The organism is Kutzneria buriramensis (assembly GCF_003387475.1).
GTDB classification, from domain to species: Bacteria; Actinomycetota; Actinomycetes; order Mycobacteriales; family Pseudonocardiaceae; genus Kutzneria; species Kutzneria buriramensis.
In genome coordinates this window covers 1-57671 of sequence record NZ_QUNO01000028.1, presented here as the reverse complement: position 1 = coordinate 57671, position 57671 = coordinate 1, and the positions used below count along the sequence as shown (strand labels likewise).

Here is a 57671-nt window from a genome sequence, read left to right as displayed (position 1 = left end):
CTCTGCGAACCGGCGGATCGACTGGAAGTCGCCCTTGAACATCGCGAGGCCGGTCGGCGTGGTCGTCGGCCCGGCGGGCTGCTCGGTGCAGTGCGCTTCCTCGTAGTAGAAGCGGATCGCCGAGCCCGCGGTGCGGGTCAGCCAGTACAGGGCGACGTTGGCCAGCACGAAGTCGGCATCGAGGTGCTCGCCGAACAGCTGGGCGTTCCACGCCAGCAGCCCCAGCGGCGAGTCGGCCAGCGCGAAGGCGAGGGTGTGCGGCTGCTGGCTGTGCAGCAGGTTGAACGAGAACATCTCGTCCTGGAACCACTTGAGGTGCGCGAGCGCCGCCTGGTCGGCGTCGCTGAGGCCGGCGAACTCGGCCGGGTCGCCGGACGGGAACGAGAACAGCTGCGTGACGTGCACGCCGACGACGTGCTCGCCGTCGATCCGGCCCAGCTCGGGGGAGATCATCGAGCCGGCGTCGTTGCCGACCGCCCCGTACGAGTCGTAGCCGAGCCGGGCCATCAGCTCCGCCCAGGCTCGTGCGGTGCGGTAGCGGTCCCAGCCGGCGGCGCGGACCGGGCCGGAGAAGCCGAAGCCGGGCAGGGACGGGATGACCAGGTGGAAGGCCGGCTGCCCGGCGGGCGGCTCGGTGAGCGGGCCGACGACGTCCAGGTATTCCAGCACCGAGCCGGGCCAGCCGTGGGTGAGCACCAGCGGCGTCGCGTCCGGGCGGGGCGAGCGGACGTGCAGGAAGTGGATCGTCTCGCCGTCGATCTCGGTGGTGAACTGAGGGAGGGCGTTGAGCCGGGCCTCGACGGCGCGCCAGTCGAAGCCGTCCAGCCAGCGCTCGGCCAGGCCACGCACCCGGTCGCCGGTGACGCCGTAGGTGGCGGGCAGCTCGTCGGGCCACAGCGCGCGGCGCAGCCGGGCGGCCAGGTCGTCCAGCTCGGCCTGCGGGACCTCGACGCGGAACGGGTGGATGGCGGGGACCGTCATGACTGCTCCTCGACTGGCAGAACGGAATGCTTCGTTCCGAACTGTAGCAGAGCGGAATGATCCGTTCCACTGCTAGGGTGGGCCCATGTCGACCACGCTCGATCCCGCCGGCCTGCCGGGCCGCCGCGGCCAGGCCGCCCGCAACGACCTGGTCATCCTGGAAGCCGCCCGCGAGGTGTTCCTCGCCGACGCGAAGGCGCCGATCGCGGCCGTCGCCGAGCGCGCCGGCGTCGGCATCAGCGCCCTGTACCGGCGCTATCCGGGCAAGGAGGACCTGCTGCGGCGGCTGTGCCACGACGGCCTGCTGCTGTTCATCGCCGAGGCCGAGGCCGCCGCCCTCGAGCCCGATGGCTGGCTCGCGCTGACCGGCTTCCTCCGCCGGGTCGTCGACGCCGACGTGCACTCGCTGACCGTGCACCTCGCCGGCACGTTCACGCCCACCCCCGAGATGCACGCCTCGGCCGTCCGGGCCAACGACCTGGTGGCGGAGCTCGTCGACCGGGCGCACGCGAGCGGCCGGCTTCGGCGCGACGTCGTCGTCCACGACGTCCCGATGATCCTCGAGGGCTGTGCCGCGGTCCGGGCGGACGATCCGGAACGGACCCGCCAGCTGCGCCACCGCCACCTCGCGCTGCTGCTCGACGGCCTCGGCCTCGCCACCGACGAGCCGCTGCCCGGCCCGCCGCCCGTCCCCGGCGAGCTCTCCGGCCGGTGGTGATCAGCCTGACGGAGTGAGCACCCTGGCGATGTCCGCACGCCGCTGGCGGGCCTGTTTCGGCATGTTCCAGCCGAGCACGCCGACGAGTTCGCCGTCAACGCGGTAGTCGGCGACGAACCGCCGGTCCTCCGGCGACCCGTCCACGATGGACACTTCCGCGTCGGCGGGCAGCAGGCCGTGCACGTGGATCCGGGCGTCGAACTGGTTGGTCCAGAAGTACGGCACCGGTGCGTACGGCCGGTCCTCGCCGAGGATGTTGCCGGCGACGGCGACCGCCTGCTCGGTCGCGTTGGTGCGATTCTCCAGCCGTAGCAACGAGTCGAACGTCTCATGGTGCCAGCGCGCGACGTCACCGGCGGCGTAGATGCCGTCCGCCGCACGGCAGCGGGAATCGCACACCACGCCGTTGTCGCAGCGCAAGCCGCTGCCCGACAGCCACTCCGTCACCGGCGCGGCGCCGAACGCCACCACGACGACGTCGGCCGGCAGGACGGTGCCATCCGCCAGCTGCACGCCGGCGATCCGCCCGTTCTTCCCAACCAACCCGATGGTCGCGGTGCCCAGTCGCAGCTCGACGCCACGCTCGGTGTGCAGCCGCGCGAGCAGACCCGCGGCCAGCGGGCCGAACTGCATCGCCATCGGCGCGGGCTGCGGGCCGGTGAGGGTCACGCGTGCGCCCATGGCGGACAAGGTGGCCGCGATCTCGGAGCCGAGCACGCCGTCCCCGACAACCACCACCCGCGAACCCGGCCACACGTCCGCACGCAGCGCCAACGTGTCGTCGAGAGTGCGCAGGACGTGCACGCCGGCCAGGTTCTCCTGCCCGGGCAGCGTTCGTGGCCGCAGTCCGGTCGCGATCACCACCGCCTCCGCCGTCAGCACGCGGCCCGCCGCGGTGCGGACCGTGCGGGTGGCGGCGTCCAGGCTGACCGCCGAGTCGCCGAGGAGGAACTCTGCGTCCAATGAGGACAGTGCGTCCGGCGGACGGAGCCGCGCGCGCTCGGGCTCCCAGTCCCCGGCGAGGACCTGTTTGGACAGTGGCGGTCGATCGTAGGGCAGGTGGGCCTCGGCCCCCAGGACGGTCACACGGCCGGAATAACCCTTGCGGCGCAGGGCCTCCACGGTCGCGAGGCCGGCGGCCGAAGCGCCGACCACCAGCACGTCGGCAGGCGAGCTCACGCGTCCTCGCCGACCGAGATCGCCGCGCCGGGGCACACACTGGCGGCCTCCCGCACGATCGCATGCAGGTCCTCGCCGGGGCGCTCGTCGAGCAGGATCACGATGCCGTCCTCGTCGCGCTGGTCGAACACGGCCGGCGCGAGCAGCACGCACGTGCCGGCGCCGCAGCACTTCTCCTCGTCCACGGTGACCTTCATGTTCATTCGCTCCGTTCGTTCGGGTGGGTGGTCACCGGTGCCTGCCACAGGCCGACCAGTGCGTCGATCAGGCCCGTCGCGGCCTCCTGCCAGGTGGCGCGCGGGGTCGGGGTCCGGTCGGCCAGCGCACGTTCGCGCTCGGCCATCATGTGCAGCACCAGGATTCGGGTCATGTCACTGCGTTCGGCGACGACCTCGGCCGGCAGGTCGGGCAGCCGCCGCCGCAGGCCGTCCACGATCCGCACCATCGCCGGCGACGACTGCGACTCGTCGATGATGATCGGCCGCAGCGAGGGGTCGGCCATCACCTGCTCGGCGAACCGGGCGTACCAGGTCGGACTGCCCAGCGCCGCGAGGTGCTCGGCGACCGGGTGCACCAGGCAGCCGAGCCAGGCCCGAAGGTCCGCGCTCTCGCCGGTCTCGCCCACCAGTCGCTGCCGGGCCTCCTCGATCGCCGCCGAGTGCTTGCGGGCGATGGCCCGCACCAGGTCCGCCTTCGTACCGAAGTGGTAGCCGACGGCGGTGTTGTTGCCCTGCCCGGCGGCCTCGCCGATCTGCCGGTTGGACACCGCGAGCACCCCCTGCTCGGCGAACAGCCGCTCCGCGACGGCCAGGATCGCCTCACGCGTCGCGTGGGCCCGCACGGCCTTGCCGGCGTCGTTGCCCGTCGCCTTGGCCATCACGGCGTCACCACCGAACCGGGAGTTCGCGCAGGCCGCCGACGGCGAGCCCCTCGACCCGGCGCAGCTCGTCCGCGGGGACGTCGAGTTCCAGCGTCGGCAGCTTGCGCAGCAACACCTCCAGCGTCACCTGGAGCTCGGTGCGGGCCAGCGGCTGGCCGAGGCACGCGTGCGCGCCGGCGCCGAAGGCCAGGTGCGGGTTGGGGCTGCGGCTCAGGTCGACCTCGGCGGCCTCCTCGAAGGCACGCTCGTCGCGGTTGGCCGCCGCCATGCTGCACATCGCGGTGGTGCCGCTGGGCAGCACCGTGCCGGCGACCTCGAAGTCCTCGGTGATGTACCGGGCCATGCCGACGCCGGCGTTGGCGTCCGTCCGCAGCGCCTCCTCGACGGCGGTGCGCACCAGCGACGGGTCGGCGAGCAGTTGCTCCCAGCGGGTGCGGTCGGCCAGCAGCATCGCCACCATCTTGGCGATCATGTTCGCGGTGGTCTCGTGGCCGGCGATGAGCAGGCCGATGCCGGTGGCGGCGAGCAGCGCGTCGGACCAGGACTCGCCGTCCGCGTCGGTGTCGGCGATCAGCGCGCTGAGGATGTCGTCGGCCGGCTCCGCGCGCTTGGCGGCGATGTGCCCGCCCATGTACCGGCCGAACTCGGCCTGCGCCTGGTCGAACTCGGCCTGGCTGTAGCGGGTCATGCTGAGCATGACGTCGGACCAGTGGGCGAACCGGTCCCGGTCGGCGTCCGGCACGCCGAGCATGTCGCAGATGACCCACACCGGCAGCGGGAAGGCCAGCGAGGCCTTGAGGTCGGCCGGCGCGCCCTTGGCCACCATATCGTCGATGAGCTGCTCGGCCATGGCGGCGATGCCCGGGCGCAGCGCGTTCATCCGCTTGGCGGTGAACCACTTGCCGATCATCCGGCGCCAGTTCAGGTGGGCCGGGCCGTGCTGCGGGATCACGGTGGCCATCTCGCTGTTGAACACGCCGCCGGACTCGGTGTCGGCGACCCGGGCGGCGTCGTCGTGCGGCGTCGGCCGGGTGAAGCGCGGGTCGGACAGCACCGCGCGGACGTCGTCGTAGCGGGTGATCAGGGTCGCCTCGTCGCCGCTGGCCAGCACCACCCGACCGACCGGGCACCGGTCGCGGAACTCGGCCCACTGCGCCGGCGGCTCGAGCGCGGCGGGCGTCTCGAACGGGAAGCGGGGGAGCTGCTCGGCGTCGCTCTGGGTCATCTCTGAACTCCTTCTCGGGATGCCGGTCCGACGTCGAGGGTGGCCGACGACTTGAATTAAGTCAAGCGACTGACTTAACCTGCCGCCGTCCGTCCAGCCGTGACCGGAGGCCCCCATGTCCCGATTGCCCGCCGTCCGCCCGAACCTCGTCGTGCTGGTGCTGGCCCTGGGCGGGATCGTCGTCTCGCTGATGCAGACCCTGGTCGTCCCGCTCATCCCGCGGCTGCCGGCGCTGCTGCACGCCTCCGCCGCCGACAGCACGTGGGTGATCACCGCCACCCTGCTCGCCGGCGCGGTCGCGACGCCGGTGGTCGGCAGGCTCGGCGACCTGTACGGCAAGCGGCGGATGCTGCTGGTCAGCCTGGTGCTGCTGGTCGCTGGCGCGGTGGTCGCGGCGCTCAGCGACACGCTCGTGCCGATGATCGTCGGGCGGGCGCTCCAGGGCCTCGCCGCCGGCGTCATCCCACTCGGGATCAGCATCATGCGGGACGAGCTGCCCGCGGAACGGCTCGGCTCGGCCACCGCGACGATGAGCGCGTCGCTGGGCGTCGGCGGCGCGCTCGGTCTGCCGGCGGCCGCGTTCCTGGCCGAGAACACCGACTGGCACGTGCTGTTCTGGACGGCAGCCGGACTCGGTGTGCTCGTCACCGTGCTGGTGTCGACGTGCGTGCCGGAGTCCAGCACACGCGCCCGTGGACGGTTCGATCTCGTTGGCGCCGCAGGCTTGTCGGCCGCGCTCGTCTGCCTGCTGCTGGCGATTTCCAAGGGGGCGGCCTGGGGTTGGACGAGCGGCGTCACCCTCGGCCTGTTCAGTGCCGCGGCGGCCGTGCTGCTGCTGTGGGGCTGGTGGGAACTGCGTACGGCGTCGCCGCTGGTGGACCTTCGCACCACTGCGCGCCGTCAGGTGCTGCTGACCAACCTCACCTCGGCCGTGTTCGCCTTCGCCATGTTCGCGATGTCCCTGGTGCTGCCGCAGATCCTGCAACTTCCCGCGGCCACGGGGCACGGCCTCGGCCAGAGCCTGCTCGTCACCGGCCTCGTGCTCGTGCCCTCCGGGCTCGTCATGCTTATGATCGCTCCGCTGTCCGCGCGCATCACGTCGACCGCCGGTCCCAAGGTCACCCTCATGCTCGGCACCCTCGTCGTCGCCGCCGGCTACGGGCTCGGCGTCGGCCTCATGTCGGCCGTCTGGCAGCTCCTGCTGGTGTCGGCCGTGATCGGCGGCGGCATCGGCCTCGCCTACGGGGCCATGCCCGCCCTGATCATGGGTGCCGTGCCGGTCTCCGAGACTGCGGCCGCCAACAGCCTCAACACCCTGATGCGCGCCATCGGCACCTCGGTCTCCAGCGCCGTCGCCGGTGCTGTCCTCGCCCAGTTGACCGTGCGCTTCGGTCCTGCGGCGATCCCCACCGAAGGCGCTTTCCGCCTGGTCATGGCGCTCGGCTGCGCAACTGCGCTCGCCGCGCTCGCCATCGCCGCGTTCATTCCCGGCACAGGCCCCGTCCGTCCGCGGCCGGTGCCGGAGCGGGCTATGGCCGGCGATAGATCGTGATGGAGTCGCCGACCTCGTCGATCGGTGTGCTGGTGGCGATCAGCGCGACGAGACGGTCGTCCTCCTCGGCGACGGCCGAATCCGACACGACGAGCAGCCCGTGCACCTGGTTCGGCGGGGCCGCGAGCGGGTCGGCGGCGCGGATCCCGTAGTACGACGGCAGACCGCCGCCCTTGTAGACGAGCCAGACCCGGTCGCCCGGGTAGCGCTGCCTCAGCCGGTCCGCCAGCCGGCCCAGATCCTGGCCCCAGTCGACGTTGGAGTCGTGCAGGCTCAGATGGGTCCGGCTCGGGCCGCCGAACGCCTCGTTCGAGTACGGCAGGTAGTAGGGGAAGGTCCGCAGCGAGCTCACCGCCGCGAAGACGACCAGAACCGCCGCCGCGATGTGAACCCACCGCCGGCGGAGGACGACCACACCGGCCGCCGCGACCGCCAGGAACATCGGCACGAAGATCACGTACCGGACGCCGAGGTCGCGGTTGCTGGTCATGGTCGCGGCCATCAGCGCGGCGGTCGGCGCGAGCAGGTAGGGCGCTGTGGGGCGCAGGCGCGGGACCGCCACCAGCACGACCGCGCCGGCCAGCCACAGCGCCAGCATTCCCAGCGGCGCCTTCACCAGCAGCGCGGCCGGCAGGTAGTACCAGAGGGCGCCGACGTAGTGCCGGCCGAACAGGAAGCCGCCCCACACCTGGTCCTCGAGTCCGAACTGGAGCCGCATCCCGTCCCGGTACGGCTTGGGCAACGGCAGCCAGTCGACGAGCGTGCCCAGACCGTGGGCCGCGGGCAGGTTCGGCGGCGTTTCCCAGCGCAGCAACGGATCCACCGCGAGGTAGGACGCCCACACCACGGCGATCGCGATCACCGCCACGGCGACTGTTGCCACTGCCGCGAGCCGGACCGTGCGGTGGGCATGCCACATGGAGAGCGCGGCCAGCGGCAGCAGCACCGGCACCGCGGCAAGGGCGATCATCTTCGTGGCCACCGCCGCGCCGAGGGCGATTCCCGCGAGCGGGAGACACAGCGTGGGACGGCGTCGGGCTCGCCACAGCAGCCAGACCGACGTCAACAGGAATCCCGCCACCGGCACGTCGAGCGTCGCCAACGACCCGTGCGCGATGACGTCCGGTGAGAACGTGTAGAGGCCGAGCGCCAGCAATCCGCCGACGGGGCCGACCAGATCGCTGGCGAAGGCGAAGACGACCAGCCCGAACAACAGCGTCAGCACGATCACCGGCAGCCGGGCGAACAGCATCAGCCGCGCCGGGTCGTTGCCGGACTCGTACAGCACCTTTCGGCCCAGCTGCGTCTCGTCACCCACGAAGGCCGGATCGAGCCGGGGGTGCGCGAAGGCAACCCCGGCCGCGATGACCAACTTGCCCAGCGGCGGATGCTCGGGGTTGTAGCGGAGGCTGTGCTGCTCCAGGTAGACGACCGCCGTGCCCACGTACACCGGCTCGTCGGTCGTCGGCGACTGCTGCACCGCCACCGTGATCATCGCGACCGCCAGCTGAGCCAGCAGCGCCGCCACGACAGGCCATCGCCCGTGCCGACGCAGCCAATCAACCCAGCCACCGGCCGGCGGCGCGTCGCTCGTCCGCACGCCGCCCCGGCGGATATGCCCACGGGTGACCGTCATCGTCGCTCCGGTCGCAGCTGCAACACCACGACCGTGCCACCGTTTCCGGGGTCGGGCAACGCGAATCAAATCCCGCCCTGCCGGTGCGTGAAGACGCCGCCGACCGCGGTCGCCAGCACCGGGATGGCGTGGATGTCGTGCACCGCGACGTCCGCGGGGTGCTCGGCGAGGAAGACCATGTCGGCGAGCTGCCCGGGCACCAGGCGCCCCTTGCCGTCCTGCTGGCCGGTGACTCGGCTGGAGCCCTCGGTGGCGGCGCGGACAGCCTCCTCGACGGTGAGGCGTTCCGCTGGTGCGTAAGGCAGTCCCTCCTCGGTCAGACGTTCGACGAACGCCTGGATCCCGCCGAGGGGAGCGCCGGGTGCGACGGGGCGGTCGGAGCTGAGCGCGACCGGCAGGCCGGCGTCGAGCAGGCTGCGGGCGCGATGGGACCAGGTGCTGCGGCCGTCCCCGATGGCCCGTCGCATGCCTTCGCCGAACGCGGGGATGAAGTTCGGCTGCACGACGCAGGCGACCCCGAGCTCGGCGAGCCTGGCGACCTGGTCGGGCCGTACGACCGTGCCGTGTTCCACCCGGTTCGGCACGCCGCGTCGGCCGTGCCGCGCGATCGCCTCCTCGATGATGTCCAGCGCGACGTCTAGTGCGGCGTCGCCAACCGCATGCAGCGCCAGCGACCAGCTGGCGGCATAGGCGTCCAGGACCCGGCGGCGCAGGGATTCCTCGTCCTCCTGGAGGTAGCCGTGGTTGTCGGGGCAGCCCTCGTAGTGGTCGCTCATGCTGGCGGTGCGGCCGAGGATCGATCCGTCGGTGAAGACCTTGACGGGGCCGAGTTGCAGCCGGTCATCACCCCATCCCGTGCGGACGCCGGCGCCGAGGCCGAGGCGGGCGGGTTCGTCGGCGTGCCCGGGCAGGGCGGACAGCGCGTCGATGACCGGCATGACCTGCATACGGGTGCGCAGCACGCCCTGCTCCAGGGCGTTCTGGTACGCCGCCAGCTCGCCCGGCGCGTGCCCGATCCAGCCGCCGGCGACACCTGCGTCGGTGACGCTGGTCAGCCCCTCCCGGGCGTACTGCGCGGTGGCCAGGTCGAGGGCCCGTTCGATCGTGTCCAACCGGTAGGGAAGCAGCACGTCCTGCACGAACGCCATCGCCCGTTCCTCCAGGACGCCGGTGGGTCGCCCGGTCGCATCCAGGACGATCCGGCCGCCGTCGATCTCCTGGTGGAGATGGTCGCCCACCGCGGTGCGGCGCAGGCCCTCGCCGTTGAGCTGGCAGGAGTGGCCGGAGGCGTGCTTGATCCAGACCGGCCGGCCGCCGCTGACCCGGTCGAGCACGTCACGGTCCGGGACCGCGCCGCGGAGCAGGACGGGGTTGAAGCCGGAGGCGATGATCCAGTCATCGGGGCCGCCGTCCCGGGCACGGTCCCCGATCGTGCGGTACACGTCGTCCAGGGACTGCACCGCGGTGAGATCGGTCTCCAGCAACGTCATGCCGAACCAGACACTGTGCGCGTGCGCGTCGTTGAAGCCGGGCAGCACCGCGTGGCCGCGCGCGTCGACCCGGTCACGGGCCTGGAGAGCCTCGACGTCCGCGCCGCTGGCGACGACGCGTCCGCCGAGGACGGCCAGTGCGTCGACAATGGGCGTTTCCGGGTCGCCGGTGTGGATTCGCCCGTTCTCAACGACCAGATCGACGATCATCCGACGCCCTCACCCTTGATGTTGCCGCGGGCCCAGACAACCACGGGCGCGAGGCCGCCAGCAATCAGGGCTGGATGTTCTCCAGGTCCGCCAGCAGGCTCGGGTGCTTCGGCTCCCAGTCGAGCGCCTGCCGGGTGTGGGCGCTGGACGAGGGCTGGTCGGCGGCGAAGATGACGCCGAGCGGGCCGTAGGTCTCCACCGGCACGGACTCGACGGGCAGGCCCAGCCGCCGGCCGATGACGGCCGCGATGTCGCGCACCTGGTCGCCCTCGTCGGCGACGGCGTGCCAGGAGGTGCCGGCGTCCGCGCGCTCCAGGGCGAGTCGGAACAGGACGGCGGCATCGAGGGCGTGCACGGCCGGCCAGCGCTGCGTGCCGTCGCCGGGGTAGCCGGAAACTCCACTCCGGCGGGCAATCCCGGTCAGCACGCCGGCGAACCCGCCCGCGCCCTCGTTGTGGACGGTCCGCGGCAGGCGGACGGCCGAGCTCCGGACGCCGCGCGAGGCCAGGTCCAGAACCCCGGCCACGGTGCGGCCGCGACCGCCGACCGGACCCTCGCTCGGAACCGAGTCGGCCTCGGTGGAGGCGCGGCCCGGCACTGCGGGCGTGCCGGAGCAGACGACGAAGGGCCGACCGCTGCCGACCAGGGCCTCGCCGAGGGCGGCGACGGCGGCGCTTTCCTCGGCGACCGCGTTCGCGACGGCCTCGGGGCTGCTGAAGTCGTTGGCGAAGGCCAGGTGGATCACGCCGTCGGCCTGGGCGGCGGCGGTGCGCAGGACGTCCAGATCGGCCAGACCGCCGCGGATCGGCTCGGCGCCGGCCGCCGTGGCGGCCTGGGCGGAGGCGTCGGAGCGGGCGAGTGCGAGGACGGAGTGGCCGTTGCTCAGCAGCTCGGCGACGACGGCGGACCCGATCAGACCGGTGCCGCCGGTGATGAAGACGCGCATGGAACTCTCCCGCGAGTGATGGGACTCTTGTCCCGTCACCGTACCAGAGTGATGGGACAAAAGTCCCATCGCCTAGTATGACGGCATGGGTCGATGGGAGCCGGGAGCGCGCGAACGCCTGGTCATGGCGGCCGTCGACCTGTTCACCGAGCAGGGGTACGACGCCACGACGGTCGCGCAGATCGCCGAGCGCGCCGGCGTCACCAAGAGCACCTTCTTCCGGCACTTCCCCGACAAGCGCGAGCTGCTGGTCGCCGGGCAGGAGACGCTGAGCCGGCTGTTGAGCGAGGGCATCGCCGAGGCCCCGGCCGGCGCCAGCCCGCTCGAGGCGGTCGCCGCCGGCCTGGAGCGGGCCTCGACCGCGATGGGCCCGATGAGCCGGGAGCTCGCCCCGCGCCTGAAGGCCGCCGTCGCCGCCAGCACCGAACTCCAGGAGCGCGACGCCCTCAAGAGCGTCAGCCTCGCGGCCGCGATGACCGCCGCCCTGGTCGCTCGCGGCGTGCCCGATCCGACCGCCGCCCTCGCCAGCGAGCTCGGCGTCCTCGCCTTCAAGCGGGGGTACATCGAGTGGTCGGAAAGCGACCGCGCCGCCGAGGACGGCTTCGCCGCCCACCTGCGGAAAGCCCTCGACGAACTACGGGCCGCGAGCGCATCGCTCGGTTGATCCGCGCGGGGATGTCGAGAACGGCTCGGCGGCTCCGTCCCAGGGGCGGATGCGGCCGGCGTGGCCGCATCACCGACCGGAAGGACAGCGCCATGGCCACCGCCGAGGACCTCGATCGCGCCACCGACTCGCAGTGGGACTGGGTCGCCGAGCACACCCGCACGTACCTGGCCTCGGGCGGCACGGAAGGCCACGAGCGCGACGGCCTGCGCACGCTCGTGCTCGCCACGACCGGGCGTCGCACCGGCACCCCTCGCCGCACCTGCCTGATCTACGGCACCTCGGGCGGCGAGTACGTCGTCGTCGCCTCCAAGGGCGGCGCCGAGCAGGATCCGGCCTGGTTCATGAACCTCGCGGCGGACCCGAGCGTCGGCGTGCAGGTCGGCACTCGCCGGTTCACCGCCAGCGCCCGCGTCGTGTCTCCGGCCGAGCGAGCGAACCTGTGGGAGCAGATGGTGGCCGTGTTCCCGCTCTACGCCGAGTACGCGCAGAATACCGGCCGCGAAATCCCGGTCGTTCTGCTCACCCCGCCGGACGGGCCCCAGTAGCGCTGTGGGTGATGGGGTCGGGGTACGAGGACAAGCGGGCCGGGGTGGGCACGGACTCGTGTGTGGGGTGCGGCTGGTCAGCCGTGCGGGACACGCGAATCCGTGGAGGGCGAAATGCCGGAAGGTGGCCGGTCGGCCGGGGAAGTCACGTGGAAGTTGTTGGCGGGGCCGGCGTTCTGGGACTTCTGGTTCGGAATGGCGGTCGGATTCTGCCGGGTGCCGGCCTTGGAACCGGTGGGCGTCCAGGGCCCGATATTCTCCTCGACGGGAACGGGGGAGGGACGGGCATGAGCGATCACGCCGGTGTGCTGGCGTTGGCGGACCAGTTTCGGGAGGCGCCGAACGATGGCGTCGCCGCCGAGTTGGCGGAGCGGAGCCGGGGCCGGTGGTGGCTGGGGAAGATTCCGGCCGCGACCGAGGCCGCCGTCGACGTGATGTACCAGTTCCTGGAGCGGTATCCCGACGGTTCCGATTCGCCGCTCCAGGTGGTGCCGTCGACGATCGAGCCGCCCAGCGCGCAGCTGGCGTTCCACATGGTGTTCCCGCGGGCGGAGTTCCATCCGCAGGGTGTGGACGAGCCGGATGCCCGCAAGCCGCTGTACCCGGGCGCCGGCGTCGCGGTGTGGCAGTACAAGGGAATGCTGCCTCGTGCCGCGGTGAAGCCGCCGTCACCGGAGCTCGCGGCTCTGGTGCGTGCGGCGGCCGTGCCGGCGTGGCCGGACATTCTCGCCGTCCATGAGCGGGCAGCTGTGCTGGCCGACGTCTCCCTCGACGACCTGCTCGGCGTGCTGGTGCATCCGCCGGCGCCGGACGAGCACCACCAGCGGCGGCCCGACGTGTGGATCAGGTCCGTGCAGGTGATGGCCTGCCTCGGCATCGCGTGGCACGGTGTCGAGCACCCCTGGCGCGGTTCGCACCGGGCGCAGGTGCTGACGGAGTTGTGCCTGGGTCCCGAGGACTGGATCACCGAGGCCGCCGCCTTCGCGATGGTCGCTGCGGCGTGGGCGGATCCGGCGCTCCGGCGTGATGCGGGCACGACGGTGGCGATGCGGTGGATCGAGGCCGAGAAGGCCAGCCATACGCGGCCCGTGACGATCCTGGAGTCGCTGACGGAGTTGGTGCTGGCGTGTCCGTGGCTGGATGCGCACGTGACCGAGCTGGCGGCCGCCGTGCTCGTGAACGTGCGGCAGGAGGAGCCGGAACCCGTGCCGGCCGAGCGCATCCGGGAGTTGCAGGAGCTGGCCCGGTCGTATGCGCCCGACCGGCGTGGGCGTCGTTGGTTCCGGTTCGGCCGACGCTGAGCCGCGACCGTCCGATATGGTGCGTCCATCACTGGGCATCGGGGTTTCGGGGAAGTGCTGCGCGGTCATCGACGCGCGGCGCGGTTGACGCTGGAGCAGTTGGCCGAGGCGTCGGGGGTCAGCGCGCGGACCTTGTCGGACATGGAACGCGGGCGGAGCAGGGGGCCTCAGCACCGTACGGTCACCGCCCTGGCCGACGCGCTTGCCCTGGAAGGGGATTCCTGCAAGGAATTCGTCGAGCTGGCGCGTGACGGCCGGCTGCGGGACCACTGGACGCGCCCGGCCCGCCTGTGCGAACTGCCCCGGCTGGTCGACGACTTCGCCGGCCGTGCCGCGGAACTGGCCTGGGTGCGCGAGCTGGCCCACGTGGAGGGCGCCGGCGTGGTGGGGCTCGTCACCGGTTCGGGAGGTATGGGGAAGACCACGCTCGCTGTCCGGGCGGCCCACACCCTGCGGCCGAGTTTTCCCGATGGGGTGTTTTTCGTTGATCTGCTGGGCATGTCGCCGAATCCGGCGGCCGCTACCGACGCGTTGCGGCTGCTGCTGCGCGCCCTCGGTGTCGCCGATGAGCAGATCCCCGCGGACGTCGCGGGGCGTGCTTCGGTGTACCGATCGGTGTTGCGGGACCGGCGCGCGCTGGTCGTCCTGGACAACGCCGGGTCGGAAGAACAGGTGCGCCCGCTGCTGCCGGGAGACGGCGCGAGCCGGGCGCTGATCACCGCCCGGCGGCTGTTGGCCGGCTTGGAGGGCGTACGCCGGCTCGCCCTGGACCCGCTGTCGTCGCCGGAGGCCACCGAGCTGCTGACCGGGATCCTGGGCGAGCGCGCCGCCGACCAGGAACCGGCGCTCGACCGGCTCGTCCAGCTGTGCGAGGGCATGCCGCTGGCGCTGCGGATCATCGGGAACCGGCTGGTCAGCCGGCTCGGCTGGGATGCCGCCGGACTGGTGGCGCGATTGGCGGACGAGGAGCACCGCCTCGACCAGTTCAAGGCCGGCGATCTGAAGATCGCCACCGCGTTCGCGATGTCGTACGAGCAGCTCGCGGAGGACGCCCGCCGGATGTTTCGGCGGCTGGCCGTCGTGCCGAGCCCGGACTTCGACGCCACCCTGGCCGGTGTCGTCGGCGAGGTGCCGGTCGAGGTCGCGTGGGATGTCCTGGACGAACTCGTCGACCTCGGCCTGCTGTTCGACGGTCCCGCTGGGCGGTACTGGTTCCACGACCTGGTCCGCCTGTTTGCTCGCATGCGGCTCGAGGCGGAGGAATCCCCGGCCGAACGCGAGGCGTTGGCGGCGGCCGTGACGTCTTGGCTGCGGACCTGATCGCGGCTACTTCTGCGTGTTGTTCTGCGTGGTGCCGGCGGTTCCCGGCGAGTTGACTCGACTGCACCGGGACATCGTCACCGGACGCTGTACAACTCGACCAGAAGGACAACCGCACCATGTCGGACAGGCCGACGAAGATCAGCTTCGTCTATTCCAACCCCACCGACCCGGCCGCCTTCGAGGCCGCCTACCCCGACCAGCTCGCGCTGGCGCGGCAGCTCCCCGGCCTGATTCGGCTCCAGGCGTCGACGGTCTGGCCGAAGGAGGACGGCAGCCCGACCCCGGCGTACCGCTTGCTGGACCTGTACTTCGTCGACTACGCCGCGGCCAGCGCCGCCGCCGCGGCGGCGGGCAGCCTGGTCGGCGCCACCCGTGAGCACGCCACCGGCGGCTTCATGATCGCATTCGCCGACGTTGTCGAGGACACCCTGCTGTAGCTCGTGACGGCTGGCGGGCACGTCGAGCCCGCCGGCCTCACGTCTGTTCGAGCGGTTGCAGGCCAGTTCGTCCCTGCTCAACTGCTCGCATCACCCGGTAGATCGTCTCCGACTTCGGCGTCGGCCGCGGCACGCTGTTCAGGCCGATCTCCTCGGCCCGCCGCGCGATGGCCGCCCGCACCTCGGCCAGGTCGGTGTCGTCCTCGAAGAACGCCACCGACAGACCGTTGCCCGTGGCCGGGTCGACCAGGTGGTAGCTGCCCAGGACCCCCGACACCGCCTTGGCCGCGTAATCGAACGCGAGCCGCTGTACCCGATCCTGGCCAGGCCTGTCGAGGGTGCCGTGCCCGCGCACTGGCCGGTTCGGCGTCGATGCGAACCTCGCCTCGTGAGCAGCGGCCGGTGCCGCTCGTCGGGGAGACGAATTTACGCGGCGTTTTCGCGGCGCAGCAGGCGAGGACAGCGCAGGTAACACGTGGTGCCGACCATGTGCGGGTGGCCGGTGACCTCGGTGTGCTGTCCCTCTACGAGGGGTTCTTCAGCGGTGGAGCGCGCATCCTGCACAGCGACGTCGTGGCGGGCCTGCACGGCCGCGGCCAGCGGCATCGCGTACTGAGCATCCACGGGCAGGCTCACCGTGAGGTGACGTTGCAGCGCATGCAGGACGATGCCAGCTACCGGAAGCTTGTCGCCGCCGGCGTAGCCGTGTCCGCGCTGCGCGACGGCAGCACGGGGCCGGCGGAGTTCGACGAGGCCGAGATGGCCGTCTTCGAGCGGGAGATCTCAGGTGTCGAGGTGCTGCTCACGCTCAAGGAGCAGCCGCTGCGCCTGGTCAACCAGGCCGGCACCCGGGGTAAACCCGTGATCACCTGCCTGCACCGTTCCGATCCGGAGAACCAGGGGGAGGCCCTGACCCAGTTGCACACGGCAGTGAGCACCGGGGTCATCGCGGCACTGGTGTGCTGCGCTGAGTCGACCCGAGCGGCCTACCGAGCCGCCGGGATCCCCGCCGACCTGCTCGAGGTGATCCCCAACGGTGTCGACCTGCGCCGTTTCCGCCCTGACCGGCTGGCGCGTGCCCGACTGCGGCGCGCGCTGGGCATCACGCCTGATGCGCCGGTGATCGCGTTCGCCGCGCGCTACGACGTGATGAAGAACGTGCCGCTGTTCGTGCGGGCCGCGGCGGCTTTCCTGACGGCCAGACCGGATGCGCACGTCGTGATGTGCGGCGCCGGGATGACTGCCGCGAACCCGCACCTCACCGCCGATCTGGCGCTGGTCGGGCTGGAGGCGTCGTCCCGACTGCATCGGCTGGGGGTGCGTGATGACCCGCAGGTGCTGTTCGCCGCGGCCGACGTGGTGGCGCTGACCTCAGCGTTCGGCGAGGCGGCCCCGCTGTGTCTCATCGAGGGCATGATGTGCGGCGCCATCCCGGTCGCCACCGATGTCGGCGACTGTGCGTCCATAGTGGCCGGCCGCGGCCTGCTCACCGCGCCTGATCCCGAGGCTGTCGCCGCGGCCTGGGCCGAGGCCTTGGCCCGCCGCCGCTGGTTCGTTCCCGCCCTGCTGACCAGCCGTATCCAGTTTGGTCGCCGCCGCATGATCGCCTCGTACGCGCGCCTCATCCGTCGCGCGGCCGGCTCGCGTACTCGGATGCCGCTCACCGCGGCGGCACAGCGAGCGGAGGCGGCTGCTTAACCTCCACGAGGAACTGTGCCGTATGCGCAACCTGCGGCTACTTGAATGGCGATCTTGTGGCCGTCGCGGCGCGCAGCGAGTGGTGGTGGCCCGAGGACTCCGTTGTGCTGCGCGACTGGCGTCGATCAGTGCGGCGACGACCGGAGCGGCTTGTGCTCAACGGACGTGTGCCCACCGACGGCCAGATCTATCAGCACGAAACCTGACGCGGCGCGAGGCTAGCCACCTGGTACAGCCGGCGATGCCACCAGGAGTAGGGCGTCCCATTCCCAATCTGTCCTGTGCTCTGGATCTGGGTCGGGCACGTGCGGCGGCGGAACTCGGCGTCGAGGTTGGCGAGCAGGTCGTCCGTTCCGCGCGAAGGTGGCGGAAGCAGGCCCACCAGACCTACAGATGTCCTGCAGATGTCCTGTCCGACTGAAGTTTGCGGTCGTGCAGGCTCCTGAATTGCGATTCGCGAGGTAGCGCGGACAACCCTGCGTGGCTGACGTCCAGGGCTAGTTTGCAGATTCCTGGCTGGGCACAGATCCCACCTCGTTCTTGCCTGCCGTTGTCCGGACGTAGTTGGCGGATCAGGTGAGTGTGTATGGCGGTCCACGATCTCAGAGGGCGGTTTGTGCGCTTTCGTGTAGTTCGTCGTCCCACGATGGCGTGGTGTTCTGACTGGCGGTGAGGCCGTCCGGTTCGCGGACGCGTACAGGCTGGCCATGAGCGAACGCAACGCCTACACCAGCGATCTGTCCGACCAGCAGTGGGCGGTGGTGGGCCCGTTCCTGGACGCCTGGAAGGCCACCCCTCCGGTCGTTCGCGATTTCACCGGGCGTCAGGGCGCGCTCGCGGCGTTGGACGCACTCGTCCACAGCCGGCGGCAGAACAATGCCGTGGAGTGCGGCTTTGCCCGTCAGGATACGGTCGACTTGCTTACGCCGAGTCGATCGGGACGGAGCTCACCTTTCTCGATGGCAGCCGCGCGCAACTGGTCGAAGGCCCGCACCCGGGCCGGCTGGGCGACGAAGTCCTTGATCTGCAGCGCGCAATCACGGGGGCTCTGAACGGCGGTGTCGAACTCGATGTCGTAGAGGCCGTGCGCGTGCACCTGGGCGAGCTGCCCCTCGGCCTGACCGATCTCGCGGTCACCCCTGGTGATCTCGCGGCGGCGCAACTCCGCCAGCTCGCAATGCACTCCGACGAAAACGACGTCGAGGCCGTCCAGCACGGCCAGGCAGTCGATCAGCCGCCAGTGCTCGCTCAGCACGTGATCCATCACGAGGTCGTTACCCGCGTGAGCCATACCCGCGACCGCTCGGTGGAAGCCGGCCCGAGTGCGCATGAGCACCTCACGAAGCTCGTCCGCACCAAGCTCCAGCGTGCGTTCCTTCGCCCGCAGACCGTTGACGACGTCGACGCCCATGGCGAAGTAGGGCGTGTCGAGCTCCCGCAGCAATTGCGCGGCAATACTACTCTTCCCCGAGCTCGACACTCCGTTCAGAAAAATGATGCGCCCTTTTTTGTCGTTCGGGAAATCCACGCGCCAGAGTGTACCATTCAGCGGCCGTGTCGATCATCCTGCTCGAAACGAATTCACGACGCCACGGGTGAGTGCCGACGAACCGACCGGGAAACGACGGCCCGCTATCCGGGTTGTTCGGCTGCCGGCTCGGCGACACGGCGACGCAACTGTCTGATCTCCGGCACGCACTGGGCGCCCACGGTCAGCAGCACGACCAGCGCACCACAGCAGACGAGGACCGGCCCGACGCTGAAGGACGCCGCGAGGGGCCCGCGACCGTGAGAGGGTGGTTGGGGGCGGTATAGGGAATTGATAGACGCCGCTGGGACGCTGCCCGGCATGGTGAAAAATGCAGCGATCGCCCTGGCTGGGGTCCTCGCACTGGCGCTGGCCCCGGCGGCGAATGCGCATGCCGCCGAGCCTATGGCGGGAACGACAGTGATCAACACGGACAACGCGCCCATCCGCACGGGTCCTGGCTGGAACTACGACCTGATCACCTACGGCAAGAAGGGCGACACGTTCGATTGGGAGTGCTACTCCATCGGCAGTGACTGGACGAGTATCTGGCTGTATGGCGAGTACAAGCCCGGCCGCAAGGGCTGGATCGACCAACGCACTGTGACCGATTGGGATGCCAGCTGGCCGTACTGCTGAGAACGGCCGAAGGCGCCCAGCCACTGACAAGTCGGGGAGGTCTTCCCGGGGATCCGCGGCGCGAGCGACTACCGGGCAACCCGCCCGGTAGTCGCTCGCGGCTGGCCCACCCGGCCACACCGACATGGCAGGCAGGGGAGGGCGGCTCCGCCCCCGTCTATCCAGTGCGACATCGCCACTGCGTGCACCACGCGCGATCGGTGGATTGAGAGGTTGTGGTCGCGGAACCGCGCCACCGTCTGCATGGCCACGGCGGGCAGCGGGCCGGACAACGGATTCACGGCAGCGGTCTTGACCTGCGCTCGCAGTGGGTCGCTGGGACAGAACCCGGTGCGGCGGCCGGGGCGTTCGCCGGCAGCAACCACACTGGACTGAACCACTTCCCGCCGACAAACTGAATGGGTATGAGCGGCCCCACTCGTCGGCAGAGGCAGATGTCCGCTGCGCACGACCCTCGGCATGAGTGCGTGTTCGGACGCCGCGCCGCGTCATGGCGCAGCGTTCGGGTCTGGCTCGTCGGTCAGCCATCCGAAGTGGCGAGCGGTGTTCGCCAGGATGTCCATCAACTGTGGTGCGATACCGAACCGTTCGCGGTTGACCGTCAGGCTGTCGGCGAGGTCACCATGCGGCGAGGTGCGTTCGGTGGCTGCCTTCCAGTCCGCCAGCATCTCAACCAGGTCGACCAGGGTCATGCCGTTGATCCCGTCGGCGAAGTGCTCGGGGTGATGACGGTTGTGCGCGTAATGGTGTCGCAGCCCCTCGCCCATCGCTTCGACCAGGGTCCGATGCTCCGCGCTGCCGTAGGTCGTGGCGCGCAGTTGCGGCACGACCTCGTCGTAGACAGCCCGCTCCGGCTCGCGGGTCTTGCTCAGGTCGTGTCGGACCGACCGGTCAAGCAACTCTTTGATCAGCTCGCCCATCAGCTCGGCGACTCGCAGGCTGTGCCACAGGGTGTCCGGCGTGGAGTCGTACGACATGGTCATGCGTCAAGTGTGCGGTCCGCACCTGATCCGGGGAGCGCCCACGTCGGCAATCTGCTGGCCCGCCACGCCCAGCCGGAACCGCGCGACCCGCGGCGTGAGCGGAGGTGACCAGTCAGTCTGTCGATGCGATGGCGTCTTTGATCGCTTGTGCGTCGCTGTCGAGGAGCGACCTCTCGCGTTCCGGCGACCCGGCCTTGAGGGTCCAGCCGTCTCCTGGGTGGCGAGGGATGACGTGCGGGTGGAAATGGAAGACCGTCTGGAAGGCGACTTCGCCGTCATAGGGGAGGACGTTGATTCCCTCGCAGCGCATGCGTGAGCGTCGCAAGGCTCGTGCCATGTCATGGCCGACCAGACGTGAGCGCTCGTGGCTCCGTCGAGGTCTTCGAGGCCCACCGCATGCTTGCAATGGTTCCAGTGCGTCCAGACAGGTGCAATTGAGAACTGGTTTCAAAATGAGCGGTGTGTCTGATGGCTGTGACTGGCAAAGTCATTCTGAAACCAGTTCTTATGAGCACTAGGCCCCGGTTGGTGCGGCGGTGAGAAGTTCGGCGCCGTCGAGGGGCAGGGGTTCCCACTGGACGCCGCCGGTGCGGCCGTGGCCAGGGTCCACGCCGATGAACACGCGACCGCCGACACGGACCCGCACGTGGCGGGCACGCCAGTCGACCGCGGTCCGCTGATGGACTCGGCCCGTACACCGCCAGCGTTGGTCGCCGAAGTACACCAGCGTCGAGTGCCCGTGTATCTGGCCGAACGGAACGACCTGGATCACGACCAGGTCTGGCGGCAGTTGCCCGTCGTCGGCGCCCAGGTGGTCCAATGCCCACCGCAACTGCTCCGCGTGCCCGCCCACATCCCCGATGACAGCCAGTCTGCCCACGTTCACCCCTCCAGAGCCGGCTCCGTCGACTCCACTGACCGGAAAGTGATCACGGAGACGCGTTGGACCGGACGGGTGATTCCCGCACCGACGCGTCACACCGTTGCGAAGGGCCCCGACTATCAGTCAGGCGCTTCATGCTGTGGGCGATGCAGGGCTGGGGATCTCATGCACCTGACCATCACGGTCCAGGCCGAGCACATGTCCGACGAGCTCCGGTCGTTGGACCAAGAACTGGCCGAGGCCGATGAGCTACGCGGTCATGTCCGGCCGGTGGCGGGGCGAGGCACGAGCACGGAGCTGGGCGTCGTCGATTCGGCGTTGATGGTGGCGCTGGGGCAGGGTGGCGCGGCCACGGTGCTGGCGACGGCCGTGATCACGTGGCTGAGGCGCCGGGTCGGCCACGTCTCGGTGAAGATCACGGCGCCGGGCAAGGCGCTCGAACTGAACGTGGAGAACGTGCGCGGGCTGACCGCCGACCAGATCCAAGCGCTCGTGGCCGAGCTCAGCGACTCGTTGTCCGCCGGATCCGACGCCGGCCCTCCGACGTGACGTCCGCACCGGCGTTGAGTTCGCCGGGTGCGCAGATCCTGCTGATCGGCACCAGCAGCCACGTCGACGGGTCGCCGCTTTCGCCGGTCCGTGCGGTGCAACGATCGGTGGACACGCTGGCGGAGGTCCTGCTCGATCGTTGCGGGGTGGACCCGGCGGCGCTGCGACTGGTGCACGATCCCGCGCATCCGCAGGAGCTGGGCAGCGCGATCACAGCGGCCGCGAACGCGGCGGAGAGCGTGCTGCTCGTCTACTACGCCGGGCACGGACTGGTGGGCCCCGGTAACGGCGAACTGTATCTGGCCACTCACGCGACCGACGATCTGGTCGAAGGCTTGACCTACAAGGCTCTGCCTTACTCGGCGGTGCGGGAGGCGCTGACGCGGTGCCGCGCCAGATCGATCGTCGTCGTGCTCGATTGCTGCTTCTCGGGCCGCGCCGAAGGCGCATACGGGACGGTCGCGGCGAGTGCGTTCGCCGCGACCGCGGTCCGCGGCACCCACGTGCTGGCATCCGCCGCGCGCGACGAGGCTGCACTGGCGCTGCCCGGGGAGGACTACACGGCCTTCACCGGGCGCCTGCTGAAGTTGCTCACCGTCGGCGATCCGACGCGCGGCGAATGGTTGAGTCTGCTCGACGCCTACGACTGGCTGGACCGGACGTTGTCGGCAGACGGACTGCCTCGCCCCCGTCAGCACGTCAGTGATACCTCCGGACGGTTGGTGCTGGCGCCCAACGCCGCGGCCGTCGACGTGCGGCGAGCCACCGAGCCGCCCGCCGACGTGGACTGCCCCTATCGCGGCATGGACCGTTACGGGCCAGCGGACTCGCGCTACTTCTTCGGCCGGGACAAGGCGATCGCCGAACTGGTCCGGCGGCTTGGGGACCCTGTGGCGCACGGCCCACTGGTGGTCATCGGACCGTCCGGGTCGGGGAAATCGTCCCTCCTGCACGCCGGGCTCCTGCCCGCCCTTGAATCCGGCGCGCTGCCCGGCTCGTCGGGATGGACTTCCCGCGTGTTCACGCCGGGCGAGCATCCGCTGGCCACCCTCGCGGCACAACAGCCATTCACTCACGCGGACCGAACGGTGCTGGTGGTCGATCAGTTCGAGCAGCTGTTCACGGCGTGTCGCGACGAGGACGAGCAGGCCGAGTTCATACAGGCCCTACGCGCCGCGGCCGAATCGGGCACCCGCGTCGTTCTCGGCGTCCGAGCCGACTTCTACGCCCAGTGCATGGCCCATCCGGATTTGGTGACCGCGTTGCGCGACAACGCTTTCCTGGTGTCGCCGATGACCGATGCGGAGCTTCGGACAGTCATCGAAAGGCCCGCGCGGGTGGCCGGCCTCTCGCTCGAAGCCGGGCTGGCCGATCTCGTGCTTCGGGATTTGCGCGCCGGCCACGCGGAGTTCGACGCGGTCGGAGTGCTTCCCCTGCTGTCCTATGCGTTGCTGGCTACCTGGCAGCGGCGCTCGGGCGTCACACTCACGCTCGCCGGCTACGAAGCCAGCGGCGGCATCTGGGAGTCGGTCAGCAGACGGGCCGAAACGACCTATGGCGCGCTAGAACCGGATGCACAGGAGGTCGCGCGGCGGGTGCTGTTGCGGATGATCCGGGTGAGCATGGGCGCCGAGCCCACGCGCCGGATCGTGCCGCGCGCCGAGCTGGTCGCGGCCGGTTCCGAGTCCGAAGTGGAGGCGGTGCGGCGGGTTCTCGACGTGTTCGCCCGGGACCGGCTGATCACGGTGGACGCCGACACGGCCACACTCACCCACGAGTCGCTGCTACGGGCCTGGCCGCGGTTGCGACAGTGGATCGAGCGCGACAGCGCGGACCTCGTCGTCCATCAGCAGATCAACGACGCGGCCGAGCAATGGGAGCGGCTCCAGCGGGATGCCGGCGGGCTCTACCGGGGCCGCGCCCTGACCGAAGCGGAGCTGTGGCGGGAATCCCGGGACAACGAACACGAGCTCACCGCGCTCGAACGCGACTTCCTCGATACCAGCTCGGAAGGCCGGCGGGCGCAGGAGGCAGAGGCCGACCGGCAGCGACTTCGGGAGCGCCGGCAGAATCGCCGGCTTCGGCGGCTCACGACCGGCCTGGCGCTGCTGGCCGTCTTCGCCGTGGTGGCCTCGATCCTCGCGGTACTGCAGACCCGAACCGCGGACCAGCAGCGTGCCGAGGCGCAAGAACAGCAGGACGTCGCCACCGCCCGACTGCTCCTCTCGCAGGCTGAAGCCGCCCGCGCCACCGACCCGCGGCGCGCGCTGCAACTGGGTATCGCGGCGGAGAAGATCCACCCCGACTCGCAGACCCACGCGAGCCTGGTCGGGACGCTCGCCGGGACCTCCTACGCGGGAACGCTGACCGGCTTCACCGACACGGTCGGACAGGTCGCGGTCTCGTCGGCCAGCCTGGTCGCGACCGCCTCCACGATCCGCGTGCCGGACAATCCCTCGCCGTCCAGCGGTGGGGGCCCCATCGGCGGCGCGGTCGCCAAGAACGGATCGACGAACCTCCCGGCGCCAACGACCACTGCGGCGCCGAAGACCAAGGAACAGGGCTCGATCAGGCTGTGGACGCTGCCGGCGACCGGCCTGCCGCGCCGGATCGGCCCCGAGATCGTCATCGACACCGACCGCGTCAGGTTCCTGGCCTTCGCGCCCGACGGCCGGTTCCTTATCACTCCTGGCGACCACGACCAGCTCCTGACCGTGTGGGACGTGTCCGATCCCGCGAAGCCCAGCCGACACGGATCGCTGGACGCCGGCGAGCGCACGGAGATCCTCGCCGCGGCGTACTCGCCGGACGGCCACACACTTGCCGCGGTCGGCGGTCACACGATCACCGTGTGGGACGTGTCCGAACCCGCCCATCCCACGATGAGGAGCAAGATCGACTCTCCCCAGAGCGGCGGCGTCGATTCCGTGGCCTTCACACCCGACAGCCGGACACTCGCCGTCGGCAGCGACGCCGAGATCCGGTTGTGGGACGTCAGCGATCCGGCTCAGCCGCGCCAGGTCGGCGCGCCGCTCGCCGGTCGGTCGCCCATCGCCTTCTCGACGGGGCGATCCCTTCTCGCGACCCACGACAAGAACCCGAACTCCAAGAACCAGAACGCGTTTGTGCTCTGGGACCTCGGCAATCCGGCCGCGCCCGCGCGGATCGGCCCGCCCCTGACCGGAAACAACGCCGCCGTCGCGTTCTCGCCGGCCGGGGACGTGGTCGCCACGGCCGGTTTCGACGGCACCACGACATTGTGGGACATCACCAATCCCGCCGCCCCGATGCGAAGCGGAAACCCGCTGATCGGCCACACCAACTACGTCCTGTCGGTGGCCTTCGCGCCACAGGGCCGGGCCCTGGTGACCGGCAGCCAGGACCAGACCGCCATCCTGTGGCGCCCCGCCGCCGCCGGGCGTCTCCGCCAGCTCGGAGCCGTCACCCCCAACGCCGACTCGATCGCGTTCCGGTCAAAGGGAGGCACACTCGTCGGTGGCGGCTCCAACGGAACCGTCACCGTCGCCGACATCACCGAGCCGTCCCGAGCCGTCCCGCGCACCCAGATCACGTCGGGGAAGACCGCCCAGCTCTCACCGGACGGCCGCATGCTGGCGGTGGGCGGCGCCGACGGCCTGACCACGTTGTGGGACCTCTCGAACGTCGCCGGCCCCGTCCGCGAATCCACCCTGCCGGGTAGCGGCGGCCCGGCGTTGTTCTCACCGAACAACGCAATGCTCGTCACCGGCGACGAGAAGAAGTCGATCCTCTGGGACGTGTCGGACCCGCGGCATCCCGTCGAGCGTGATGGAGACCTGCCCGCCATCATCGTGCTGATCGCCGCGTTCACAATGGACAGCAGGACGCTGGCCGTGAGCGACATCTACGACTTCGACGGCAAGGTCACGTTGTGGGACGTCACGGACCCCGTGCGACCACGACAAAAGCCCGACCCCGTCATCGCGGGCGACGGCACGAATGTCACGGCGGCGGCATTCAGCCCCGACGGCCTGACCCTCGCGACCGGGCGCGCGGACGGCCGGATCATCCTCTGGGACCTGGCTCACGGCCAGCCCGTCCGCCGTGGGCAGCCGCTGACCGGTCCCGGCGAGCCCAATGGCAACACCAGCGCGCTCAGCAGCACCGTGAGTGTGCTCGGCGTGGCCTTCTCGCCGAACGGCAGGCTTCTCGCGACGACGAACCTGATGAACAGCGTGATCCTGTGGGACGTGACCGATCGTGCCGCCGCGCACGACCTTGGCGCCCCGGTGCCCGTGCCCACCAAGCCGCCGCGCGAGGTCATGTTCTCACCGGACGGCACCACGCTCGCGACCTTGGGCTTCGACGGCAACGCTGCCTTGTGGGACATCAGCGAAGTCACCACACTTCAAGATCACGGGGCCGAAAGGGCCTGTGCGATCACAGGAACCGGCCTCGACGAGGCGTCATGGTCCCGTGACATCCCGGGATTGCCCTACCGCTCCACCTGCCCCTAGCGGCTGGTCATCCCACCACCGGCATGAGCGAGTAGCCGGAGTGGGCGCCGTCCGCGGCAGAAGCGGACGGTCGATGGCGTCCGAACCGGTCCGGATTGTCAGAGGGCTCTGGCATGCTGCGATCGTTGCCGAAGGGGAGGACGGAACATGGAGCAGCTGCGGGCATTGCCGGGGCCGGCGGAGCCGCGGGACGCCGGCGTCGGGTGGGACGCCGTTCGTAGGCAGGTCGGCAGTTCGCTGCCGCCGGACTTCCAGGACTTCGTCGACACCTACGGGCCCTGTGCGGTCGGTGCCCTGGAGCTCGTCAGACTCGGCCGGGGTGGCTTTCTTGCCGGCGTCACGTGGGAGTACGAACGTGTGAGGCTGCTGCGGCACCTGTGGCCGGAGCCTGGCTGCGCCGAAACCACCTATCCACTGTTCCCCGAGGCCGGAGGCCTGATTCCGTGGGCAACGGACGGCACAACCCGCTACTACTGGCGGCCGGTGGGCGCCGATCCCGCGACGTGGCCGGTCGTCATGATCCCGAGCCACGGCGGCGAGGTGCGGGAGGTGGCCCGCAGTGCCACGGACATCATCCTGGACTTCGCGGCCGCCGGGGCGACGATGAAGGCGACCCCGCTCGCCGACGACGTCGCCTGGCTCGAAATGCCGTTGCCCGATGTGCCTCAGGTGCACGGTTTCCTGCCCCAGGACTATGAACGACTGGTCGCCGAGTACGGTCCAGGGACCTTCGGCGGCGTGTTCCGGCTGCTCACGCCCGGCGGCCCCGACGGCTTCGACAGCACGTCGCCCCGGTCGCTGCCGGCCGCGTTGTCGGACCCGAGCGGTGTGGTGCCGTGGGGTGAGTTCACCAGCGGGGAGACCTGCTGGTGGGCGCCGTCGTGGTGGACACCGAACGGTTGGCCCGTCGTGGTGTTGGACGCCGACGGGGTTGGGTGGCAACGGCTGCCCTACACCGCCACCGGGTTCCTGCATCGCTGGCTGGCCGGTCTGCTCGATCTGCCCGTGCTCAAGGCACGGCCCGAGGACACCAGCTTTCGCTCCGTCGCCGGGACAGCGGCCACCGTCCACGTGCCACCGATGGCTGACACGCCCGGCGAGGACGCGCCCCCGCACTGTGCCCACCTCATGTCGGTGGTAGGCCCGCCGCCCGCTCCGACGGTGATCGACTGGTCGCAGGTCGAGACGGAGTTGGGCAGCGGCCTGCCGGTGGCCTACAAGTGGATCGCCGAACGCTACGGTCGGGGGACGTTCGCCGACGGTCTCCAGGTGCACTGGCCGTCCGCCGCCTTCCCGACCGACCTGGTCTCCGAGCATCGCGACCTGTGCGAGACCTACCGGGACATCCAGGACATGGACGAGGACGTGCTTCCGGGTGTCGGGTGGTTTCCCGACTCCGGCGGCCTGCTGCACTGGGCGAAGGTCCACAACGGTGGCAATGTGTTCTGGTGGGACACCAGCGCCTCCGATCCTGACGACTGGACGGTGGTCGTCGGCTACCACGAGTGGGAGGAGTGGAAGCCGACCCCGTACCGCACGGCGGAGTTCCTGGTCCGCTATTTCACCGGCACGCTCGGCGATCTCTCGTCGCGCCGCACCGCGCACCTCCCGCCCGTGTTCCTACCGGACGACCAGCGGACTCGCGAGGTGGCTCCGCGATGGTGAAGGTCCAGAATGGACGGTACTGACGTGCCGTTGCCATCGGGGCGGGCTCAACCATCGCGGCAATTGCGGATGTTCGCTCGCAGCTCCACGCATCCGCCATTCGACATGGATCGGCCAGGTGGACCGGGCACCCCAACGGCCCCGGCCTGCTCCGCGGGGGGGGCGCGGGCAGGCCAGAGCCGGGATGCGGTGCGGTGCGGTCATTTCACGATGATGGTGGTGCGTGCGGTGGCGGTGTTGGTGAACGGGGTGGCCGTCGCGGTCGCGTCGGCGGTCAGGACCGACCACAGTGGGGATGCGCCGGTGACGGTGTAGGTAGTGCTCTGGCCCGCCGCGAGGGTGGGCGGAACACCGGTCCAGGTGAAGGTGATGGTCCGCCACAGGTGCGTGTCCACGGATGTCGGAGTTGGGGTGGCCGAGGCCCACAGGAAGGCCATCGGTGCGGGGCTGATCTGCAGAGCGACGTTGGGCGCGGTGGCGGGAGCGGGCCCCTGGTTGGTCAGGGTCAGGGTGAAGGTCACGGTCCGGGTGAACAGGCCCGTCTTCTGGACTTGCGCGGTCAACGTCAACGCCAGGGTGGCCTGGTTGGGGACGTTGGTCAGAGTGAAGTTGGCGGTGCCGCTGACGCCTGGGGCGGTCGCGGTCACAGTGTAGGAGCCGACCGTGTTGTTGGCGGTCAAGGTTGGGGCGGTGGCCACTCCCGTCGCATTGGTCACCGCGGTGGCGTTGGCCGCGCTGCCGGGGAAGGTGGCTGACGGCCCGCTGGTGGGCGCGGTGAAGGTGACCGTGACGCCGGGGACCGGGTTGCCGTCGGCGTCGGTGACCGCGGCGGCCAGCGCCGTCGGGAACGCGGTGGCGACCGGGGTTGACTGTCCGCTGCCCGCAGCGGTGGTCAGGGATGCCGGGGTGTAGGTGATCGTCACCGACGAGGTGCCGGTGGTGTCCGGGGTGAAGGACACCCCGGTGGCCGCCGGGATGGCGAACGACGATCCGCCGCCGCCGCCCCCTCCGGCGCCCCCGAAATCAAAGACACCCGCAGAACTGAAGCAGGAGAGCGCATCGGCCGAGCCGCCGCCACCACCACCCTGGTAGCCGCCACCACCGCCGCCACCGCCGCCTGAGGCGGCGGCTCCTCCTCCGCCGCCCTGTCCCAGGCTTCCGGCCGCCCCGGCGCCGGATGTGTTCGTGATGACGCAGCCGGCTGGCACGGTGGTGGCCTGACCGCGCGAGCCACCGGTGCCGCCGGTGGTGGCGCTACCGGCTTGGCCGCCGCCGGCGCCGTGGACGACAACCGGCAGTGGGCCCACGTCGGAGTTGAAGGTGGCGGACATGTCCGTGCCGGACGTGCCGGCAGCACCGGCTGCTCCAGCGCCGCCGCCGTTGGCAGGGGCACTGGACGGGGCGTGATTGCCGCCGCCTCCACCTGCCCCGCCGGCCGCCACGACCAGCCGCGAGTCAGTGGTCGGCAACGGGGTGGATGACGACAGGGTGCGCACATCGGAGCCGCCCCCGCCGCCCCCGCCCACCGAACTGCCCGCACAGACGCCCGTGGAGGTCCCGCCGCTTTGGAAGCCGCCCGAACCGTTGCCGCCGCCGTTGAAGCCGCCACCGCCGCCGATGCCTCCGGAGATGTTGGTGGCGCCGTTGCCACCGACCTCGACATACAGGGTTTGTCCTCCGGTGACCGGCACGGTCGCGGTGGCCGTTTCGCCGAAGCCGCCGGTACCGCCCGTGCCGCACTCGCTCGCGCCGGGCGCTCCCTTGGCGCCTACCGCGGTCACCGTCACGTGGGTTACCCCCACCGGCACCGTCAGGGTCTGCTCAGCACCGGTGAAGGTGAAAGTCTGCGTTATGGGGGATGCCGATACGGCCTGGTTGTCGGTCGTCCTCGCGACCCCCGCCACCGCGGTGACCGCCGACGACAGGAGCCCACAGATCGCGAAGATCGCGATAGGCAGAACACGGCTACTACACATGGGGTACTCCAACAGAAAGGAGGATTGCCACGATCAGCAGAGTGCGTGCGGGTCCAAAATACCTATACGACCAAGGGCTGTTCGGGTGATTTCGCTAGGCGGCCGGCGTAGTCCATTCGGGTTGTCGGTACCGCCGACATACCCGATCGGCGGTCGCCCACATTGCCGGTCGAAGGAAGCGGGGCAGTTCCCCGAGTCCGAGCGGCACAGCAGGGGCCGCAGATCGATCCGTCGGTCGATCGCGCGGCGGACGACGATCTCCACGGTTAGGATCTCTCCATGGCTCCCTGCCGCCATCGCGCGTTATCCCTTGCCCTCACGCTGTCCGCGCTGCTCACCGCAGTTGCCGCCTGCCAGGTTCCGGTCGGTGACGGCCCGTCACCAACGGGCGCGCCGAGCACCGGCGCCGCGTCAGGCCCCTTGGCGGCGGACGACAAGAACGCGCCGATGCCCGCGCCCGGCACGTGCCACATCGGCCAGCGGGACGGGCAGCCGCTGCCCGACCCGCACTGCACGCCCGGCGCGATCAACCCCCAGGTCACCCAGAACACGATCAAGGACACGATCTGCCGCAGCGGCTGGACGAAAACCGTCCGGCCGCCGACATCGGTCACGGACAAGATGAAGGCCCAGTCGGCCAAGTCCTACAGCCTCGGGGCCGGTGAGAAGGGCGAGTACGACCACCTGGTGTCCCTGGAACTCGGTGGCGCGCCGGATGATCCGCGCAATCTGTGGGTGGAGCCGGGGTCGATCCCGAACCCGAAGGACGCGGTGGAGAACAAGCTGTCCGACGCGGTGTGCTCGGGCCTGATCCCGTTGTCGGTCGCGCAGACTGCCATCGCCTCGAACTGGGTGACGGCGTTCGACCAGGCGGGGCTGCGGGTGTCGGGCGGCAAGGTCTGTCTGCGCGACGATCCCGCCAAGTGCGCCACCGGCAAGGGCACCGGCGACGGCGAATAGGCGGCCACGGGGCGAGTTCCCCGGTGACATCCACCGCGGCTCGGATGCCCTGGCCGGTTGAGCCCGGTGTGTCGCGCCCTGTCGTTCACGTCGTCGAGCGCCTACCGCGGTGACCTCCGGGCCATCGCGCGACGGACCGCGGTGCAGCGCGGCCGAGGCTATAGTCGGCTGGCGTTGTCGCGCGTCACGAGCCCGGCAAGGCCGTTGCCATGGCGGCCCAGTGAGTGGAGGACCTGTGGACCGTGTGGCACATCTCGTCGCCTTGTTCGAGTCGACGCCGGACGGCGACGATGACGGAGATGCCAAGGTCCAGATCATCCTCGAGCTCGAGGACCACCTGAGCGACCCCCGGGCGCTGACCCTGTTCGCCTCGGTGATCGCCGATCCGGCCGAACACGACCTTGCCCGCGTCGAGTGCCTCAAGATCCTTCGCCTGCAACCACCGGCAGCCGCCGACGACCGGCGGCGGATCGGCCGGATCATCGCGGACACTCTCCAACCGACTGAGGACTATCTGGTACGCCAGTACGCCGCCGGGGCACTGGGCCCCTACGCGCAAGAGTCCGACGTGTTCGACGCGATGTCCAGCGCCGTGGTCGGAGACGACGACGTCGACGTTCGTCACAGCGCTCTGGCATCAGTGGTCGAAGCCGGTCCTGACAACCGCACCATCGCGCTACTTCACCAGCTGACCAACGACCCGGAGCTCGCCACCGCCGCAACACGGACCCTGCGAACGTGGCTTTGACCGCCGCCCGTCGGCAGCGGCCGACCAGCGGCATGTGCACGTAGCCGACTGCGTGATGTTGGTCAACGTCAGTGCCCGCGTGACGGTGAACGGGGTCATGCTGGTGGCGTGAGCCGCTATCTGCTCGACAACCGTCGCCCGGAAGCGGGCGAAAGGTTCGCTGCGCTCGCGGAACTGTTCGATCCGTGGACGTTTCGCCATCTCGACGACGTGGGGCTTGGCGCGGGATGGCGGTGTTGGGAGGTCGGTGCCGGCGGCGTCTCGGTGCCGAATGGCCTGGCAGAGCGCGTGGGACCCAGCGGCCGGGTGCTGGCCACCGACATCGACGTGTCGTGGACCGAGCCCGCGGCAGGCGGTGCACTGGAAGTACGTCGGCACGACGTGACAGCCGACCCGCCGCCGGCGGAGAAGTTCGACCTCGTCCATGCCCGGCTGGTGCTGGTTCACCTGGAGGATCGCGCGGCCGCGCTGCGGGTCATGGTGGATGCGCTCCGACCGGGTGGATGGCTGGTGATCGAGGATGCGGACCCCGCACTGCAGCCGCTCGCCTGTCCGGACGAGCGCGGTCCCGCCGAGGAACTGGCCAACCGACTGCGCGCTGGAATCCGCACGCTGCTGGTCGAGCGCGGTGCGGACCTCGCGTACGGTCGCACGCTACCGAGGCTGCTGGGCGAGGTGGACCTGGAGGATGTCCGCGCGGAGGCCTACTTCCCGATCGGGTCACGCGCCTGCGCCATTCTGGAAGCGGCCACAGTCCAGCACGTTCGCGACCAGTTGCTGACCGCGGAACTGGCGACCCCCAACGAGATCGAGACACACCTCGAGAACCTGGCCGCCGGCGACCTGCACCTCATGCTCGCGCCGATGATCACCGCTTGGGGCCGGAAACCGACCTGACTCCCCAACCCGTCAAGCATTGGGGCGGTGGGTCCATCTGGCGCGCAATGAATGGCGTGAAGGACAGGTGACCGCAGACCGCCACCGCCCGAGCCGGATTGCGCGTGGCCGGCTCGGGCGGATTCAGAAGGTGACGTGATTACTGGGATCTGAACCCGTTGTTGGACGCGGCGAGACGGCGGGAGGAGGGTGGGGGTCGCGACCGGAACGTCCGGTGTGGAGGGGGAAACGGCATGGAATTCCGGACGCTCGGCGGGACCGGCACGATCGTGTCGTCGCTGTGCCTGGGCACGATGACCTTCGGCAGCGAGAGCAGCGAGGAGACGTCGCACGCGCAGCTGGACCGATTCCTGGAGCGGGGCGGCAACTTCATCGACACCGCCAACGTGTACTCCCGTGGCGTCTCCGAGGAGATCATCGGCCGGTGGCTGGCCACGCGGCCCGGAGTTCGGGACCAGGTGGTGATCGCGACCAAGGGCCGCTTCCCGATGGGTGGCGGGCCCAACGACGTGGGCCTGAGCCGAACGAGCCTGACCCGCGCGTTGGACGCCAGCCTCCGACGGCTCCAGGTCGAGACCGTCGACCTCTACCAGGCGCACGCCTGGGACGCGTTGACGCCGATCGAGGAGACGCTGCGGTTCTTCGACGACGCCGCGAAGGCCGGCAAGATCCGGTACGCGGGCGTCAGCAACTTCATCGGCTGGCAGCTGCAGAAGGCCGCGATGCTCACCGGTTTCCTCGGTCTGACGCCGATCGTCACCCTGCAGCCGCAGTACAACCTGCTGGTCCGCGAGATCGAGTTCGAGCTGACGGCCGTCTGCCAGAACGAGAACATCGGCATCCTGCCGTGGTCGCCGCTGGCCGGCGGCTGGCTGACCGGCAAGTACCGTCGCGACGAGGTCCCGACCGGCGCCAGCCGTCTCGGCGAGGACCCCGAGCGCGGCATGGAAGCGTACGCGCCACGCAACGCTCAGCAGCGGACCTGGCAGGTCATCGACGCGGTCCGTGGGATCGCTGAGTCGCGCGGGGTGTCGATGGCGCAGGTGGCGCTGGCGTGGACGGCTGACCGGCCGGCGGTCACGTCGGTGATCCTCGGTGCCCGCACGGTCGAGCAGCTCGACGACAACCTGGCCGCTGCGGAGCTCCATCTGTCCGTGGAGGAGACGACGTTTCTGGACGATGCCAGTGAGCCACTCATCGGCGACTACCCGTACGGACCGCAGGGCCGCCAGCAGCGCGCCAGCGGCCGCGAGCTGTAGCCGCGCGGCAAGCGCTTCCACACCGGCCGAAACCGTTCAGGGGTAGCACCGTCGGCGCCGGCCAGGTGACGGAGATCCTTCGGTGATCGCGGGCGGCGGCCGCTCGCGATCACCGGCTGGGCTCGTCGGCGACCAGCACGCCAGGGTCCGGCGCGGCGCTCCTGTCGCAGGTTCCGCTCGTCCGCCTCTCGGCACGAGCGAGCGTTCATGGAATGTCCTGCCCCCGCGTCGCCTTGCCACGGCGGAGCCGACGGTCATGGGTGACCGGGTTCGCGTGGTCTGCCGCTATAGTGGTCCCCAGCGCGCACCAGGGCGCCTCCCGTCCGCAGCAAGCACCGAGTGCACCTGGATTCCCCAGCAGCGTATGGCCACGACCCCGTGTCCTGTCGCGGCCGGCTACAGCGGACCCGGCTGACGATGGAGCACCTCATGGGCGACAAGTCCCTCCCCGACAACGCCGACCTGGCTCAGTTGCGGGCCCAGGCCAAGGAACTCCGGCGCGCCGTCGCCGGGACCAACCCGGCCGCCATGGCCAGGCTGCGCGCGATCCTGCCCCACGCCGACGCCGAGATCGCGCTCCGCGACGCCCAACTGGTGATCGCCCGCGAGCACGGCTTCGCCGGCTGGCGCGAGTTGGCGGCCGCCGTCGTCGCCCAGCAGAGCAACGGCCGAGACCTCGACCGCTGGTTCGCCGTCGAACTCAACAACAGCACCTGGGACCTGATCGACAACGGCCTGTCCGAGCACAGCCCCCGCACCGAGCGAGAGCAGGCTCTCTACGCCGCCTACGCCGCCGCCCATCACTGGACGCAGGTAGGCACCGTCGCCAACCGCGGACGCGCCGAGCACCTGATCGCCACCGTCGCGACGGCGACGGGCCTACTCGACGTTGCCCAACGTCACGCTGACCGGTACGTCGAACTCATCGCCGAGAACCCCGCGGCCTTCGCCGACTGGGACCGCGCCTTCGCCGCCGAGGCCATCGCGCGCGTGGCCTCGCGCACCGGCAGCGCCGAAGCCGACCATCTCAAGGCCGAGGCACACCGCCTGGCCCAAGCGGTCGAGCACCCGGAGGAACGACGAATCTGCATGCAACGCCTGGCCGTGGCACCGTGGTAGACCCAGGTCGCGGTCGGTCTGTTCGTGAATCTGTTGCCGGGGCCGGTCGTGCAGATCGGTCGCGATGGCTGCGACCTCGTCGTCGGACCGCGACGGTCAGTGCGGTGGTCTGTCAGGTGTTGCAGGAGCCCGGTAGTGCATGCGGACCAGGATGAGCAGTTCCGAGAACGCGTAGCCGCCTAGTGCCAAGCCCGCGCCGGCTCGGGTCATCCTGGCGATCGTCGCCAGGTAGTCGGACGCTGTGAAGCCTGCGGTAGCCGCCGGCGTCCGCGGTCATCAGCCAGCCAGTCATGACGATCACGACCGCCGCCGCGGCGGAGGCCAACATCGGCAGGGCGGTGATCGGCAAAGCTCCGCCGACGGGACCGGTTGTCAGGTCGTCGATCCACGGGGCTGGTGCCGTACGGCAAGCCAACCGGCCTTGTCGATGACCTCGCGAGCCGCGTCTTCCTCCGACCTTTCGTGCGTGGAGACGAGGAAGTCCCGGATCCTGTGCAGATCGTTGCGCGCATGGAAGACGTCGACCCAGCGGCGCAGGCCCTCCCGCCAGAACTCGTTCGGCTCACGCGCCGTCACCCGCTCCTTCAGGACGGCTTCGGGCGCGGTCAGTTCGCACACGGCGAGGTGGGCGCCGGGGAGAGCGGCGCGCAGGAGCGCGAGTTCCTCCTCGTCGGCGACGACGCTGGGCAGCAGGAGCCGGAGACCGGGAACGGCGGCGTAGCGGGGCCAGATGGCCCGGAGGTTCTCACGCGCGAAGGAACGGCCCTGGTCGGGATGCACGATCGAGATCTCGTCCATGTCGATCACCCCGTGCGCAAGCCCGGCCTCCCGCAGGATCTCGGAGACGGCCCGCGCAAGGGTCGTCTTCCCGGCGCCCGGCGATCCGTGCAGGACGAGCACATCGACGTCGTTCACGAGCCGAAACCTAGTGGCGGGAGCGGGAGCGCTCAAACGCCTTTCGTTCGGGCATCCCGCGGCGGTCAACGGTCGGGATGGCATGCTCTGCCGGTGCTTACGGATGAGCAGATCGACGACGCGTTACGCGCCGTGAACCGCAAGAAGGTTCCGTTCGAAGGCCGTTGAAACAAGTCGCCGTATCCCGAACGCTCCCACGACGGCCGCACCTTCGCGGTGTTGGTCGACGCCTCCGAGGTCGAGGCGCTGACCGCGATCCGCGCCATCGACGCGGTCGCTGTCGCGGATGAGAACCAGTTCTGGGCCGCTGCCGCCGAGGAGCTCGGCTACGGCATGTGAGCAGCTTCGAACGTGCCACCTCGACGGTGTGTCCGACGAGACACCGCCGTCCGACCACCCCGGGAGGATCATTTCCCTGAGCGTTCGACTGGGACGCAAGGGGGGCAACGTGGCCAACCGCAGGACGACGCGCGGTCGTGGCCGGCAACACCGGGCGCAGATGAGGCTCACCGGCAACGCTGTTCGGTCGGAGGCGCCCACATCTGACGGGACTCGTGTGCACACGGTGCGCGTCGAGCCGTGGCGAGGCGACCGGTGTGAACGGTGCGGCGGGCGGATACAGACCCGGAACGCGGGCCGGGACCGTCACGAGGGCACGATGAGCATGCGGCCCCTGTGGGTCCTGGGGTGGACGGCGACGATGACGGTGCTCCTGGCGGTGGCGGTCAACGTCACCACGCTGCTGACGTTTCTGTTCAACCCAGGCGTGGGGCTGCTGTTCTTGTTCGCGGCTCCGGGCCCGGTGCTGGTGCTGAGCGCCGACATGTGGCTCGGGTCGGCTTCACGATTCGCGATCGCCCTCGCCACGGCCGGGGCACTGTTCCTGGGCATGTTCGCGCCGATATATGCAGTCGGCAAGGCGCTGGCGGTCGTGGGCGACACGACCATGGCGACCGTGTCCCAGGTGGACACGGCGACGGACCGGCACGGCGCCAAAAGCTACACGGTCTGGCTGGCCGACGGTCACGGCAAGCCGATCGGGCGACCACTGGCCACTTCCGTCGCGCGGCGAGTGGGCGATCAGTTCGAGGTCGTGTTCGACCCGCACGGCTTGCTGCCCACCGCGAGGCCGGCGAGGACCGCTTGGTCCTGGCCGCTGCCGGCGGCGCTGGTCAGCGCGCTGGCGATGATCGCCGGGCTGGCCCTGATGGCCCGCCGCCGGGAGGTCAGCGTGTAGCGCTGCCCCGCCCTTCGCCGACGATCACGCGGTAGTGACGGTCACGGGGGAGGGGAGTGGGCATGGAGTCGGCGATCATCGCCGCCATGGCGGCGCTGTTGGGGCTCGCGCTGGGACGGTTCTGGGACAGTCGGAACGAGGCGCGCCGGTGGCATCGTGATCACCGTATCCGGATCTACGAGCAGTTCATCGGCGCCTACTACGCCTCGCGCGAGGCCTACCGGGCGCTGGCGCTGCTGGAGCCGGGCACGCCCGAGGCCGAGGCGGCGTTCGGCGTGGCACTGGACATGGCGGTGGACTTCAACCGGTCCGTGGTCGCGGTCTGGTTCCACGGCAGCGCGGCGGTCGCCACCGCCGCGCACCTCGTGGACGTCAAGGTGAACGAGATGCCCGACATCGCCAGAGCCCGCAGGTACACCTGGGAGGACTGGCGGTCCGCGCGCAGCGAGGCCGAGGACGCCATCGAGCGCTTCGCCGAGGTCGTCCGCCACGAGTTGGGCCTGCCCAGGCTCGACATCATGATCAGTTACCCACGCCGCGCCGCCGAACCCCAAGGACCGATCTCGCAGCCGTGATCACCGGCCGCACGGGCAGGGACGTCTGGGTGCTGCCTGTCAGCGCAGTTGCATGACCGCCAGATACCCGCCGTGATCGTCGTGCCGCGTCTCGACCTGTCGCCACGGGCTCTCCCTCAGCAAGTCGGTCAGTTCCGCCCTCGGACGGGAGCAGATAGTCGAACCATTCCGAGGCCAGACGTTCGTGCCGTACCCGCAGGCGCAGCTGCCCGGGCATTCGGCCCCGCCGGCGGTTGCGGTCGTGGTAGGCGAGGTGAATCGGGTTCTTGGTCCCGTACGGGTCGTATCCGGCGCCGAGGAGCCGTGCCCCCGGCGCGGCCACCCGAGCCAGCTCGGCAAGCACCACGGGCGTCCACCGGGAACTCCGGCAGATGGAGCCCGCCGTCGAGCTCCTGCACCGGGCCCGGGCGATCCAGACCGACAACGGTGACCTCGGCGGCTGCCGGTTCACCCTCACCGTGCTCGGGAACATCCACGCCGAGACCGACCGCCCCGAGCATGCCGTCGAATGCCACCGCGAGATCCTCGACATCTGCACCGAGATCCAGGACCCGCGCGCACCTGGCGCTGGCCCGCGTTCTCGAGGCCGGCGGCGACCCGGTCGCGGCCGAACCGCACTGGCAGGCCGCCCTCGACACGTTCGACGACCTGGGATCGCCCGAAGCCGCCCAGATCCGGGAATCGCGGTCGTCAGCTCAAGGAGCGCAGGATGCGAGCGGTCCGGCGTTCGACGGTCGACCGGCCGTACCGCCGGACGAGGCTCAGGTAGAAAAGCGGCGGCCCCACCGACGACCAGTGCTCTCGCCGGTCGGCGCGCAGCAGGTGGCGCACCACGGGTTCGATCTCGAACCGTACGAACTCGACCTGGTCGTGTTCCCACTTGTCCGGGACACCGCGGCTGCGGCGCTGGAGGACGTCCTCGGCCGTCAGCTCGTGCAGGAATGCCACGAACAACGCGCCCCACTGCTGACGTTCGGCGTCGATGACGACGGCCAGCATCTCCAGGTGGTACTCGGACTTTTCGATCGACAACTCCTCGGCGATGCCTCGGCGCATCACGTCGTAGAGGTCCGGCGCGGTGCGGCCCCGGGAGTCCAGCTGCCGGGACAGCGCCTCGTTGGCCGACGAACTCCACGTGCCGGGTTGGGAACCGACCTGTTGCGCGCGCTGCTGGACGACCAGGAGGTTGTCCGACGTGACGACGGCGACGTTCGTGCCGAAGCTGCAACACATGAACGCCGGCGCCGCACGGGGATCGTTCGGGGTCAGGTAGCGGCTGCGGGGCGTGCTGCCGTCGGCGAACGGCCGGTCGAGCTGTTGGCCGGCGAGGAAGGTGAAGTAGTCGCCGTGGGCCAGGTGCAGGCAGATCTCCGGACTTTCGTCGATCATGGTCCGGCTGACCGTCAGACTGGTCACGGCGTAGTTCGGGCCGTTCCAGAAATGCGGCAGGCCCTGGGCCTTCTTGCTTTCCTCCGCGGCGCGTATCTCCTCGACCCACGGCGCCATCTCGTCGGGAACCCGCACGTCGACCGGGTCGACGACGAGTCGCACCGACTGCTCGTTGATGACCTGCTCGCCGTCGCCCTCCACGATCACCAACGGCGTGTGCAACGGGCCGAGCCGGAACTCCTCGCTCGACACCGGCAGCGGTCCGCGAGCGCGCAGCCGGCGGGCGAAGGACCCGACCCGCTGTAACTGTCCCTTCAGAAGGTCCTCGAAGAGCACGCTGGCCAGCAGGCCCAGCACCGCTCCGACGATCAGTCCGGTGACACCGGACGCCAAGCCTTCCACGCAACTACGTCCTCTGCTCAGGGATGCAAGGCCTGGAGTTGTCGTTCGTGCACGGCAGGCAGCCAATCCCCGTACGTGGCCGACGGGGCGAGCCGCCGGTCGTCGGGAGCCTGGCCGTCACGCAAGGCGTGCACGTACGCGCGATCCTGGGCGATTCGCTCGCGCGCCTGATCGGCTCCGCCGACGGAGCCGTGGCCCGGGATGAGGACATCGACGTCGCCGGCCACGTCCTCGAGCAGCCGCAGCGCGGCGAGGTAGTTCTCGACGGGGTCCGTGGCGCCGGTGAGGTCGAGCATCGGAATCAGGACGTCGGAAAGCATGTCGCCGGCGACGAGAACCCCGCGTTCCTCGATCAGCAGCGCCGCATGACCGGAGGCGTGCGCCTGATGCTCGACGATCCGGATTCGGGGACCGTCCCAAGGAAACCGTGCCGTGTCGGCGGGCAGTCCGGTGATGCGGCCGAGCAGGTCCAGCGGCACCCGCTCGACGATGTCCGGCGGAATCATCGTGGCGACGCGCGCCATCGCACCTGGGGCCGACAGCCGCTCGCGGGCCGTGGCCGCGCAGCGGGCCGTGCCGTAACGAGGCGCCTCGCCGAGGTCGGCGTGCCAGAGCATGTGATCCCAGTGCGGATGCGTGGAGAACCCCGCGACCAAGGGCTGGCCCAACTCGCGAATGTCCTTGCCGAGGCAGGCCATTTCGTCGCCGAGCACACCGGGGTCGACGAGCAACAAGCCCGATGGGCCTTGCACGACAACGGCATTGCTCTGGCAGAACTCGCTCCGGTGGACCAGGACACCCTCAGCGACCTGCCTCAGCACGGGCACACTGCTTTGACGACGGACACTGGGCTCCTCGCGCCGGTGGATGCACTCGCTCGGCGAGACGGTAGTACCGGTGCTAGTCGGCTGCAAGCAGTATGGACATCACCGCTATTTCGTGGACAACACGCCGAGCAGGTGCGTGACCGTTGCGGCGATCGCATCCCGGGCGGGTGCGAGGTATCGGCGCGGGTCGCTGCGGTCCAGGCCGGTGGCGCGGACCGCATCGGTGAAGGCGATGTTCAGCGCCGTGCCGACGTTGATCTTCACCATGCCGTGGGCGACGGCGGCTCGCAGCTGGTCGTCGGGCACGCCCGAGGAGCCGTGCAGCACAAGGGGAACCGGCACGGCGTCGCGCAGGCGGCTGATCAGATCGTGATCGAGCGAGGCGGTGCGGGTGGTCATCGCGTGCGAGCTGCCGACCGCGACGGCCAGGGCATCGACGCCGGTGTCGGCCACGAAAGCCGCCGCCTCCAGCGGGTCGGTGCGCACGCCCGGCGCATGCGCGCCATCCTTGCCGCCAACCTCACCGAGCTCGGCTTCGAGCCAGATGTCGTGACGGTGCGCCCACTCCGCGGCCGCCCGAGTCGCGGCGACGTTATCGGCGTACGGCAATCGGGACGCGTCGTACATGACGGAGCCGAAGCCGGCGTCCGCCGCCTGCCACAGCAGTTCCTCGTCCTCCACGTGGTCGAGGTGCAACGCGACCGGCACCGTGGAGTCTGCGGCGGCAGCCGCCGCGGCGGCCGCGAGCGGACGGACCCGCCCGCCGTGGAAGCGCACGCAGTTCTGGCTGATCTGCACCACCACGGGAAGTCCGGCGGCTTCGGCGCCGGCCACGACTCCCTCGACGTGCTCAAGGGTGATCGCGTTGAACGCGGCCACGCCGTCGCCGCGGCGGACCGCGGCGTCGATGATCGTCTGGGCCGGCACGAGCATGGTTCAGTTCTCCTCGACGGTGACGGCGTCGGCGAATTCGCGGTAGGTGGGGGCGTCGAAGGCCCCGGCGACCGGTGCGGCCACGGCGGCCGCCGACAGCGCGACGGCGTCGGCGAGGGTCTCGGGCCAGGGTCGGTTGTGGGCCAGGCCGATGGCCAACGCCGCGGTGAAGGCGTCCCCGGCCCCGGTCGGGTTGCCGTGCACGGGTCGCGGCGGCCGGGCGCTCCAGATTCCGTCCGATGTGGACAGAACGGCGCCGTCCGGTCCGAGGGTGACGGCCGTCGGCACGTCCAGAGCGTGGCAGTCGCCGGGGAGCGTGGGCGTGCGGCCGAGCAGGCCGGCCAGCTCGTCGATGTTCGGCTTGATCAGCGCCGGCCCGGCCGCGATGCCGGCACGCAGCGGCTCTCCCTCGGCGTCCAGGATGACCGGCACGGGGCTGCGTCTGATCAACCGCGCGTAGGCGTCGGCGGGAAGTCCGGGTAGGCTGCCGGACAGCACCACCACCGACGCGGTGGCCGCGAGCCGGTCGAACTCCGCCTCCAGCGCCGCCCATTCCGCCGCGCTGATCGGCGGTCCCGGCTCGTTGAGCATGGTGACCGCGTCCGCGTCCACCACGGCGACCGTGCGCCGGCTCTCGGCGGCGATCGGCACGAATTGCGGCAGCTCCGACAGCAGTTGGGGCCCGGCGAACCCGGTCGCGGTGACCGGCTCACCGAGCTGCCGCAGCACATCGGCGACGTTCACGCCCTTGCCGCCGGCCCGGCTGTGCACGTCCCGCACGCGATGGGTTCGCCCGGGAGACAACCGGTCCAAGCGATAGGTGACGTCCAGGGCGGCGTTGAGGGTGACGGTGACGATCACGAGGCGCTCCGGGCGCAGATGGCGGCGCCGAGCCGTCCCGCGGACGCGCCCAGTGCGGCCCTGACGACCTTCGGCGGCTGCCGCCAGGCGATCCGGGACCGCAGCTGCTCCCGCAGCGGCGCCAGCAGCCGCTCGCCGGCCTCGGCCAGCCCGCCGCCTATCACCACGAGCGAGGGATCGAGCAACATCGTGCAGGCGGTGAGCGCGTGACCCAAGGCGGCCAGGGCTTCGTCGAACACCCGCCGTGCGGCGGGATCGTGCGGCGTCCGCGCCACGACATCGGCGGCGGTGGCGCCGGGTTCGCCGTACCGACGGGCCAGTGCCGCAGCCGACGCGTACGTCTCAAGGCAACCGCGCTGCCCGCACGTGCAGGGCTCGTCGCCGAGCGGGACCGGCATGTGCCCGATCTCCCCGGCCAGCCCGTCCGCGCCGCGATACGGCCGTCCGTCGACGAAGACGGCCCCGGCCACCCCGGTGCCGATCGGCAGGAACACGAAGTTGTCGACGCCCTGGGCCGCGCCGAGGTCCCGCTCGGCGAACCCGCCGGCCAGCACGTCCTGGACGAGGGTCACCGGCAGACCGAGCCGGGCCGTGGCGATGTCCCGCAGCGGCACGTCGCGCCAGCCGAGGTTGCTGGAGTACCGGGCGACGCCGTGCTCGTCGACGATGCCCGGCACGGCGAGTCCGACCGCCTCCGGGCGCTGTCCGGCCCGCTCGACGAGGTCCTCGACGAACCGCAGGATGCCGTCGATGGTGTCCGGCCGGCGCGGCGTGGGCCGGTCCTCTGTGGTCCGGGCGATGCGGTCGTCGTCGACGACCGCCCCCTTCATCAGCGTGCCGCCGACGTCCACCGCGACCACGGTCATGTCAGGATCACGGAGCGCGTGAGGTTGCGGGGCGCGTCCGAGTCCAGGCCGCGCCACGCCGCCAGCTCGACCGCGAGTCGTTGCGCCCGTACCAACTCCGCCAGCGGGTCCACTGTGGACGTCTCCAGCTGTGCCCCGGTGGCGCGGATCTCCTCGTGCAGGCCGGGCGGAAGGTCGCCGAACACCCACACGAGCGAGGCCACGTCCGCCACCGCGATGGGGCCATGCCGGTACTCCATGCCCGGATAGGCCTCCGCCCACGCCTGCGCGGCCTCCCGGACCTTGAGCGCGGCCTCGTTGGCCAGGCCCACCGTCCAGCCGGAGCCGAGGAACGTGTACTGGCGGAACGCCGGCCAGTCGCTCGGCAGGTCCCGGCGCAGCGCCCGCTCGGCCTGCTCGGGGAGGGCGGACACGTCCTCGCCGAGGTGGGCCCGCAGCAGGACCAGCAGGGTCGTCGGGAACCGGGTCTGCACCACGGACTGCTCGTCGGCGAAGTCCATCGCGACGACGTCGTCGGCGAGCTCGCACGCGGGGCTGCCGGCCACGCCCGTGATCAAGGTACGGCGGGTGGAGCCGGCGATCGTGGACAGCGCGCGCAGGATCTCCGTCGTCGTGCCCGACCGCGAGATCGCCAGCACGCGGTCGTAGCGGCGGTGCGCGAGGAACTCCGATGCCGGCCAGGCGTCGGTCTCGCCGTGCCCGGCGCCCTCCCGCAGCGCGGCATAGGCCTGCGCGACGAACAGCGACGTGCCGCAGCCGATCACGGCGACGCGTTCGCCGGGCTGCGGCAGGCCCGCCGGCGCGGTCGCCGCGAGCTCCTGTGCTTGGCGCCAGCAGCCCGGCTGGCTGGCGATCTCGTTCAGTGCGTGACTCATGCCGCTCCGATGCGCGTTGATGAGCAGTTCTGCGCACAAGTAGGCCATAACGAGCATCAACACGCAAGACGGTGCGAAGTGGCTGGCATCTCGCCCGGGCGTGCTCGAAGATCGGCGGGAACGCGCACCGCAGTGGTTGGAGGACGGCCCGATGACGTCGCACGAACGATGGAACGCCCTGCTCGACATCATCGCGCGCGACGGCCGGCTGGAAGTGGAATCCGCGGCGACCGAGCTGGCGGTCTCCGCCGCGACCATCCGCCGCGACCTCGACCACCTCGCGCAGCAGCAGATGATCACCCGCACCCGCGGCGGCGCGGTCGCGCACAACGTGTCCTACGACCTGCCGCTGCGTTACAAGACCGCCCGGCACGCCACCGAGAAGGAGCGCATCGCCAAGGCCGCCGCGGCGCTGGTCGCCCCCGGCGCGGTCGTCGGCCTCAACGGCGGCACCACCACGACGGAGGTCGCCCGGGCGTTGGCGACGCGCACCGACCTGACCGGCGTGGGCGTGGAGCCGGCGCTCACCGTCGTCACCAACGCGGTGAACATCGCCAACGAACTGGTGGTGCGGCAGCACATCAAGCTGGTGGTCACCGGCGGCGTCGCCCGCCCACAGTCCTACGAGCTGACCGGCCCGCTGGCCACCCTCGTGCTGCCCCAGCTCACCCTCGACCACCTCTTCCTGGGCGTCGACGCGATCAGCGCCGACGCCGGCGCGACGGCGTACAACGAGGGCGAGGCCAGCATCAACCGGCTGATGGTCTCGCGCGCCCGCCGGACCGTCGTCGTCGCCGACTCCTCGAAGCTCGGCAAGAGCGCGTTCACGCTGATCTGCCGGCTCGACGAGGTGGACGCGCTGGTCACCGACACCGCCGCCGACCCGGACCTCGTCGCCGCGTTCGGCGGCGCGGGAGTGCAGGTCATCCAGGCCTAGCCGCCATCGCGCACCCGAGGAGCCGGTCGGTCGACCGGCTCCTTTTTCGTCGTGCCCGCGAAGGTAACGGTTCGGGCACGACGCCGGCCCGCCCTTGCGTCGGCCCCGTGCGGCGGTCAAAGGTATGCGCACTCGATGACGCAAGCTGTTCGTAGAACCTTTAAACTGAGCAGAATCGCGCAAAGCCGTGCACGACCCGACCGCGATCAGCTCGGCTCGACTGGATGGTGGCCATGAGCACGACTGGTAGAAGGACCTGGGCTGCGATCGGTGCGGCGGTGGCGGTCGCCGCCTCGGCGACCGCCTGCGGCAGCGCCGGCGCCGGCGACGACAACGCGCTGCCCACGGCCGACGCGTATCTCTCGTCGTCCTGTCCGGCGGTGGCGGCCAAGCCGACCACCGACAAGGAGCTCACCTACTGGTCGATGTGGACCAAGGACGAGCCGCAGGGCAAGGTGCTCCAGCACGCCGTCGACTGCTTCGGCAAGCAGACCGGCGTCAAGGTGACCGTGCAGTGGCTGGGGCGCAAGTACCTGACCCAGAACCTGGCGCCGGCGCTGAACACCGACACCGTGCCGGACCTGTTCGACCAGGACATCAGCCAGGTCGGGGCGGCCGTCGTCGCGCCCGGCGGCACGCAGAGCGTCGACGACGTGCTCGGGCTGCCGGTCGGCGAGGGGGACAAGACCGTCAAGGATGTGCTGGCGCCCAGCTCGTACGACATGCCGCAGAACCGCGACCACAATGGACACTACTTCGAGATCCCGTACGAGCTGCTCGGCAACGCCTGGTGGTACAACAAGGACCAGGTCAAGGACTTCACCGCGCCGAAGACCGTCGACGACCTGTTCCAGCTGTTCGACAAGGCGAAGAACTCCGGCAAGGCGGCCGTCAGCCAGGACGGCGACATCGACTTCTACAACGCCTACTTCTTCACCCAGCTCGCCGCCCGCTACGTCGGCCCCGGCGGCCTGGCCCGGGCGGCCGCCGACAAGACCGGCCAGACCTGGAAGACCGAGCCCGGCTTCCGCAAGGCCGCGCAGATCGTGGAGCGGCTGGCCAAGGGCGGCTACTTCATCGACGGCTGGAACGCCTCCAAGTTCCCGCAGGTGCAGCAGAAGTGGGCGGACGGCGAGTCCGACTACCTGTTCGTCGGCAGCTGGGCGCCCAGCGAGACCCGGGAGTACCTGAACAAGGAGGGCAGCGACAAGAAGATCAACTACGGCTCCTTCCAGTTCCCGCTGCCCGACGGCGCCACCCACGACATCGTCGAGCAGTTGCCGATCGGCTTCGCCGTCACGGCCAAGGCCAGGCACGCCGAGGCGGCCAAGGACTTCATCGCCTACTTCCTGAACAAGGATGTGCTCAAGGGCATCCCGGCCGTCGCCGACAACATCACCCCGCGCCCCGACCTGGAGGTCCCGGCCGACCTCGCGGACGTGAAGAAGGCGCTGGACGACCCGAACAAGCAGCACATGATCTTCATGGACGGCATCGACGGCCTGTTCGGCGGCAAGTACGTCAACGACGTCTTCTACCCGGCCGACGACTACCTGCTCAAGGGCACGCTCGGCGCCGACGAGTTCATCGCCCAACTCGCCGACAAGACCGCCGAGTACTGGAAGAGCCAGGCCTGATGGCGACCATCGCGGCGGCGCCGGCCACACAGCGCGGCGCCGCCGGAAAACCCGGCCCCACCGGCACTTCCGGCGGCCACCTGGTCCGCAAGCGCCGCCTGTTCTGGCCGTTCCTCGCGCCCGCGCTCATTCTGTACGTGGTCTTCCTGGTCGCGCCGACGATCGTGACCGGCGTGCTGTCGTTCACCCGCTGGGCCGGCGCCGGCGACACGCCCCAGTTCACCGGATTCGCCGGCTACCTGCGGATGTTCGCCAGCGACTCGTTCCGGTCCGCGCTGGTGAACACCCTGATGTACGTGGTGGTCGGCGGCATCGGGACGTTCCTGCTGGCGTTCCTGTTCACGATGGTGTTGCGGGACATGCCCGGCGGCAAGCTCGTGCGCACGATCCTGTTCTTCCCCAACATCGTGGCCCCGGTCGCGCTGGCCATGTTCTTCAGCTTCCTGTTCAAGTCCGACGACAAGGGGCTGGCCAACTTCGTGCTGGGCGGGCTCGGCATCGACCCGGTGCGGTTCCTCGCCCCGGAGAACGTCACCCTCACCGTCATCGGCGCGCTCGTCTGGGCCAGCTCCGGTTTCTACATCACGATTCTGATGGCCGCCGTGGACCGCATCCCGCCCTACCTGTACGAGGACGCGGAGATCGCCGGCGCGTCGGCGTGGCAGAAGTTCCGCGCGATCACGCTGCCGCTGACCTGGGACGTGGTCGGCGTCGCCGGCGTGCTGTGGACCATCAACGCGCTCAAGATCTTCGAGCTGGTCTTCGTGCTCGCCGGGCCGGGCACGTACTCGCCGCCGACGGCGGCGTGGACGCTGGGCATCTACGTCTTCGACCGCTCCTTCGGCAGCCAGGGCACGCCCGACTACGGCGGGGCCAGCGCCTGCGCGGTCGTGATGATCGCGCTGACGTCCGTGTTCGTCGTGCTGCTGCGTCGCCTGATGCGGCGCGACACCATCCAGTTCTGAGTGGAGGAAGCCCATGACGGTCGCGGATGTGGGCCGCAAGGCGCCCCGCCGGCCCCGGCCGGCGCCGGGAGCGGGCCGGCGCAGCCCGCTGCGGGTGCTCGGCATGGTGGTGGTGCTGGGGTTCACCGCCTTCAACCTGCTGGTGCTGTACTGGTTGATCGCCGCTTCCTTCAAGACGCCGGTGGAGATCTTCACCAAGCCGTTCGCCCTGCCGGTGCGCTGGTTCCAACTCGGCAAGCCGCTGCGCAACTTCGCCTACGCGTGGGACCAGGCCGGCTTCGGCGACGCCTTCCTCACCACGGTGGTGCTGGTGGCCGCGTCGTCGGCGGCGATCGTGCTGGTGTCCGCGCCCGCCGCGTACGCCCTGACCCGGCTGGGCGTGCGCGGTTCCGGGCCGCTGACCAACTTGATCGCGGTCGGCATGGGGGTGCCGTTCCAGACGGTGATCATCCCGCTGTTCATCGGACTGTCCACAGTGCACCTCACCGACAGCCTGTTCGGTCTGTTCCTGGTGTACGTGGCGCTGTCCATCCCGTTCACCGTGTTCCTGCTGACCGGCTTCTTCCGGTCGCTGTCGGACGAGATGGAGGAGGCCGCCGCGATCGACGGCGCCTCGCCGCTGCGCACGTTCTTCGCGGTCATGCTGCCGCTGGCCCGCGGCGGTCTGATCACCGCGCTGATCCTGAACGCCATCGGGCTGTGGAACGAGACGCTGCTGGCCATCGTCTTCCTCCAGTCCCAGGCCCACTTCACGCTGGCCCGCGCGCTGTTCACGTTCTACGGCGCGGCCGAGTACCAGTCCGAGTACGGCGGCCTGATCGCCGGGGTGACCATCCTCGTGCTGCCGATGCTCGTCCTGTACCTCGTGCTGGCCCGCCGCATCATCACGGGCCTGACGCTCGGCTCCGGAAAGTAGGGAAACACCATGGCAGACGTGTCCTTCCGAGGCGCCACCCGCTACTACGCCGGGGTGGACCGGCCGGCGGTCGACCGGCTGGACCTGGAGGTGGCCGACGGCGAGTTCCTGGTGCTGGTCGGGCCGTCCGGCTGCGGCAAGTCCACCACGCTGCGGATGCTGGCCGGCCTGGAGGGCGTGGACGAGGGGCAGGTGTGGATCGGCGACCGCGACGTCACCGCGCTGCCGCCCAAGGACCGGGACATCGCGATGGTGTTCCAGAACTACGCGCTCTACCCGCACATGACCGTCGGCGAGAACATCGGCTTCCACCTCAAGGTGGCCAAGGTGCCCCGGGACGAGCGGGAGCGCCGGGTGCGCAAGGCCGCGACGCTGCTCGGCCTGGAGTCCTACCTGGACCGCAAGCCGGCCCGGCTGTCCGGCGGCCAGCGTCAGCGGGTCGCGATGGGCCGGGCGATCGTGCGCCAGCCGCAGGTGTTCTGCATGGACGAGCCACTGTCCAATCTGGACGCCAAGCTGCGGGTGCAGACCCGCACCCAGATCGCCTCCCTCCAGCGCCGGCTCGGCGTCACCACCGTCTACGTCACCCACGACCAGGTGGAGGCGATGACCATGGGCGACCGGGTCGCCGTGCTGAAGGACGGTGTCCTGCAACAGTGCGACACCCCGATCGGCCTGTTCTCCAAGCCGGCCAACCTGTTCGTCGCCGGCTTCATCGGCTCGCCCGCGATGAACCTGCTGCCGGCCCGGGTCGACGGCGATTCGGCGGTGATCGCCGGCCACGCCGTCCGGCTCACCCGGGGACAGCGCGCCCAGCTCAGCGGCGATGAGGTCGTGGTCGGCGTCCGGCCGGAGGGCGTGGACGTGGTCGACTTCGACGACGGCATCCCGGTGGTGGTCGACGTCGTCGAGGAGCTGGGCAGCGACCAGTTCCTGTACTGCTCCTTCGAACAGGCCGGCACCGGCGACCTGGTCGAACACGCCGTCACGGCGCGTGTCGCCGGCATGTCCCCGAACCAGCGCGGCGCCAAGGTCGGCCTGCTGCCACGTCGCGAGGCGGTGCACCTGTTCGACCCGGTGACCGGGTCTCGGCTCGAGGACTGACGTAACCCGTTTTCCCCTGCCAACCCTTGGAAAGGCCATCCCATGCGCGTCACGCCGCCACGGAAGACCCGCCTTCGACGATCCACCATCCAGGCGGTGGGCCTGCTCGCCGCCGTGCTGACGGCCGCAGCCGGCCTCGCCGCGCCGGCCGAAGGCTCGCCCACGGCCACCTCCGGCGACGGCGCGCAGCTCGCGCTGACGCCGCCGATGGGGTGGAACGACTGGGCTCACTACCAGTGTGACTTCACCGAGTCCACGATCCTGGCCAACGCCAACGCATTGGTGTCCAGCGGGCTGGCGGCCAAGGGCTACAACACCGTCACCATCGACGACTGTTGGATGCGCACCGCCCGCGACTCGGCCGGCAACCTGCAGGTCGACACCACCCGGTTCCCCGACGGCATGCCGTACGTCGCCAACAAGGTGCACGCGCTGGGCCTGAAGTTCGGCATCTACGAGGACGCCGGCACCACCACCTGCGGCGGCTACGCCGGCAGCTGGAACCACTGGACGCAGGACGCCAACCTGTTCGCGTCCTGGGGCGTGGACTACGTGAAGTTGGACGGCTGCAACCTGCCCACGGTCGCCGGCCAGACCGAGGTGCAGACCTACCAGAGCGCCTACCAGCAGATGGGCGCGGCGATGAAGGCGTCCGGCCGGGACATGGTGTTCTCCGAGTCGGCGCCGGCGTACTTCGAGAACACCGCGGACTGGAACGACGTGCTCGGCTGGGTCGGCCAGTACGGCCAGCTGTGGCGCGAGGGCTACGACGTCGCCACGTACAACGCGAGCAATCCCACCGCGAGCCGGTGGGGGAGCGTGATGTCGAACTACGGCTACAACAACCCGATCCACCGCTACGCCGGCCCCGGCAACTGGAACGACCCCGACTTCCTCATCGCGGGGGACAGCGGGCTCACCGCGGCCGAGTCCCGCAGCCAGATCGCGCTGTGGGCCGAGATGGCCGCGCCGATGATCCTGTCCAGCGACGTCGGCTCGCTGTCCAGCAGCTCGGTGGCGGACCTCGGCAACAGCGACATCATCGCAGTGGACCAGGACAGCCTGGGCCACCCCGGCTATGTCGTGTCCCAGAACGGCACGCTGGACGTGCTGACCCGACCGCTGGCCAACGGCGACCGCGCGGTGGCGATCCTCAACCGCTCCGGCTCGACCGTCAGCGCGAGCACCGCGGCCACCACCGTCGGCTTCGCCGGCGGTGCCGGATGTTCCTACCAGGTCAAGGATCTGTGGGCCGGCACGTCCAGCACGACCAGCGGCACCTTCGGCGCCAGCGTTCCCGCCCACGGCACGGCGATGTTCCGTGTCAGCCCCAGCAGCGCCGCCTGCGGCGCCGGCGTGAACGCCGGGCAGATCAGCGGCATCGCCGGCAAGTGCGTGGACGACTCCAGTTCGAGCACCACCGACGGCAACCCGGTCATCATCTACACCTGCACCGGCAACGCCAACCAGCGCTGGGCGCTGTCCGGCGACGGCACGGTCCGCACGCTGGGCAAGTGCCTGCACGCGGCCGGCGCCACCGCGGGTTCGGCGGTGGATCTGAGCACGTGCAACGGTTCCTCGGCGCAGCAGTGGACGTACCAGCGCAGCGGCAACCTGACCAACGGCGCTTCCGGGCTGTGCCTGGACGTCAACGGCGGCGGGTCCACCGACGGCACCAAGCTGATCGTCTGGAGCTGTGGCCACAACCAGGACAACCAGGTGTGGTCCCTGCCGTCCTGATCGACCTGCCGTCCTGATCGACCTGCCGTCCTGATCGACCTGCCGTCCTGACCCGAGCAGGCCGGACCGCCGGGCGGCCCCTGCCCCCGGCGGTCCGCTGCCGTTGCCGCTCCGTCGTTGCCCGCCCCGGCTGGACCCCGACGTCATCGCAGCGCCCGGCTCCTCCGGGCGCTGCGTGCCGGCGCGCGTCGGGGGCGCTCGCCGGTCCCGGTATGGTTCAGCCGACTCCGCCCCCGCATGACGGGCTTCGGATGGAGGGCCGCCGGGACCGGAGGATCGTGGATGACCCTGATAGAGACCGCGCGCGTAACAACTCTCGGCAAGACGCGGCAGGGTCTGTCGGACCGGTTGCTCGGGACGGTTGTCGTCGAACCTGGGTGCGGTGCAGGTGCGCCCGTCCGCGTCGGCGCGCTGGGAGAGGACCGGTATGCGACCCCTTGAGCCGACCGACCCGCAGTCGGTCGGCCGCTACCGGTTGGAGGCGCGCCTCGGCTCCGGCGGTTTCGGCGATGTGTATCTGGGACGCACACCGGGTGGGCGCCTGGTGGCGGTCAAGTGCGTGCGTGAGCGGGTCGACGATCCGCAGCTCCGGCAGCGGTTCGCCGCGGAGATGGAGGCCGCCCGGCGGGTCGGCGGTTTCCACACGGCCCAGGTCGTCGACGCCGACGCCGAGGCCACGCCGCCCTACCTGGTGACCGCCTACATCCCCGGGCCGACCCTGGCGCAGGTCATCGCCGAGCACGGCCGGCTGCCGGAGCCGTCGCTGCGGGTGCTCGGCGCTGGTCTGGCCGAGGCACTGGAAGCCATTCACTCCGCCGGTCTGATCCACCGCGACCTCAAGCCGTCCAACGTCCTGATCGCCCACGACGGGCCGCGGGTCATCGACTTCGGGATCGCCCGGGCCCTGGACGGCACTGCGCTGACCGGGACCGGGTCCGTGCTGGGCACGCCGACGTTCATGGCCCCGGAGCAAGCCCGCGGGCTGGCCTTGACCCCGGCGTGCGACGTGTTCAACCTGGGGCTGGTGCTGTGCCACGCGGCCGCCAGCCCACCGTTCGGCGAAGGATCCACGGCCGCGTTGATCTACCGGGTCGTCCACGAGGAACCCGATGTCGGCACCCTGCCCGCGGTGCTGCAGGGGCCGGTGGCCGCCTGTCTGGCCAAGGACCCCGCCCAGCGCCCCTCCCCGGCCGAACTGCTGGCGATCTTCGGTGGCAGCACGCCACACGTGTCCTGGCTGCCGCCCGAGGTCCGGACGATGGTTCCCCAACCTGCGCGCACGGGTGCGGAGACCGCCACGACCGGGCCGCACCACCAACCGCTGATGCCGGCCCCGACCCCTCCGCTGAGCCAAGTGCCGCTCCCGGTGCGGGGAAGCCGCCGTTCGGGCGTCATCGGCGCCCTGGTCGCCACGGTGCTCGGGCTGGCGGCGGCGACCATCGTGACCGTCGTGGCTGTGAACAGCTTGCCCGGCGGGGCGCCGGCGGCCACCAACAAGACCGTCGCCACGGTCGGGCCGACCGGTTCAGAGACCGGAGGCCACACAACGCCGACCGGGTCAGAGACCGGAGGCCATACAACGACCCCGGCACCGCCCCTCAGCGCGACGATCGCCGGCACGTGGTCCGCCGACAACGGCCCCCTGACCGTGACGATCGTGAAGGTCGTCGACAATGGCGGCAGAGTCAGTTTGACGGTCAGCGCGCACAACGGCGCCACCCAAGCGGTGAACCTGCCGAGCTTCGGCTACTTCACCGCGACCGACGACCAGGGCACCAGCTACACAGCAGGCCCAGGCACAGTGATCACCGCACCAGCCGGCGGAACCGTCTCCGACACGCTCACGCTGGAGAAGTCCGTCCCGGCATCGGCTCGGAGTCTGAACATCGCATGGGCCCAAGTCTTCTCCCTCGATCTCGCGGTACACGGCTCGATCAGCATCACGGGAGTTCCGCTGCCACGGTGACCCAGCCTCGCTCCGACAGCCGGCGGGGTGGGCACCTGTAAGCTTCCAGGAACTTTCGGCCGGTTGCGGAGTGGCGGGACCCGAGGCGCTCAGGTCCGGGGGAGGGGGCGCGGATCGTGCTGAGCGTCGTCATCCAACTGCCCGACCGGCTGATCGAACTCGCGCCCGGCGACGAGGTCGCCTTCGGCCGCAGCCAGCGCGCTGACATCGTGCTCGACAACCCGGCGATCTCGCGGATCGCGGGACGGATCCGCGCGGTCGCGGCCTACTGGACCGTGTCCAACCTCAGCTCGCGGGCCACGTACGTGGTGGAGAACCCCGAGGGCGGTGGCGAGTTCCTGAAGGTCGCCCCGCGCCGCCTCGACATGCCGGTGCCGTTCGAGATCGCCCGCCTGGTCCTGCCGACCGCCGGTGTCCCGGTGTCGTTCACCGTCTTCGCGCCCGAACACGCCTACCAGCCGGAGGACGAGCCGTCCGGGAAGGCGGCGACCAAGTCGGCGTTCTCGCTGAACGAGTCGGCGAAGTACTTCCTCGTGCTGGTCGCGCTGTGCGAGCCGCGGCTGCGCGACGGAGCGTCCGTGGTGCTGCCGACCGTTCCGCAGATCGTGGAGCGGCTGCATCCGCTGGAGTCCTGCCGCGACCTGACCCGGGCCGCGGTGAACTTCCACATCGACTACCTGGCCCGCACCAAGCTGCGGGTCCGCGATCCGGAGGCCGACGGCGACGCCAAGGCCGACTGGCAGCGCGCCGCGCTGGTGGCCACCGCGGTCCGGTTCAACCTGGTCCGGGACGAGCACCTGGCGATGCTGCCGTCCCGTCGTCCCGCGACCTGGATGCCGTCTCCCACAGCCTGACCCCTTCGGCGGACACCCTGGAGGCTTACAGGTGTCGCGGGCCCGGCAAGCCTGATTGGCTTCAACGGTGCCCGGCAGTGGCGCGCCTCGAGTCGACCGGCACGGGCGCATTGAGCTTGCACGGGTGCTCGCAGCGCAACTCACGCACGAAATGACACGAAGGACCACAACGTGCTGTCTCTGATCAATCCTGTCCGTATTCCGCGGGAGCTGAGTGTGAAGGTGTCCAGGACCCGCATACCCGCGGCCCTGCTCACGGCCCTCACCTTGGCGGCGGCCGCCGGATGCTCCAGCGCGAGTCCGAGTCCGAGCGTGAGTCCGAGCGCGGGCGACGGCGCCGGCGGCCAAGCGAGCGCGGACCAGCAGGCGGCAGCGGCCATCACGGTCCGAGAGCTGCACGACCTCGGTGCCAACAACTACACCGACCTGTGCGCGATCGTCGCACCAGGGTCCTCGATCCTGGCCGACGGCATCGACGGGTGCACCATGCGGATCCAGGTAGCGATGAGCGTGGGGCAGCAGGCCGGCACCGATGACTTTCTCAGCAGGGCATCAGAGCTCACCGTGAACGCTTCGAAAGTGATCGTGAACGGCGACTCCGCGACCGTGCCGAAGGCCGCGATGCTCTACCAGGGCCAGCCGGTCACGCAGTTCGAGGGCATGCATGACGGGCGGCTGATCCGCAAGAACGGGCAGTGGTACATCGTCACGGGACGTTGACCAATGGGCGTTCCCCGCCGAACAAGTCAAGAAAGAACGTTTTCGTATGACCCATCCAGATATGCCGCCCGTGCGCGACGTGGACGTGGTTCAGTGGAGTGATCTCAACTACAGCCGCAGCGAGGGTTGATGGGGGTTCCCGCGGTTCGACTCACGTGGTTGTCGGCCGTCGCAATGAGCTCCAGTGGCTGGCAAGCCTCGCAGCTGTCGCCGCTGCCAGACCCGCATTGGGGTCACGTCAAGATGTTGAACACGTTCCCGCCGGTCCAGACAACGGCTTCGCAGATGCTACTAAAGGTCCTCCCGTAACTGTCGGGAAGGCCCTCCCAGGCTCCGGTGGCCGTCACGGTCACCAGCTCAACCCATGGGAGGAAAAACACGCCCTTTTGGGCGGGATTTTGTCGATCTGACCTTTGGTGGCGACTAGATCATTGCAGGCTTCCTGTGCATGGGGACGTGTACCGTCGGTCGGCTCGCAGGTGAGCGTCGCCTGAGCCACCATGACTCCAACCTCGCTCGTGATAGTGAGGTCGAGCCGGTTTGCAGGGCTGGCCGCCAAGGTCGGGGACGTCATAAGCCTCATGAATACCAGCACAGCAGTGACCGATGACCCGATATATTTCATGATCACGAATTAATGCCTCGAATATTCGATTTCTGTCACATTTCGAGTGAATTTTCGGAGTTGCGCTACCGGCTGTGCGCGGATTTCTCGACGTGCCCTGGCGCTTATGCCTGCCAGGTTGGAGTTAGCTGGTTCGGACCGACCGGGACTAATGGCGGCCGCTGTAAGTTGTCGGCCGGCGGCGATGGGGCCTACCGAGACCGAGTCATTGAGCCTCGGTGGGCACCATCGTGTTCGCGTCAACTTGTGCTCGACCGGTGAGTTCCTAGGTCGCCGGGTCAGCGGTCGGGTCGGACATGCCACCGATTCCAGGTCAGAACGGGTCCACGTGGCTGGGGGTGCCCGGGGTCCGGAACCCGATATGGAAGTCGCGCCCGTTGTCGCCGGTATTGGAGTGCCGCACGACGGCGTCCGGCGCGTTACCGGGCGGCTGGGCAGCGGCCGGGGTCGCCCCCATCTGGCACGGTGTGCCCGGCGTGGTGGCCACCGCATCGACCCTGGCGTTGGTCGGACCCATCAGGCAGAGGCCGAGCCTGCTGGGCAGCGCGATGCCTGACCAATATTGGTTGACCACCCCCGGCGGACCACTAAAGGCGTCCGCGTTGGCGATCACGTAGACGTCGTTCTGATACAGGGTCACGCCCACCGGGATCGTGACCGAGAGGGCCCTCACGGACTGGCTGAGCCAGGCATCGACGCTGAAGCCTGACAGAGTCCGCGCGGCCTGGCTGATGTTCTGGATCTGGATGTACTGGTCGGATTGACCGCCGGGGCCGCTGGTGGCGAACTGGTCGATCACGAGGGCAAAGTCCTGCGGGCCTGCCGCCGCGTTCGGTGCCGCGGACGCGGCGGTGGCGCCGGTGGCCAGTGAGAGAACCGTGATGCCCACTGCAATGAGGGCTGTGAGGGAACGCCTCATCGGTGTTGCCTCCTTCTCGGAATAGTGGTGAAGCGGTTCATTGCGTTGTTCGATGCCCGGCAATCGCGACGGTCTCGGCGGCCGGTACATCCCGGGTGAATCGGCGCAATTCGGCCGGGATGACAATCGCCACCGCGAACGACCTTCCCGAACAAGATGTTGATTCACGGGGTCGGGCGTCCAGGCCGGGCGACGGGACCGGGTAGACCAGGGGCCCTGGGCCCGCAGTAGAAGTCCGCCGCGTTGTCGTCCGTGTTGGAGCGTCGGATGAGGGCGAGGGCGTCCGGGCAGACCGGTGCCGGGTCGGCCCCCCAGCTCGCGTCGTTGGACACCCAGTTGATAAGGAAGCCGGACGGGTCCAGCAGCATGATGAAAAACCGGTCGGGTATCTGGACGCCGCCGGTGAGGAACTGGTGGACGACCGGTCCGCTACAGCCCTGCGGGTTGGCGATCACGTAGACCTCGCCGGACTGCAGGATCGTGCCCGACGGGATCTTCACATCGAAAGACTTGGACGGGCTGGACGCGACCACGACCGTGAAGCGGCTCAGGTCCTGCCGGTCCTGGCTGATGTTCTTGATCTGGATGTACCGGTCAGTCGGACCCGTTGGGGCCACGGGTACCGATCTGGCCGAACACGAAGGTGGTAGACACGGACAACACAGCACCGTGCGGCTGCGCCGCATTCGCCACGGGGCCACCGGCGAGCAGCGAGAGGATCACGACAGCTGTCATCATCATGACAGCGAGGGAACCCTTCATTGTTTTCTCCTAGTCAATACGGAGAACGCGATAGTGACACCCTGGACATGTGAAATACTTTTGACGAGACTGGGTCCGTGAGCCGATTGGACTCAACGTGAGCAACAAATTCTAAAGTTGACCCATATGCTCCAGTCGAGAAGACGGCCTGGCTACACCTCCAACGGTGTCGCTCTTAAGATGTCCAACCCGCCGGCAAATAAAGGGTCGATCTCAGGGTGGGGGCGTCGGGCGTCCGACGCAAGGAGGCCATTCACGTGGCCTCTCGCGTAGTATCAGGGCACATCCGGACCGCAAGGTTTCAGCAGTCGCTGATGCTGGTTTGGTCCCAAGTTCCAAGGACAGCGAATCGCGGTCCGGACCGTTGGGGTATGTCGCGAGGCAAGCGCAGCGCAGGGCGAGTAAGCGCCGCAGCACATACGCGCCCGGACGCGTTCCAGCACCGTCCCGCCGAATGGTGATCGACCAGTTCGGTCGGGCTGAACCATGTCGTCGGCAAGGCCGAGCCCGCCACCGGGGGGAGGGCGGCGGGCTCGGCACACAACACGTCGCCCGCCCCGCGCCCGACGTTACCCTGGCCGCGGCATCCTCTCCCGCGCCGACGCGGCCGTGCCGTCGCCGCGTTCGCCTCACACTGATGCCAACGGCGGCTGCGGCGCGGCTGCCGGTGAAGGGCTCAGAAACGGGTCGAGCAGCCCAGGCACACTCTGCTCGACCAGCAGGACTATGGGCTCGCGTCGGCGACGGCGCGCACGACGCAGTAGCCCCGGCCGGCCGCGACGGTCACGTCCAGCGCGATCAGGCCGGAGTGGCGTTGCGCCAGCGTCTGCCTCATCGACACGTCGGCAAGTGCCTGTTTTCGAACCTGAAGACCTTGCGAGCCAACGGATGTAGTTGAGTCATGTCTTGATTCGAGGTCGGAGACAGAGTGTGGGCCCACGCCCGCGGGCCGAGAGGATGACCCCGCAGGCCGAGGCGATGACCAGCACCAATCTCGCCACCCTTACTAGTAGTACTTCGTTAAGTTGATCTTTGGTTCGGTAGTGGTCGCTGGCAGGTGGTGCATGTGCCGGTCCAACAAGCCAGCAGTTCCTGTAGCGCTCGGAGGACTCCGTAGAGCGTCAGGCCGGCATGAGGGCTTTTGGGTCCAGGCGTT

At 70.1% G+C, this 57671-nt stretch carries 53 protein-coding genes (1 of these 53 running past the window's edge); 28 read left to right on the top strand and 25 right to left on the bottom strand.

The genetic code is table 11. The features are described from left to right. Nucleotides 1–981, bottom strand: the 5' portion of a protein-coding gene (locus BCF44_RS49720; protein ID WP_116181592.1) for a TIGR03086 family metal-binding protein. The gene continues 711 nt to the left of window position 1, outside the view; 981 of the gene's 1692 nt are visible here — the first part of the coding sequence; the start codon lies at nt 979–981; its stop codon lies beyond the left edge, outside the window. An 85-nt stretch (nt 982–1066) separates the two neighbouring features. Between BCF44_RS49720 and BCF44_RS49715 the strand changes: the two genes are divergently transcribed. Then, on the top strand, nt 1067–1699 hold the full coding sequence (locus tag BCF44_RS49715) for a TetR/AcrR family transcriptional regulator (protein ID WP_116181591.1): 633 nt from the start codon (nt 1067–1069) through the stop codon (nt 1697–1699). Here the strand turns inward: BCF44_RS49715 and BCF44_RS49710 are convergent, their stop codons facing one another. From BCF44_RS49710 to BCF44_RS49695, 4 genes are read right to left on the bottom strand one after another with little or no spacing between them, the layout of a single operon-like run. Next, nucleotides 1700–2878, bottom strand: a complete 1179-nt coding sequence (locus tag BCF44_RS49710) for an NAD(P)/FAD-dependent oxidoreductase (RefSeq protein ID WP_116181590.1) — start codon at nt 2876–2878, stop codon at nt 1700–1702. Beyond that, nucleotides 2875–3075 (bottom strand): ferredoxin, encoded by a 201-nt coding sequence (locus tag BCF44_RS49705; RefSeq protein ID WP_116181589.1) that lies wholly within the window; start codon nt 3073–3075, stop codon nt 2875–2877. The genes BCF44_RS49710 and BCF44_RS49705 overlap by 4 nt, the downstream gene beginning before the upstream one ends. Nucleotides 3076–3077: 2 nt before the next feature. Next, entirely contained in the window at nt 3078–3755 is a 678-nt protein-coding gene (locus tag BCF44_RS49700) for a TetR/AcrR family transcriptional regulator (protein WP_116181588.1), read from the bottom strand. A gap of 7 nt (nt 3756–3762) precedes the next feature. Continuing rightward, entirely contained in the window at nt 3763–4983 is a 1221-nt protein-coding gene (locus BCF44_RS49695) for a cytochrome P450 (RefSeq protein ID WP_116181587.1), read from the bottom strand. Nucleotides 4984–5098: 115 nt separating this feature from the next. Here BCF44_RS49695 and BCF44_RS49690 point away from each other — a divergent pair, with 115 nt between their 5' ends. Further along, nucleotides 5099–6535, top strand: coding sequence for an MFS transporter (locus BCF44_RS49690; protein ID WP_116181586.1), 1437 nt, complete (start codon nt 5099–5101; stop codon nt 6533–6535). On the opposite strand, the gene BCF44_RS49685 is transcribed toward BCF44_RS49690, so the two are convergent. The 3 genes from BCF44_RS49685 to BCF44_RS49675 form a co-directional block, all read right to left on the bottom strand. Then, complete coding sequence (locus BCF44_RS49685) at nt 6513–8171, bottom strand: ArnT family glycosyltransferase (RefSeq protein WP_116181585.1); 1659 nt, start codon at nt 8169–8171, stop codon at nt 6513–6515. The genes BCF44_RS49690 and BCF44_RS49685 overlap by 23 nt on opposite strands. A gap of 65 nt (nt 8172–8236) precedes the next feature. After that, complete coding sequence (locus tag BCF44_RS49680; protein WP_116181584.1) at nt 8237–9871, bottom strand: amidohydrolase; 1635 nt, start codon at nt 9869–9871, stop codon at nt 8237–8239. 64 nt (nt 9872–9935) lie between these two features. Continuing rightward, on the bottom strand, nt 9936–10817 hold the full coding sequence (locus BCF44_RS49675) for an SDR family oxidoreductase (protein WP_116181583.1): 882 nt from the start codon (nt 10815–10817) through the stop codon (nt 9936–9938). Between the two features lie 85 nt (nt 10818–10902). Between BCF44_RS49675 and BCF44_RS49670 the strand changes: the two genes are divergently transcribed. The 5 genes from BCF44_RS49670 to BCF44_RS49650 all read left to right on the top strand — a co-directional run bounded on the left by BCF44_RS49670 (nt 10903) and on the right by BCF44_RS49650 (nt 15090). After that, the gene (locus BCF44_RS49670) at nt 10903–11481 is read left to right on the top strand and encodes a TetR/AcrR family transcriptional regulator (RefSeq protein WP_116181582.1); all 579 of its coding nucleotides are present in this window, start codon (nt 10903–10905) and stop codon (nt 11479–11481) included. 92 nt (nt 11482–11573) lie between these two features. Further along, nucleotides 11574–12029 carry a nitroreductase family deazaflavin-dependent oxidoreductase gene (locus tag BCF44_RS49665; RefSeq protein WP_116181581.1) on the top strand — a complete coding sequence of 152 codons (456 nt, stop codon included), beginning with the start codon at nt 11574–11576 and terminating at the stop codon, nt 12027–12029. A gap of 287 nt (nt 12030–12316) precedes the next feature. Next, on the top strand, nt 12317–13330 hold the full coding sequence (locus tag BCF44_RS49660) for a hypothetical protein (RefSeq protein ID WP_116181580.1): 1014 nt from the start codon (nt 12317–12319) through the stop codon (nt 13328–13330). A gap of 54 nt (nt 13331–13384) precedes the next feature. Then, a complete protein-coding gene (locus BCF44_RS49655; RefSeq protein ID WP_116181579.1) occupies nt 13385–14650 on the top strand; it encodes a helix-turn-helix domain-containing protein in 1266 nt (421 codons plus the stop codon). A 119-nt stretch (nt 14651–14769) separates the two neighbouring features. After that, the gene (locus BCF44_RS49650) at nt 14770–15090 is read left to right on the top strand and encodes an EthD family reductase (RefSeq protein WP_116181578.1); all 321 of its coding nucleotides are present in this window, start codon (nt 14770–14772) and stop codon (nt 15088–15090) included. Between the two features lie 37 nt (nt 15091–15127). On the opposite strand, the gene BCF44_RS49645 is transcribed toward BCF44_RS49650, so the two are convergent. After that, a complete protein-coding gene (locus BCF44_RS49645; protein ID WP_116181577.1) occupies nt 15128–15445 on the bottom strand; it encodes a hypothetical protein in 318 nt (105 codons plus the stop codon). A gap of 47 nt (nt 15446–15492) precedes the next feature. On the opposite strand from BCF44_RS49645, the gene BCF44_RS49640 reads away from it, so the two are divergent. Further along, complete coding sequence (locus tag BCF44_RS49640) at nt 15493–16788, top strand: glycosyltransferase (RefSeq protein ID WP_211353607.1); 1296 nt, start codon at nt 15493–15495, stop codon at nt 16786–16788. 901 nt (nt 16789–17689) lie between these two features. On the opposite strand, the gene BCF44_RS49635 is transcribed toward BCF44_RS49640, so the two are convergent. Next, nucleotides 17690–18316 carry a chloramphenicol phosphotransferase CPT family protein gene (locus BCF44_RS49635; RefSeq protein WP_116181576.1) on the bottom strand — a complete coding sequence of 209 codons (627 nt, stop codon included), beginning with the start codon at nt 18314–18316 and terminating at the stop codon, nt 17690–17692. 321 nt (nt 18317–18637) lie between these two features. On the opposite strand from BCF44_RS49635, the gene BCF44_RS49630 reads away from it, so the two are divergent. Continuing rightward, nucleotides 18638–18955, top strand: coding sequence for an SH3 domain-containing protein (locus BCF44_RS49630; protein WP_147328982.1), 318 nt, complete (start codon nt 18638–18640; stop codon nt 18953–18955). A gap of 488 nt (nt 18956–19443) precedes the next feature. Here the strand turns inward: BCF44_RS49630 and BCF44_RS49625 are convergent, their stop codons facing one another. The 3 genes from BCF44_RS49625 to BCF44_RS49615 form a co-directional block, all read right to left on the bottom strand. Continuing rightward, nucleotides 19444–19932, bottom strand: coding sequence for a DUF5662 family protein (locus BCF44_RS49625; protein ID WP_281283254.1), 489 nt, complete (start codon nt 19930–19932; stop codon nt 19444–19446). Between the two features lie 118 nt (nt 19933–20050). After that, nucleotides 20051–20275 (bottom strand): HIT domain-containing protein, encoded by a 225-nt coding sequence (locus tag BCF44_RS59030; RefSeq protein WP_116181574.1) that lies wholly within the window; start codon nt 20273–20275, stop codon nt 20051–20053. 177 nt (nt 20276–20452) lie between these two features. Continuing rightward, complete coding sequence (locus tag BCF44_RS49615) at nt 20453–20818, bottom strand: hypothetical protein (RefSeq protein WP_211353606.1); 366 nt, start codon at nt 20816–20818, stop codon at nt 20453–20455. A gap of 168 nt (nt 20819–20986) precedes the next feature. Between BCF44_RS49615 and BCF44_RS49610 the strand changes: the two genes are divergently transcribed. The 3 genes from BCF44_RS49610 (at nt 20987) to BCF44_RS49600 (ending at nt 27531) form a co-directional block, all read left to right on the top strand. Continuing rightward, nucleotides 20987–21370, top strand: a complete 384-nt coding sequence (locus BCF44_RS49610) for an effector-associated constant component EACC1 (protein ID WP_116181573.1) — start codon at nt 20987–20989, stop codon at nt 21368–21370. Continuing rightward, entirely contained in the window at nt 21367–25866 is a 4500-nt protein-coding gene (locus BCF44_RS49605) for a caspase, EACC1-associated type (RefSeq protein ID WP_116181572.1), read from the top strand. The genes BCF44_RS49610 and BCF44_RS49605 overlap by 4 nt, the downstream gene beginning before the upstream one ends. Nucleotides 25867–26013: 147 nt before the next feature. Continuing rightward, nucleotides 26014–27531 (top strand): SMI1/KNR4 family protein, encoded by a 1518-nt coding sequence (locus BCF44_RS49600; RefSeq protein WP_116181571.1) that lies wholly within the window; start codon nt 26014–26016, stop codon nt 27529–27531. A gap of 200 nt (nt 27532–27731) precedes the next feature. Here BCF44_RS49600 and BCF44_RS58860 read toward each other — a convergent pair whose 3' ends face one another. Then, complete coding sequence (locus BCF44_RS58860) at nt 27732–29318, bottom strand: DUF11 domain-containing protein (protein WP_211353605.1); 1587 nt, start codon at nt 29316–29318, stop codon at nt 27732–27734. Between the two features lie 468 nt (nt 29319–29786). Here BCF44_RS58860 and BCF44_RS49585 point away from each other — a divergent pair, with 468 nt between their 5' ends. The 5 genes from BCF44_RS49585 (at nt 29787) to BCF44_RS49565 (ending at nt 34490) form a co-directional block, all read left to right on the top strand. After that, entirely contained in the window at nt 29787–30467 is a 681-nt protein-coding gene (locus BCF44_RS49585; RefSeq protein WP_116181570.1) for a hypothetical protein, read from the top strand. Between the two features lie 235 nt (nt 30468–30702). Then, nucleotides 30703–31215: a HEAT repeat domain-containing protein gene (locus BCF44_RS49580; RefSeq protein WP_170218173.1), complete on the top strand. Its 513-nt coding sequence runs from the start codon at nt 30703–30705 to the stop codon at nt 31213–31215. Nucleotides 31216–31323: 108 nt separating this feature from the next. Continuing rightward, complete coding sequence (locus BCF44_RS49575; protein WP_211353604.1) at nt 31324–32112, top strand: methyltransferase domain-containing protein; 789 nt, start codon at nt 31324–31326, stop codon at nt 32110–32112. Between the two features lie 233 nt (nt 32113–32345). Continuing rightward, nucleotides 32346–33371 (top strand): aldo/keto reductase, encoded by a 1026-nt coding sequence (locus tag BCF44_RS49570; RefSeq protein ID WP_116181568.1) that lies wholly within the window; start codon nt 32346–32348, stop codon nt 33369–33371. 429 nt (nt 33372–33800) lie between these two features. Beyond that, nucleotides 33801–34490 (top strand): hypothetical protein, encoded by a 690-nt coding sequence (locus BCF44_RS49565; RefSeq protein ID WP_116181567.1) that lies wholly within the window; start codon nt 33801–33803, stop codon nt 34488–34490. A 372-nt stretch (nt 34491–34862) separates the two neighbouring features. Here BCF44_RS49565 and BCF44_RS49560 read toward each other — a convergent pair whose 3' ends face one another. Beyond that, on the bottom strand, nt 34863–35405 hold the full coding sequence (locus BCF44_RS49560; protein WP_116181566.1) for an AAA family ATPase: 543 nt from the start codon (nt 35403–35405) through the stop codon (nt 34863–34865). Between the two features lie 658 nt (nt 35406–36063). Here BCF44_RS49560 and BCF44_RS49550 point away from each other — a divergent pair. After that, nucleotides 36064–36642 carry a hypothetical protein gene (locus BCF44_RS49550; RefSeq protein ID WP_116181565.1) on the top strand — a complete coding sequence of 193 codons (579 nt, stop codon included), beginning with the start codon at nt 36064–36066 and terminating at the stop codon, nt 36640–36642. Nucleotides 36643–36704: 62 nt separating this feature from the next. Then, on the top strand, nt 36705–37217 hold the full coding sequence (locus BCF44_RS49545) for a hypothetical protein (protein WP_147328981.1): 513 nt from the start codon (nt 36705–36707) through the stop codon (nt 37215–37217). A 690-nt stretch (nt 37218–37907) separates the two neighbouring features. On the opposite strand, the gene BCF44_RS49540 is transcribed toward BCF44_RS49545, so the two are convergent. From BCF44_RS49540 to BCF44_RS49515, 6 genes are all read right to left on the bottom strand, one after another. Further along, nucleotides 37908–39008 carry a hypothetical protein gene (locus BCF44_RS49540; protein WP_211353603.1) on the bottom strand — a complete coding sequence of 367 codons (1101 nt, stop codon included), beginning with the start codon at nt 39006–39008 and terminating at the stop codon, nt 37908–37910. A gap of 17 nt (nt 39009–39025) precedes the next feature. Then, nucleotides 39026–39829, bottom strand: coding sequence for an MBL fold metallo-hydrolase (locus BCF44_RS49535; protein ID WP_116181563.1), 804 nt, complete (start codon nt 39827–39829; stop codon nt 39026–39028). 111 nt (nt 39830–39940) lie between these two features. Then, nucleotides 39941–40768 carry a class II fructose-bisphosphate aldolase gene (locus tag BCF44_RS49530; protein ID WP_116181562.1) on the bottom strand — a complete coding sequence of 276 codons (828 nt, stop codon included), beginning with the start codon at nt 40766–40768 and terminating at the stop codon, nt 39941–39943. Nucleotides 40769–40771: 3 nt separating this feature from the next. Then, complete coding sequence (locus BCF44_RS49525; protein ID WP_116181561.1) at nt 40772–41629, bottom strand: 1-phosphofructokinase family hexose kinase; 858 nt, start codon at nt 41627–41629, stop codon at nt 40772–40774. Further along, nucleotides 41626–42495: an ROK family protein gene (locus BCF44_RS49520; RefSeq protein ID WP_116181560.1), complete on the bottom strand. Its 870-nt coding sequence runs from the start codon at nt 42493–42495 to the stop codon at nt 41626–41628. Before BCF44_RS49520 ends, BCF44_RS49525 begins: the two co-directional genes overlap by 4 nt. Continuing rightward, a complete protein-coding gene (locus BCF44_RS49515; protein ID WP_116181619.1) occupies nt 42492–43370 on the bottom strand; it encodes an SIS domain-containing protein in 879 nt (292 codons plus the stop codon). The genes BCF44_RS49520 and BCF44_RS49515 overlap by 4 nt, the downstream gene beginning before the upstream one ends. 151 nt (nt 43371–43521) lie before the next feature. On the opposite strand from BCF44_RS49515, the gene BCF44_RS49510 reads away from it, so the two are divergent. The 9 genes from BCF44_RS49510 (at nt 43522) to BCF44_RS49470 (ending at nt 54209) form a co-directional block, all read left to right on the top strand. Beyond that, nucleotides 43522–44307, top strand: coding sequence for a DeoR/GlpR family DNA-binding transcription regulator (locus BCF44_RS49510; RefSeq protein ID WP_116181559.1), 786 nt, complete (start codon nt 43522–43524; stop codon nt 44305–44307). A gap of 233 nt (nt 44308–44540) precedes the next feature. After that, entirely contained in the window at nt 44541–45944 is a 1404-nt protein-coding gene (locus tag BCF44_RS49505; RefSeq protein WP_116181618.1) for an ABC transporter substrate-binding protein, read from the top strand. Next, nucleotides 45944–46909 (top strand): carbohydrate ABC transporter permease, encoded by a 966-nt coding sequence (locus BCF44_RS49500; protein WP_116181558.1) that lies wholly within the window; start codon nt 45944–45946, stop codon nt 46907–46909. The genes BCF44_RS49505 and BCF44_RS49500 overlap by 1 nt, the downstream gene beginning before the upstream one ends. 13 nt (nt 46910–46922) lie before the next feature. After that, entirely contained in the window at nt 46923–47825 is a 903-nt protein-coding gene (locus BCF44_RS49495) for a carbohydrate ABC transporter permease (RefSeq protein ID WP_116181557.1), read from the top strand. 9 nt (nt 47826–47834) lie between these two features. Next, the gene (locus BCF44_RS49490; protein WP_116181556.1) at nt 47835–48929 is read left to right on the top strand and encodes an ABC transporter ATP-binding protein; all 1095 of its coding nucleotides are present in this window, start codon (nt 47835–47837) and stop codon (nt 48927–48929) included. Between the two features lie 96 nt (nt 48930–49025). After that, nucleotides 49026–50669 (top strand): glycoside hydrolase family 27 protein, encoded by a 1644-nt coding sequence (locus BCF44_RS49485; RefSeq protein ID WP_211353602.1) that lies wholly within the window; start codon nt 49026–49028, stop codon nt 50667–50669. A 427-nt stretch (nt 50670–51096) separates the two neighbouring features. Beyond that, nucleotides 51097–52635 carry a serine/threonine-protein kinase gene (locus BCF44_RS49480; RefSeq protein WP_116181554.1) on the top strand — a complete coding sequence of 513 codons (1539 nt, stop codon included), beginning with the start codon at nt 51097–51099 and terminating at the stop codon, nt 52633–52635. A 116-nt stretch (nt 52636–52751) separates the two neighbouring features. Beyond that, nucleotides 52752–53489, top strand: coding sequence for an FHA domain-containing protein (locus BCF44_RS49475; protein WP_211353601.1), 738 nt, complete (start codon nt 52752–52754; stop codon nt 53487–53489). A 312-nt stretch (nt 53490–53801) separates the two neighbouring features. Continuing rightward, on the top strand, nt 53802–54209 hold the full coding sequence (locus BCF44_RS49470) for a hypothetical protein (RefSeq protein WP_116181552.1): 408 nt from the start codon (nt 53802–53804) through the stop codon (nt 54207–54209). Between the two features lie 349 nt (nt 54210–54558). On the opposite strand, the gene BCF44_RS59400 is transcribed toward BCF44_RS49470, so the two are convergent. The 4 genes from BCF44_RS59400 to BCF44_RS56220 all read right to left on the bottom strand — a co-directional run bounded on the left by BCF44_RS59400 (nt 54559) and on the right by BCF44_RS56220 (nt 56515). After that, the gene (locus BCF44_RS59400; RefSeq protein WP_379801646.1) at nt 54559–54783 is read right to left on the bottom strand and encodes an SSI family serine proteinase inhibitor; all 225 of its coding nucleotides are present in this window, start codon (nt 54781–54783) and stop codon (nt 54559–54561) included. Nucleotides 54784–55147: 364 nt separating this feature from the next. After that, on the bottom strand, nt 55148–55816 hold the full coding sequence (locus tag BCF44_RS49460; RefSeq protein WP_147328980.1) for a hypothetical protein: 669 nt from the start codon (nt 55814–55816) through the stop codon (nt 55148–55150). A gap of 101 nt (nt 55817–55917) precedes the next feature. Continuing rightward, entirely contained in the window at nt 55918–56370 is a 453-nt protein-coding gene (locus BCF44_RS49455) for a lamin tail domain-containing protein (protein ID WP_116181549.1), read from the bottom strand. Then, nucleotides 56348–56515, bottom strand: a complete 168-nt coding sequence (locus tag BCF44_RS56220; RefSeq protein ID WP_170218172.1) for a hypothetical protein — start codon at nt 56513–56515, stop codon at nt 56348–56350. Before BCF44_RS56220 ends, BCF44_RS49455 begins: the two co-directional genes overlap by 23 nt. Between the last annotated feature and the right edge of the window lie 1156 nt (nt 56516–57671).

Excerpts from the sequence above, each read along its gene's own strand:
- BCF44_RS49715 (WP_116181591.1), top strand. The coding sequence starts at position 1,067 with ATGTCGACCACGCTCGATCCCGCCGGCCTGCCGGGCCGCCGCGGCCAG.
- BCF44_RS49705 (WP_116181589.1), bottom strand. The coding sequence starts at position 3,075 with ATGAAGGTCACCGTGGACGAGGAGAAGTGCTGCGGCGCCGGCACGTGC.
- BCF44_RS49700 (WP_116181588.1), bottom strand. The coding sequence starts at position 3,755 with ATGGCCAAGGCGACGGGCAACGACGCCGGCAAGGCCGTGCGGGCCCAC.
- BCF44_RS49695 (WP_116181587.1), bottom strand. The coding sequence starts at position 4,983 with ATGACCCAGAGCGACGCCGAGCAGCTCCCCCGCTTCCCGTTCGAGACG.
- BCF44_RS49690 (WP_116181586.1), top strand. The coding sequence starts at position 5,099 with ATGTCCCGATTGCCCGCCGTCCGCCCGAACCTCGTCGTGCTGGTGCTG.
- BCF44_RS49685 (WP_116181585.1), bottom strand. The coding sequence starts at position 8,171 with ATGACGGTCACCCGTGGGCATATCCGCCGGGGCGGCGTGCGGACGAGC.
- BCF44_RS49680 (WP_116181584.1), bottom strand. The coding sequence starts at position 9,871 with ATGATCGTCGATCTGGTCGTTGAGAACGGGCGAATCCACACCGGCGAC.
- BCF44_RS49675 (WP_116181583.1), bottom strand. The coding sequence starts at position 10,817 with ATGCGCGTCTTCATCACCGGCGGCACCGGTCTGATCGGGTCCGCCGTC.
- BCF44_RS49670 (WP_116181582.1), top strand. The coding sequence starts at position 10,903 with ATGGGTCGATGGGAGCCGGGAGCGCGCGAACGCCTGGTCATGGCGGCC.
- BCF44_RS49665 (WP_116181581.1), top strand. The coding sequence starts at position 11,574 with ATGGCCACCGCCGAGGACCTCGATCGCGCCACCGACTCGCAGTGGGAC.
- BCF44_RS49660 (WP_116181580.1), top strand. The coding sequence starts at position 12,317 with ATGAGCGATCACGCCGGTGTGCTGGCGTTGGCGGACCAGTTTCGGGAG.
- BCF44_RS49650 (WP_116181578.1), top strand. The coding sequence starts at position 14,770 with ATGTCGGACAGGCCGACGAAGATCAGCTTCGTCTATTCCAACCCCACC.
- BCF44_RS49630 (WP_147328982.1), top strand. The coding sequence starts at position 18,638 with ATGGTGAAAAATGCAGCGATCGCCCTGGCTGGGGTCCTCGCACTGGCG.
- BCF44_RS49625 (WP_281283254.1), bottom strand. The coding sequence starts at position 19,932 with ATGTCGTACGACTCCACGCCGGACACCCTGTGGCACAGCCTGCGAGTC.
- BCF44_RS59030 (WP_116181574.1), bottom strand. The coding sequence starts at position 20,275 with ATGGCACGAGCCTTGCGACGCTCACGCATGCGCTGCGAGGGAATCAAC.
- BCF44_RS49610 (WP_116181573.1), top strand. The coding sequence starts at position 20,987 with ATGCACCTGACCATCACGGTCCAGGCCGAGCACATGTCCGACGAGCTC.
- BCF44_RS49600 (WP_116181571.1), top strand. The coding sequence starts at position 26,014 with ATGGAGCAGCTGCGGGCATTGCCGGGGCCGGCGGAGCCGCGGGACGCC.
- BCF44_RS49585 (WP_116181570.1), top strand. The coding sequence starts at position 29,787 with ATGGCTCCCTGCCGCCATCGCGCGTTATCCCTTGCCCTCACGCTGTCC.
- BCF44_RS49570 (WP_116181568.1), top strand. The coding sequence starts at position 32,346 with ATGGAATTCCGGACGCTCGGCGGGACCGGCACGATCGTGTCGTCGCTG.
- BCF44_RS49565 (WP_116181567.1), top strand. The coding sequence starts at position 33,801 with ATGGGCGACAAGTCCCTCCCCGACAACGCCGACCTGGCTCAGTTGCGG.
- BCF44_RS49550 (WP_116181565.1), top strand. The coding sequence starts at position 36,064 with ATGAGCATGCGGCCCCTGTGGGTCCTGGGGTGGACGGCGACGATGACG.
- BCF44_RS49545 (WP_147328981.1), top strand. The coding sequence starts at position 36,705 with ATGGAGTCGGCGATCATCGCCGCCATGGCGGCGCTGTTGGGGCTCGCG.
- BCF44_RS49530 (WP_116181562.1), bottom strand. The coding sequence starts at position 40,768 with ATGCTCGTGCCGGCCCAGACGATCATCGACGCCGCGGTCCGCCGCGGC.
- BCF44_RS49520 (WP_116181560.1), bottom strand. The coding sequence starts at position 42,495 with ATGACCGTGGTCGCGGTGGACGTCGGCGGCACGCTGATGAAGGGGGCG.
- BCF44_RS49515 (WP_116181619.1), bottom strand. The coding sequence starts at position 43,370 with ATGAGTCACGCACTGAACGAGATCGCCAGCCAGCCGGGCTGCTGGCGC.
- BCF44_RS49510 (WP_116181559.1), top strand. The coding sequence starts at position 43,522 with ATGACGTCGCACGAACGATGGAACGCCCTGCTCGACATCATCGCGCGC.
- BCF44_RS49505 (WP_116181618.1), top strand. The coding sequence starts at position 44,541 with ATGAGCACGACTGGTAGAAGGACCTGGGCTGCGATCGGTGCGGCGGTG.
- BCF44_RS49500 (WP_116181558.1), top strand. The coding sequence starts at position 45,944 with ATGGCGACCATCGCGGCGGCGCCGGCCACACAGCGCGGCGCCGCCGGA.
- BCF44_RS49495 (WP_116181557.1), top strand. The coding sequence starts at position 46,923 with ATGACGGTCGCGGATGTGGGCCGCAAGGCGCCCCGCCGGCCCCGGCCG.
- BCF44_RS49490 (WP_116181556.1), top strand. The coding sequence starts at position 47,835 with ATGGCAGACGTGTCCTTCCGAGGCGCCACCCGCTACTACGCCGGGGTG.
- BCF44_RS49480 (WP_116181554.1), top strand. The coding sequence starts at position 51,097 with ATGCGACCCCTTGAGCCGACCGACCCGCAGTCGGTCGGCCGCTACCGG.
- BCF44_RS59400 (WP_379801646.1), bottom strand. The coding sequence starts at position 54,783 with ATGACGTCCCCGACCTTGGCGGCCAGCCCTGCAAACCGGCTCGACCTC.
- BCF44_RS56220 (WP_170218172.1), bottom strand. The coding sequence starts at position 56,515 with ATGAAGGGTTCCCTCGCTGTCATGATGATGACAGCTGTCGTGATCCTC.